The sequence below is a fragment of the Verrucomicrobiaceae bacterium genome, from assembly GCA_016713035.1.
Taxonomy (GTDB): domain Bacteria; phylum Verrucomicrobiota; class Verrucomicrobiia; order Verrucomicrobiales; family Verrucomicrobiaceae; genus Prosthecobacter.
Genome location: JADJPW010000001.1, coordinates 1,497,154 through 1,554,824 on the forward strand (window position 1 = coordinate 1,497,154; position 57,671 = coordinate 1,554,824).

51 protein-coding genes, 1 tRNA gene and 4 pseudogenes (2 of these 56 only partly in view) are annotated in these 57,671 nt (G+C 58.9%); 22 read left to right on the top strand and 34 right to left on the bottom strand.

Translation table 11 applies throughout. From position 1 onward, the window contains the following. From IPK32_06395 to IPK32_06415, 5 genes and pseudogenes are all read right to left on the bottom strand, one after another. Nucleotides 1-549, bottom strand: the start of a protein-coding gene (locus IPK32_06395) for a DNA repair ATPase (GenBank protein ID MBK8091611.1). Its footprint begins 4,443 nt before the window's first position; only the first 549 of its 4,992 coding nucleotides appear in the window; the start codon lies at nt 547-549; its stop codon lies beyond the left edge, outside the window. Nucleotides 550-613: 64 nt separating this feature from the next. After that, a pseudogene (locus IPK32_06400) lies at nt 614-2,688 on the bottom strand (flotillin family protein). 15 nt (nt 2,689-2,703) lie between these two features. Next, entirely contained in the window at nt 2,704-3,360 is a 657-nt protein-coding gene (locus IPK32_06405; GenBank protein MBK8091612.1) for a DUF1449 family protein, read from the bottom strand. Nucleotides 3,361-3,459: 99 nt separating this feature from the next. Then, nucleotides 3,460-4,050: a riboflavin synthase gene (locus IPK32_06410; protein MBK8091613.1), complete on the bottom strand. Its 591-nt coding sequence runs from the start codon at nt 4,048-4,050 to the stop codon at nt 3,460-3,462. Between the two features lie 31 nt (nt 4,051-4,081). Next, nucleotides 4,082-5,290, bottom strand: coding sequence for an MFS transporter (locus IPK32_06415; protein MBK8091614.1), 1,209 nt, complete (start codon nt 5,288-5,290; stop codon nt 4,082-4,084). Between the two features lie 133 nt (nt 5,291-5,423). Here IPK32_06415 and IPK32_06420 point away from each other — a divergent pair, with 133 nt between their 5' ends. Next, nucleotides 5,424-7,355 (top strand): PHP domain-containing protein, encoded by a 1,932-nt coding sequence (locus tag IPK32_06420; protein MBK8091615.1) that lies wholly within the window; start codon nt 5,424-5,426, stop codon nt 7,353-7,355. 3 nt (nt 7,356-7,358) lie between these two features. Here IPK32_06420 and rbfA read toward each other — a convergent pair whose 3' ends face one another. The 4 genes from rbfA to IPK32_06440 all read right to left on the bottom strand — a co-directional run bounded on the left by rbfA (nt 7,359) and on the right by IPK32_06440 (nt 12,392). After that, nucleotides 7,359-7,724, bottom strand: coding sequence for a 30S ribosome-binding factor RbfA (gene rbfA, locus IPK32_06425; GenBank protein ID MBK8091616.1), 366 nt, complete (start codon nt 7,722-7,724; stop codon nt 7,359-7,361). A 95-nt stretch (nt 7,725-7,819) separates the two neighbouring features. After that, nucleotides 7,820-10,087: a translation initiation factor IF-2 gene (gene infB / locus IPK32_06430; protein MBK8091617.1), complete on the bottom strand. Its 2,268-nt coding sequence runs from the start codon at nt 10,085-10,087 to the stop codon at nt 7,820-7,822. A gap of 98 nt (nt 10,088-10,185) precedes the next feature. After that, nucleotides 10,186-11,451, bottom strand: coding sequence for a transcription termination/antitermination protein NusA (gene nusA / locus IPK32_06435; protein ID MBK8091618.1), 1,266 nt, complete (start codon nt 11,449-11,451; stop codon nt 10,186-10,188). Between the two features lie 230 nt (nt 11,452-11,681). Continuing rightward, a complete protein-coding gene (locus IPK32_06440) occupies nt 11,682-12,392 on the bottom strand; it encodes a hypothetical protein (GenBank protein MBK8091619.1) in 711 nt (236 codons plus the stop codon). A 190-nt stretch (nt 12,393-12,582) separates the two neighbouring features. On the opposite strand from IPK32_06440, the gene IPK32_06445 reads away from it, so the two are divergent. Further along, a complete protein-coding gene (locus IPK32_06445; GenBank protein ID MBK8091620.1) occupies nt 12,583-13,353 on the top strand; it encodes a L,D-transpeptidase family protein in 771 nt (256 codons plus the stop codon). Between the two features lie 18 nt (nt 13,354-13,371). Here IPK32_06445 and IPK32_06450 read toward each other — a convergent pair whose 3' ends face one another. From IPK32_06450 to IPK32_06460, 3 genes are all read right to left on the bottom strand, one after another. Further along, nucleotides 13,372-14,370: a MoxR family ATPase gene (locus tag IPK32_06450; protein MBK8091621.1), complete on the bottom strand. Its 999-nt coding sequence runs from the start codon at nt 14,368-14,370 to the stop codon at nt 13,372-13,374. 74 nt (nt 14,371-14,444) lie between these two features. Further along, entirely contained in the window at nt 14,445-15,290 is an 846-nt protein-coding gene (locus IPK32_06455; protein ID MBK8091622.1) for an aminotransferase class IV, read from the bottom strand. 21 nt (nt 15,291-15,311) lie between these two features. Continuing rightward, the gene (locus tag IPK32_06460) at nt 15,312-16,433 is read right to left on the bottom strand and encodes an Ldh family oxidoreductase (GenBank protein ID MBK8091623.1); all 1,122 of its coding nucleotides are present in this window, start codon (nt 16,431-16,433) and stop codon (nt 15,312-15,314) included. 169 nt (nt 16,434-16,602) lie between these two features. Between IPK32_06460 and IPK32_06465 the strand changes: the two are divergent. Beyond that, a pseudogene (locus IPK32_06465) lies at nt 16,603-18,084 on the top strand (DUF1501 domain-containing protein). A 1,372-nt stretch (nt 18,085-19,456) separates the two neighbouring features. Beyond that, nucleotides 19,457-19,735, top strand: coding sequence for a hypothetical protein (locus IPK32_06470; GenBank protein MBK8091624.1), 279 nt, complete (start codon nt 19,457-19,459; stop codon nt 19,733-19,735). Nucleotides 19,736-20,683: 948 nt separating this feature from the next. Here IPK32_06470 and IPK32_06475 read toward each other — a convergent pair. Both IPK32_06475 and IPK32_06480 read right to left on the bottom strand, forming a co-directional pair. Continuing rightward, nucleotides 20,684-21,139, bottom strand: a complete 456-nt coding sequence (locus IPK32_06475) for a hypothetical protein (GenBank protein MBK8091625.1) — start codon at nt 21,137-21,139, stop codon at nt 20,684-20,686. A gap of 37 nt (nt 21,140-21,176) precedes the next feature. Beyond that, nucleotides 21,177-21,773, bottom strand: a complete 597-nt coding sequence (locus IPK32_06480; GenBank protein MBK8091626.1) for a hypothetical protein — start codon at nt 21,771-21,773, stop codon at nt 21,177-21,179. Nucleotides 21,774-21,930: 157 nt separating this feature from the next. On the opposite strand from IPK32_06480, the pseudogene IPK32_06485 reads away from it, so the two are divergent. From IPK32_06485 to IPK32_06510, 6 genes and pseudogenes are all read left to right on the top strand, one after another. Continuing rightward, a pseudogene (locus IPK32_06485) lies at nt 21,931-23,418 on the top strand (DUF1501 domain-containing protein). Nucleotides 23,419-23,491: 73 nt separating this feature from the next. Continuing rightward, a pseudogene (locus IPK32_06490) lies at nt 23,492-23,617 on the top strand (sigma-70 family RNA polymerase sigma factor). Further along, nucleotides 23,602-24,051, top strand: a complete 450-nt coding sequence (locus IPK32_06495; GenBank protein MBK8091627.1) for a sigma-70 family RNA polymerase sigma factor — start codon at nt 23,602-23,604, stop codon at nt 24,049-24,051. Before IPK32_06490 ends, IPK32_06495 begins: the two are co-directional and overlap by 16 nt. Continuing rightward, nucleotides 24,041-24,505 carry a hypothetical protein gene (locus IPK32_06500; GenBank protein ID MBK8091628.1) on the top strand — a complete coding sequence of 155 codons (465 nt, stop codon included), beginning with the start codon at nt 24,041-24,043 and terminating at the stop codon, nt 24,503-24,505. Before IPK32_06495 ends, IPK32_06500 begins: the two co-directional genes overlap by 11 nt. Before the next feature lie 86 nt (nt 24,506-24,591). Beyond that, a complete protein-coding gene (locus IPK32_06505; protein MBK8091629.1) occupies nt 24,592-25,086 on the top strand; it encodes a PDZ domain-containing protein in 495 nt (164 codons plus the stop codon). Further along, complete coding sequence (locus tag IPK32_06510; GenBank protein MBK8091630.1) at nt 25,067-25,594, top strand: hypothetical protein; 528 nt, start codon at nt 25,067-25,069, stop codon at nt 25,592-25,594. The genes IPK32_06505 and IPK32_06510 overlap by 20 nt, the downstream gene beginning before the upstream one ends. 78 nt (nt 25,595-25,672) lie before the next feature. On the opposite strand, the gene dnaB is transcribed toward IPK32_06510, so the two are convergent. Beyond that, nucleotides 25,673-27,190, bottom strand: a complete 1,518-nt coding sequence (dnaB, locus tag IPK32_06515; GenBank protein ID MBK8091631.1) for a replicative DNA helicase — start codon at nt 27,188-27,190, stop codon at nt 25,673-25,675. 136 nt (nt 27,191-27,326) lie between these two features. Here dnaB and IPK32_06520 point away from each other — a divergent pair, with 136 nt between their 5' ends. Continuing rightward, nucleotides 27,327-28,925 carry a sel1 repeat family protein gene (locus IPK32_06520; protein MBK8091632.1) on the top strand — a complete coding sequence of 533 codons (1,599 nt, stop codon included), beginning with the start codon at nt 27,327-27,329 and terminating at the stop codon, nt 28,923-28,925. A 302-nt stretch (nt 28,926-29,227) separates the two neighbouring features. Then, nucleotides 29,228-29,303, top strand: a tRNA-Ala gene (locus IPK32_06525). 156 nt (nt 29,304-29,459) lie between these two features. On the opposite strand, the gene IPK32_06530 is transcribed toward IPK32_06525, so the two are convergent. The 4 genes from IPK32_06530 to IPK32_06545 form a co-directional block, all read right to left on the bottom strand. Beyond that, the gene (locus IPK32_06530) at nt 29,460-29,903 is read right to left on the bottom strand and encodes a hypothetical protein (protein MBK8091633.1); all 444 of its coding nucleotides are present in this window, start codon (nt 29,901-29,903) and stop codon (nt 29,460-29,462) included. Between the two features lie 108 nt (nt 29,904-30,011). After that, nucleotides 30,012-30,503 carry a c-type cytochrome gene (locus tag IPK32_06535; protein ID MBK8091634.1) on the bottom strand — a complete coding sequence of 164 codons (492 nt, stop codon included), beginning with the start codon at nt 30,501-30,503 and terminating at the stop codon, nt 30,012-30,014. Nucleotides 30,504-31,587: 1,084 nt separating this feature from the next. Beyond that, nucleotides 31,588-32,676 (bottom strand): PQQ-dependent sugar dehydrogenase, encoded by a 1,089-nt coding sequence (locus IPK32_06540; protein MBK8091635.1) that lies wholly within the window; start codon nt 32,674-32,676, stop codon nt 31,588-31,590. A 131-nt stretch (nt 32,677-32,807) separates the two neighbouring features. Beyond that, nucleotides 32,808-33,836: a TIM barrel protein gene (locus IPK32_06545; GenBank protein ID MBK8091636.1), complete on the bottom strand. Its 1,029-nt coding sequence runs from the start codon at nt 33,834-33,836 to the stop codon at nt 32,808-32,810. Nucleotides 33,837-33,939: 103 nt separating this feature from the next. On the opposite strand from IPK32_06545, the gene IPK32_06550 reads away from it, so the two are divergent. Genes IPK32_06550 through IPK32_06560 form a run of 3 tightly spaced genes read left to right on the top strand, consistent with a single transcriptional unit; the run spans nt 33,940 to nt 36,589 of the window. Next, complete coding sequence (locus IPK32_06550) at nt 33,940-34,548, top strand: NUDIX hydrolase (GenBank protein MBK8091637.1); 609 nt, start codon at nt 33,940-33,942, stop codon at nt 34,546-34,548. Between the two features lie 40 nt (nt 34,549-34,588). Further along, complete coding sequence (tatC, locus tag IPK32_06555; GenBank protein MBK8091638.1) at nt 34,589-35,773, top strand: twin-arginine translocase subunit TatC; 1,185 nt, start codon at nt 34,589-34,591, stop codon at nt 35,771-35,773. A gap of 33 nt (nt 35,774-35,806) precedes the next feature. After that, nucleotides 35,807-36,589 (top strand): ABC transporter permease, encoded by a 783-nt coding sequence (locus IPK32_06560; protein MBK8091639.1) that lies wholly within the window; start codon nt 35,807-35,809, stop codon nt 36,587-36,589. Nucleotides 36,590-36,601: 12 nt separating this feature from the next. On the opposite strand, the gene IPK32_06565 is transcribed toward IPK32_06560, so the two are convergent. Further along, entirely contained in the window at nt 36,602-37,468 is an 867-nt protein-coding gene (locus IPK32_06565; protein MBK8091640.1) for an alpha/beta hydrolase, read from the bottom strand. Between the two features lie 144 nt (nt 37,469-37,612). On the opposite strand from IPK32_06565, the gene IPK32_06570 reads away from it, so the two are divergent. After that, entirely contained in the window at nt 37,613-39,307 is a 1,695-nt protein-coding gene (locus IPK32_06570; GenBank protein ID MBK8091641.1) for a cation:proton antiporter, read from the top strand. A 37-nt stretch (nt 39,308-39,344) separates the two neighbouring features. On the opposite strand, the gene IPK32_06575 is transcribed toward IPK32_06570, so the two are convergent. The 13 genes from IPK32_06575 to IPK32_06635 form a co-directional block, all read right to left on the bottom strand. Continuing rightward, a complete protein-coding gene (locus tag IPK32_06575; GenBank protein MBK8091642.1) occupies nt 39,345-40,655 on the bottom strand; it encodes a glutamate--tRNA ligase in 1,311 nt (436 codons plus the stop codon). Nucleotides 40,656-40,856: 201 nt separating this feature from the next. Then, nucleotides 40,857-41,723: a tetratricopeptide repeat protein gene (locus tag IPK32_06580; protein MBK8091643.1), complete on the bottom strand. Its 867-nt coding sequence runs from the start codon at nt 41,721-41,723 to the stop codon at nt 40,857-40,859. Nucleotides 41,724-41,763: 40 nt separating this feature from the next. Then, nucleotides 41,764-42,741 (bottom strand): cysteine synthase A, encoded by a 978-nt coding sequence (gene cysK, locus IPK32_06585; GenBank protein ID MBK8091644.1) that lies wholly within the window; start codon nt 42,739-42,741, stop codon nt 41,764-41,766. A gap of 56 nt (nt 42,742-42,797) precedes the next feature. Further along, nucleotides 42,798-43,964 (bottom strand): pyridoxal phosphate-dependent aminotransferase, encoded by a 1,167-nt coding sequence (locus IPK32_06590; protein MBK8091645.1) that lies wholly within the window; start codon nt 43,962-43,964, stop codon nt 42,798-42,800. 137 nt (nt 43,965-44,101) lie between these two features. After that, nucleotides 44,102-45,253 carry a M20 family metallopeptidase gene (locus tag IPK32_06595; protein MBK8091646.1) on the bottom strand — a complete coding sequence of 384 codons (1,152 nt, stop codon included), beginning with the start codon at nt 45,251-45,253 and terminating at the stop codon, nt 44,102-44,104. 27 nt (nt 45,254-45,280) lie between these two features. Then, nucleotides 45,281-46,228, bottom strand: coding sequence for a bifunctional riboflavin kinase/FAD synthetase (locus IPK32_06600; GenBank protein ID MBK8091647.1), 948 nt, complete (start codon nt 46,226-46,228; stop codon nt 45,281-45,283). 64 nt (nt 46,229-46,292) lie between these two features. After that, complete coding sequence (locus IPK32_06605) at nt 46,293-48,167, bottom strand: hypothetical protein (protein MBK8091648.1); 1,875 nt, start codon at nt 48,165-48,167, stop codon at nt 46,293-46,295. Nucleotides 48,168-48,218: 51 nt separating this feature from the next. Further along, nucleotides 48,219-48,971: a translation initiation factor IF-3 gene (locus IPK32_06610; GenBank protein ID MBK8091649.1), complete on the bottom strand. Its 753-nt coding sequence runs from the start codon at nt 48,969-48,971 to the stop codon at nt 48,219-48,221. A 627-nt stretch (nt 48,972-49,598) separates the two neighbouring features. After that, nucleotides 49,599-50,342, bottom strand: a complete 744-nt coding sequence (locus IPK32_06615; GenBank protein ID MBK8091650.1) for an acyl-CoA desaturase — start codon at nt 50,340-50,342, stop codon at nt 49,599-49,601. Nucleotides 50,343-50,535: 193 nt separating this feature from the next. After that, nucleotides 50,536-50,817, bottom strand: coding sequence for a hypothetical protein (locus tag IPK32_06620; protein ID MBK8091651.1), 282 nt, complete (start codon nt 50,815-50,817; stop codon nt 50,536-50,538). A gap of 21 nt (nt 50,818-50,838) precedes the next feature. Next, the gene (gene aroE / locus IPK32_06625; protein ID MBK8091652.1) at nt 50,839-51,756 is read right to left on the bottom strand and encodes a shikimate dehydrogenase; all 918 of its coding nucleotides are present in this window, start codon (nt 51,754-51,756) and stop codon (nt 50,839-50,841) included. 62 nt (nt 51,757-51,818) lie between these two features. Then, nucleotides 51,819-52,115, bottom strand: coding sequence for a hypothetical protein (locus IPK32_06630; GenBank protein MBK8091653.1), 297 nt, complete (start codon nt 52,113-52,115; stop codon nt 51,819-51,821). Next, entirely contained in the window at nt 52,108-52,368 is a 261-nt protein-coding gene (locus IPK32_06635; GenBank protein MBK8091654.1) for a hypothetical protein, read from the bottom strand. The genes IPK32_06630 and IPK32_06635 overlap by 8 nt, the downstream gene beginning before the upstream one ends. 329 nt (nt 52,369-52,697) lie before the next feature. Between IPK32_06635 and IPK32_06640 the strand changes: the two genes are divergently transcribed. The 6 genes from IPK32_06640 (at nt 52,698) to yndJ (IPK32_06665) (ending at nt 56,994) form a co-directional block, all read left to right on the top strand. Further along, entirely contained in the window at nt 52,698-53,555 is an 858-nt protein-coding gene (locus IPK32_06640) for a ThuA domain-containing protein (GenBank protein ID MBK8091655.1), read from the top strand. Nucleotides 53,556-53,608: 53 nt separating this feature from the next. Beyond that, nucleotides 53,609-54,589 (top strand): glycosyltransferase family 4 protein, encoded by a 981-nt coding sequence (locus IPK32_06645; protein MBK8091656.1) that lies wholly within the window; start codon nt 53,609-53,611, stop codon nt 54,587-54,589. 14 nt (nt 54,590-54,603) lie between these two features. After that, the gene (locus IPK32_06650) at nt 54,604-55,152 is read left to right on the top strand and encodes a DUF1990 domain-containing protein (GenBank protein ID MBK8091657.1); all 549 of its coding nucleotides are present in this window, start codon (nt 54,604-54,606) and stop codon (nt 55,150-55,152) included. Then, nucleotides 55,139-55,867, top strand: coding sequence for a YndJ family transporter (gene yndJ / locus IPK32_06655; protein ID MBK8091658.1), 729 nt, complete (start codon nt 55,139-55,141; stop codon nt 55,865-55,867). Before IPK32_06650 ends, yndJ (IPK32_06655) begins: the two co-directional genes overlap by 14 nt. 97 nt (nt 55,868-55,964) lie before the next feature. After that, the gene (locus IPK32_06660; GenBank protein MBK8091659.1) at nt 55,965-56,645 is read left to right on the top strand and encodes an IS5 family transposase; all 681 of its coding nucleotides are present in this window, start codon (nt 55,965-55,967) and stop codon (nt 56,643-56,645) included. Between the two features lies 1 nt (nt 56,646). Next, nucleotides 56,647-56,994 (top strand): YndJ family transporter, encoded by a 348-nt coding sequence (yndJ, locus tag IPK32_06665; protein ID MBK8091660.1) that lies wholly within the window; start codon nt 56,647-56,649, stop codon nt 56,992-56,994. Here the strand turns inward: yndJ (IPK32_06665) and IPK32_06670 are convergent. Continuing rightward, nucleotides 56,964-57,671 carry the 3' portion of a sulfatase gene (locus IPK32_06670; protein MBK8091661.1) on the bottom strand. 729 nt of this gene lie beyond the right edge of the window, so 708 of the gene's 1,437 nt are visible here — the last part of the coding sequence; the start codon falls outside the window, past its right edge; it ends in the stop codon at nt 56,964-56,966. The genes yndJ (IPK32_06665) and IPK32_06670 overlap by 31 nt on opposite strands.

Consider the following 57,671-nt stretch of genomic DNA (forward strand, 5'->3'; position numbering starts at 1 on the left):
GCCGAGGTATTTCAGCGTGCCTTTTTCATCATCGACGAGCCATTTGAAGGTTTTCACCTCCGTCGCCCGCTGCCCGACCTGGAAGCCCATGTAAAGATGCGGCCCGATGCGGTGAAACTTCAGAAACGTGGCGTGCTTGTAGTAGCTGTGCAGGTAAGCGAAGTCCTCCGCGAACTGTGCATCGCCCAGAATGGCCTCTTTGTTCGTGTGGAAGCTGTGATCGCCGTCCTGGAAGTCATACACCGCGAAGACATCCTCGATCTTCATCGTCGAGCGCAGCCCGAGGTGCACGTTGTAGCCAAACAGAAACCGTTTCGGCCCGATGGCCGCCATGTCGCGTGGCACGCAGTTGTTGTCCGTCGTCAGCCGTGCCGTCGCCAGCAAGGCCGTCTCAATGCCGCCAAACTCGGCCTTGCGGTCGTTGTTGAGGAGATCAAGCCGACGCTGCAACTCCGCGCCATGCTTCGCGAGGCGCTGACGAATGACTTCGTAAGCTCCGGCTTCGAGCTGGGGGGAAGAGTTTGCGGGAGGTGGTGTGGGATCAGCCATATGGAGTGCCGACGAGTCGTCGGCTTAGAGTTCTTCAAGGCCGACGAATCGTCGGCGCTCCATATTACTTCTTCGCCTTCGCAGCCAGCAAACCGGCCACATTGGACTCACTCAGGCCAAAACGACCCGCAGCGCCGATCATGCTGGTGAGCTTGTTGAGCGTGCCGGCATCGGGATTGAGGCCGATGAGTTTGGCGAACAAAGCGGACAAGGTGAGGTTCTTCGTGTCCTCGGCGGTGAGGCCGAATTGATCGACGACCGTTTTGAGCTGGGCTTTGAAGTAGTCGGGATCGCCGTTGAAGAAGGTCTCCTTCACGTCGGTAAGGGTGCGGCTGCCTTCGACCATGCGGTCCACGGCACGGGCGGTGCCGATGGCGCTGGTGATCTTGTCGAAGAACTGGCTTTCGCCGCCGACGATCTCGATCTTGGCGGACTTCATGGCTTCGCCGAGCACGCCAGCTTGGGCGGCGGCGATGTCTTTCTGGATGTTGATCTCCGCGAGGGCCACGGCCTTGTCTTTGTCGAGGTTGAGCTTGAACTCCTCGTGCTGGCGACCGGCGTCTTCGAGCAGCTTCATGGCCTGCGCCTTCTTCGTGATGCCATCGGCCTCAGCGGCGAGTTTGAGCTGCGTGACCTCTGCATCGACGGAGCCTTGCTTTTGCGCGGCTTCGGCTTTGGCGAGGGCGACTTGGGCCTCGCCGAGTCCGATGGCGGCTGAAGTGGCAGTTTTTCCTTCGGCGAGCGATTTCTCGGCAGCGGCTTCTTTGGAAGCGGATTCTTGGCGGGCCTCGGCCAGCGTGAGGAGTTCTTGAGCGTGAAGCTCGGCGGCTTGTTTGGCGGCTTCGGCGGCTTTGATGGCGGTGAAGGCGGCTTGTTCGGCGGCGAGCTGGGCGGCTTGCTTGGCGGCCTCGGCTTCTTTGATTTTCTGAATGAGCTGCTCCTGGGCGTTTTTCTCGGCGTTGGTGAGGGCGACCTGCTTCTCGCGGTCGGCGGTGGCGAAGGCTTCGGCGTCCTTCATCTTCTGCTGTTCGACGACGACGGTCTTTTCGAGGGCCACACGGTCTTTGATGACCTCCTGAATGCTCTTTTCTCCACTTCGACGGCTTTTTCCTTCTCGATGTCTTTCAGCGTCGTCACACGCTGACGCTCGATGATCTCCAAGTCACGGTCGCGAGTGACACGTTCGATCTCGACGGCATCGGTGCGCTCTTTGTTGCGCTGGGCGACCAAAACCTGGCGATCCTTGTTTTGCGTCGCGACGGCGATTTCTTCGTCAGCGGCGATTTTGGCGCGTTCGGCTTTCAGGCGCTCTTCTTCCTGCACTTTCATCATTTCGGCCGTTTCGCGGGCACGGACGCTTTCGACGTCGCGTTTCTGTTTGGCCTCGGTTTCGGCGAGCTGGCGCTCCAGCTCCAAAATGGCTTCACGAGCCTGCACGTCCTGCTGCTTGATGACCTTCTCCTTGTCGCGCTGGATGTTGTTGGAGAGCTTGGCCTGGGCGGCGGTGAGTTCGGTGATCTTCTTGATGCCTTCGGCGTCGAGGATGTTGTCGGGGTCGAGGTTTTCGAGCTGCGTCTGCTCCAGGAAGTCGATGGCGCAGTCGTCGAGGGTGAAGCCGTTCAAATCGGTGCCGATGACCTTCAAAATCTCGCTCTTGAAGTGATCGCGCTCATTGTAGAGCTGAACGAAGTCGAAGCGCTTGCCCACGGTTTTTAGCGCCTCGGAAAACTTGGCATCAAACAGCGTGCGGATGGTGTCCACAGCACTCGCACGGGCACAACCGATGCTTTGGGCGACGCGAAGCACGTCTTCCGGCGTTTTGTTCACGCGGACGAAGAAGGCCACCTTGATGTCGGCGCGGAGGTTGTCTTTGCAGATGAGGCCTTCGTTCGCTTTGCGTTCGATTTCGATGCGCTTCACGGAGATGTCCATGTACTCGGCCTGATGAGCCACGGGGATGACGATCATGCCGTTGAAGGACACTTTGGTGCCGCCGATGCCGTTTCGCACGATGGCCTGTCCTTGTGTGACCTTTCGGAAGAAGCGCGAGAACAGGATCAGCACGCCAAGGAAGATGCCGATGGAGATGATTCCGATGAGGATGCTGCCTTCGAGGAGGACGGCGAGTGGTGTATTCATTTTAGATTTTGGATTTTAGATTTCTGATTTGGTGGTTTCGATGAAGTAAAACGCGTTATCCGGGCCTGCGGCGGTGATTTGGGCTTGAGTGCCTTTGGAGAAAGAGCCTTCGCGAGTGCGGACGTTGACCAGCACCGGAACGCCCGTGGTAGTGATTTCGAGCTGGCCGTAGGTTTCATCGGCTTCCATCGAGCAGATGGTTCCAGTGCGGCCGATGACTTCCTCGGCTTCGGTATCGGCATCCGCCATGGCTTTGAAAAGCTTGGCAACAGGGATGGTGACGAGTTTGGTCGCGATGAGGCTGGCGACGAGATTCGGCAGTAGCAGGACGAATGCCTGTAGCGTGCTAGCGGCGGGATTGAACTTTTGGTTCAGCACGAGGGAGGCGAACCACATGAAAACCACCATGAAGCTCAGCCACACAACAATAGGCACCTGCGAAAAACCAAAGAAACGGCCAGCAGTGAGCCAAGCACCGCCAGTATTCACACCGTGAACATGATGACTGTGTCCGTCGCCTCCATCGCTCCCATCACCAAGATCGTCGGGCATGTCGGTTTCAAAGTCGAGCGCTCCGAGGATGACGAGCAGCCAATAAAGAACCACCAGCACCAAAAGGAGCGAGAGTAGGACTTGATGCGGCGAGATCGCGGCCTGGAAGAGTTCAAACACGTTCGGGAGTGTCGGTTTGGAATTGGGCGCGATTTAAGCGGAGCCTCCGGAAAGAGGCTATTCCAATTTCGCAGGAAAAATTCCAACGTCTGCAATTGCTCAACTTCTATGAAGTAACTGGCGCACATGTTTGCCGAGCATGTCGAATTCGACGTTGAGGCGGTCGCCGGCTTTTTTGGTGTGCAGATGCGTGACCTGCGAGGTGTGCGGGATGATCCAGCAAGTGATGCTGCTGTCTGTGACCTCGGCGGCGGTCAAAGAAATGCCATCGAGGCAAATGCTGCCTTTCGGGATGACGAGGCCGTGGTGTGCGGCTGGGAACTCGACTTCGAGGCGATGATCCTGGCCATGCGGGCTGAAATCGAGGATGCGTGTGGTGTCATCGACGTGGCCCTGGACGAAGTGGCCGCCAAAGCGATCCCCGAGGCGCATGGCACGCTCTAGATTGACGAGGGAGCCAGTTTGTAGATCACCGAGGCTCGTCACACGCAGCGTCTGCATGAGCAGATCAAAGGCGAAAGCGCCGTCCACGATGTCGGTGACGGTGAGGCAGCAGCCATTCACGGCGACGCTTTCACCGAGCTGTAGCTCTGGTGCGAGTGTGGGTGCCTGGATGAGCAGGCGGGCACTGTCGCCGCGTGATTCGAGCGAGAGGACGGAGCCGGTGAGTTCGACGAGGCCAGTGAACATGGTCAGAGTTTCAAGTTTAAGGATTCGAGTTTCAAGCGGGGAGATGCTTGCCACGGCCTTTGTAGGCGAGGGCGAAGAAGAGGCACACGGCAGCCGTGAGTGCGGTCTCACCGAGCCAAAAGCGCTGCCAGTCGGTGTGGCCATCTATTTTACAAGCATGATGCCACCAGCCGCCACCGAGATAGCCGACCATGTTGCCAAAACCGGCCATGAGCAGGGTTAGCAGGGCCTGGGCTCGTGCACGCCAGCGCGGGTCGATGCGCTCCTCCAGGTAAATCTGGGTGGTGATGAAGTAGAGGGTGAAGGCGAAGCCATGTAGGAAGGTGCCAAAGGTGATCCAGGGCAGCGTGTGCATGGCATTCATCGCGTAGCGCACAACGCAGATGGCGATGCCGGAGAGAAAGACCCATTTCAGCCGAAAGCGGGCCATCACGCCTGCGAGCACCAGCATGACGAGGATCTCCGTCGTCTGCGCGATGGACATGAATGCGGAGACGCTCTGCACACCGAGCTCGCGTATCTGGAGCGCGGTGTAGGGATAAAAAGCAGCCAATGGCACGCAGTAGAGTGCTGCGGTGATGAAGACGACGCGGTGATCGCGATTTTTGAGCAAGGAGAGTGCATCTAGCCCGAGGATCTGCGCCCAGGTGCGTGGCTGGGAGCTCTCCAGCGGCGGAATGGCCGGAATCATGTGCGTGAGCGCCGCGACGAGGAGCCACAAGGCACTCGCGACGAAGCCGCCGGTCAGTGACTCGTCTGAATGCAGGATGAAGCTGACGATCCAGCAGCCACACATCCAGCCGAAGGTGGCACAGGCACGCAGTGGCCCGAACTGGCGCTTGGCATTCTGGAGCTGAGAAAAAACGATGCTACTGGCCACACTCCACACTGGCAATGCGACGAGAGCCTGGATCTGCGCGGCGACGAGGACGGCACCATCACTCAGTCTCAGACGTAGCGCGGTGCAGGTCAGCGCGAGGGTGATGGAGGTCAGTATGGCCAGCCAGCGCAGCAGCCGTGCAGGTGCCATTTTTTGATCCGCGAGAGCTCCGACAAAGAGTGGAGAGATAAAGGCGGCGACACTGGTGGCAGCGAGCACCCAGGGGACGAGATGCTCACGGCCGTGGGCTTTGAATACAGTGCTCAGGGGCACGCTCCAGATGCCCATGGGCACCGCCGTGACGAAGAACAGCGTCGCGAGTTTTCGCGGACGAGTCTGGGGCGGAGGTGAGGGGGACATTCGAGCTGCTCTATGCTGCAAATGACGAAGGAATTCAAAGAGCGACTTTCGGGGATGGCGGGAAACTTTTGCCAAGTAGATCAAGACGCACCTGACAGCCAGTGCGTGCTTCAAGCGTTCCTGATGGGACGATATGCATTTTCTTCCTCTTTTCTTCGCAGCACTCGGTAGCCTCGCAGCCTCGGCATCGGCTGAGCAAACCGTCTTAGAACCACGGCGGCTGCATCTAGGGCGTAAAGGGGCCTATGAGTGGGAGGAGTTCAAAGAGCGTGCTGTCGATGCAGAACGGCTGGAACTGCATTTCACCGCCAAAAGCAATGCCACGGAGCACACGCTGCGTCTCTGGCAGAGCCAGGTGAAGCAAAACTGGCCCATCCTGCTGAATGGCAAAAAGCTAGGCTCACTGACCCCAGCGGAAACACCGATGGAAATGCTCCTGAGCGTCCCGGCTGGGAGCATCAAGGATGGCGAGAATACTCTTCTGATCGAAGCACCTGCCAATCTCGACGACATCGAGGTCGGCCCCATCTTTCTCGTGCCAGAGAAGGCGCAGACATTCCTAAGTGCGGCCAAGATCGACGTCCAAGTGACTGAGGCGGAGACTGGAAGCTCGATCCCGTGCCGACTCACGCTCACGCGGATGGATGGCACACTCCAGCCGCTCCTAGCCACGCCGACAGGTGATGTGGCGACGCGAGTTGGCGTCGTTTACTGCAAAAGCGGCCATGCCACGCTCGCGATGCCAGCGGGTGAGTATGAGCTGCGTGCCGGGCGCGGCTTTGAATGGAGTGTGGCGCTCCAAAAAATCACGCTGAAGGCCGGTGACGCCCAGGAGGCAAAACTCACGCTCCGCCGCGAGGTGGACACCACAGGATGGATCGCGGCAGATAGCCATATTCATACTCTGACGCACAGCGGCCATGGGGATGCGCGGATCGACGAGCGCATGCTGACCATCGCGGGCGAAGGCATCGAGCTCGCCGTGGCCACGGATCACAATCATCACACCGATTATGCACCGATAGCGGCCAAATCTGGCGTGGCAGCGGCTTTCACACCGATCATCGGCAATGAGGTGACGACGAAGCACGGTCACTTCAATGCCTTCCCGATCCAGCCGGGTGCAGCGGTGGTGAATCACCAGGATGATGAATGGTCGCGGCTCATCCCAGCGATCCGCGCCACGCCAGGGGTGAAGGTGATCACGCTGAATCATCCACGGGACCTGCATAGTGGTTTTGTCCCGCTCGGAGGGCTGCACTTCAATCCGAGCACCGGTAGGCACCGGGATGCCGCTGCGCTGGATGTGGATGCGCTGGAGGTGATCACCTCTGCAGCGATGCAGACGGATATTTTCCTGCTCTACCGCGATTGGTTTGCACTGCTTAATCGCGGACATCGAATTGCGGCCATCGCATCGAGTGATACGCATGACGTGAACCGCTTCATCCTGGGCCAGGGTCGCACATATGTCGCGGCGAAGGATGCTGATCCTGCGGGACTGAATCTGGATGAAGTCTGGCGCAGCTATGATGAGGGCCGATTGCTGCCCAGCCTGGGTTTACTTACGAACATGCGTGTGGGAGGCAGTTTCGGCGTCGGAGACCTCGCCACGGGTCTGCCAGAGCGATTTCAGGTGGAAATCACCGTGAGTGGCCCAGCGTGGTCGCGCGTGGATCACATCGCCCTCTATGCGAATGGCATCTGTATCCATGAAGAGGCCGTGGAGGATGCTGCGCGGGCTGGTATCCAGAAAAAGCTCACTCTCCTTCTGCCAAGACCCGCGCATGATGTACACCTCGTAGCGATCGCGACGGGGCCGGGCGTGACGGCACCTTTTTGGGAGATTCCGCGTCCGTATCAGGCCAGCAGCAAGACCTTCACCTCCCGCGTCATCGGCTCGACCAATCCGATCTGGGTGGATGCGGATCTGGATGGCCACTTTTCCAGTGCCTATGCCATCGCGCAGAAGCTGCTGCAAAGCGGCCAGGATGACCCAGCAAAACTCACAGGCTATGATGCCGCCGTGAAGACACAGCTGGAGTCGCTACGCTCAGCGAAATGACACTCAAAGTGGTGCTGGCGGCTCGTCCGAGAAGGGAGCGGGCAGGCTGTCGATGACCTGGATGAGTGGCACGGCTTTTTCGGTGGTGCGATCGAGGCGGAAGATGAGCTGGGGGCTCTGGCGGAGTTTGACACGCTTGTAGAGCTCACGCTGGATGGCTCCACGCTCGCGATTGAGCTTAGCGATGGCAGGCTCCTGCTTGTCTGGCTTGCCCAGGACGCCGACGAAGACGCTGCAATGGCGTAGGTCTTCGGTGGGGAGGACATCGTGGACCGTGACGAGGCAGTCGTCGAAGCGGTAATGACGCTCGAGGACGGCGCAGAGCTCCCTGAGCATCAGCTCGCGGACTTTTTGCATGCGGAGTTTCATGGGAGTTCTCGGTTCGCTGTTGTCGGTTCACTGGTTGAGGTTCCCCGAACGCGGGAGATGACCGCGAACGGGGAACCGAGAACCTGCATTTAACTTCAGAGTGTCTGGGCGATTTTTTCGAGTTCGTAGCACTCGATGACGTCGTTTTCTTCGTAGTCGGAGAAGCCGTTGAGCTTGATACCGCATTCGAGGCCGTTGCGGACCTCTGGGACTTCATCCTGGAAGCGGCGCAGCGTTTCAAAGCCACCGTCATAAACAGCCTGACCGTCGCGAAGAACGCGAGCACGCTGTTTGCGGTGCATGAGGCCGTCTGTGACGACGGAGCCGCCGACGTAGCCTTTGTTGACCTTGAAGACCTGTTTGACGCGGGCGTGGCCGAGGATTTTCTCGCGGGTGATGGGGTCGAGGAGGCCCTGCATGGCGTCTCTGACCTGATCGATAAGCTCGTAGATGATGGAGTAGAGCTTGATCTGGACGCCTTCGCGCTTGGCGACGGCGAGGGCTTTGTTTTCGACTTTGACGTTGAAGCCGATGATGAGGGCGTCGGAAGCGGAGCAGAGGAGAACGTCGGATTCGTTGATGGAGCCAGCCTCGGAGTGGAGGATCTCCAGATTGATCTTGTCGCTCTTGATGTCTTTGAGGCACTTGGAAATGGCCTCGACGGAGCCCTGCACGTCTGTCTTGAGGACGATTTTGAGGGCTTTTTTGTTTCCTTCTTCGATGGAGGCAAAAAGGTGCTCCAGGGTGCTGCGGCGCGGTGTGGCGAGCTTTTTCTGGCGTAGCTCTTCGAGGCGCTCTTCGCTGAGTTTTTTGACGACGCGCTCGCTGTCCATGACGACGACTTCGTCGCCTACATTTGGCATGTCAGAGAAGCCGATGACCTCGCAGGGCATGCCGGGGAGGACTTCTTTGATGTTTTGACTGCGATCGTTGATCAGTGCTCTGACTTTACCCCAATGCGGGCCGCAAATGAAAGCCTGACCGACGGTGAGTGTGCCCTGGCCGACGATGACGGTGGCGACGGGGCCTTTGCCAGCGACCATGGAGCTTTCGATGACGGTGGCGCGAGCAGGAGCTTTCGGGTCAGCTTTGAGTTCGAGCACTTCGGCCTGGAGGGCCATGGTTTCGAGCAAGCTATCGAGTCCCAGGCCACTGCGAGCGGAGACTTCCATGACTTCGATCTCACCACCCCAATCGACGGGAGCGAGGCCGATGTCCTGGAGCTGGCTTTTCACGCGCATGACATTGGCGGTGGCCAGATCGCATTTATTGATGGCGACCATGAGCTGAACGCCGGCGGCTTTGGCGTGGGCGAGAGCCTCTTTGGTCTGCGGCATGATGCCGTCATCTGCGGCGATGATGAGGACGACAATGTCCGTGACATGAGCACCACGGGCACGCATGGCAGAGAAGGCGGCGTGACCGGGAGTGTCGATGAAGGTGATAGGCTTCCCATCGTGGAAGATGCAGTAGGCACCGATGTGCTGGGTGATGCCACCAGCTTCGCCTGCGGCGACGGTGGTCTTGCGCAGGGCATCGAGGAGGGATGTTTTGCCGTGATCGACGTGGCCCATGAAGGTGATGATGGGGGCACGGAGAGCGAGTTTTTCCTCGGCGACTTCTTCGACGACTTGGGCCTCGGGCTCGACGATGACTTCTTCGACTTTGTGGACGCCGGCACCTTTTTCGCGCTTTTCACGCTCAAGCTTGAAACCGTGCTTTTCGCAGATTTTTTCCGCAATCTCGATGTCGATGGACTTATCGGCACTGGCGAAGATTTTGAAGGGAATGAGCTCGGAGATGACCTTGAAGGGCTTGAGGCCCATTTTCTCGGCCAAGTCCTTCACGATGATCGGTGGCTTGAGCTGGATGATTTTTTCGCCGTTTTCGCCGAGCTCGAACTCGGGGACGACTACCTCTACCGGAGGTGGTGGCGGAGGGGGGGCGATGGGTTTCGGCGCAGCGGGCTCTTCCAGGAGGAGCGAGATGGGGGGGAGCGCGGAGGTCTGCGTGGCAGCGGGGCGCTCGCGGCGCTTTGGTTTTTCGTCAAAAAGGTTCAATGCGGCCTTTTTGCGGTCGTCGAGAGTGGGTTTCTCAGGCTCGGCGGGAGCGGCAGGTTCCTCGATTACTTCTGGGGCAGCCTTGACGGTCTTTTTGGGTGCTGCGCCGATGCGGGGGAGCACGCTTGAGGCTTCTTTGCGGGCAGTTTTGGCCTTGGGCTTATCTGAATCGTCTTCGATCAACGAAAGCACCTTTTTGCCGGGGGATTTCTTCGGCTTTGGGCTTTCGACCTCTAGTTCCACGTCACCGGGTTCGGTGTCGGCGGGCTTGAGGGGCTTTGATGAGGAGGATTTGCTGGGCATGCGTGAGTTCTGGGAAAAAAGGCAGTCTAGCCGCTGTGACGGCTGGTGGAGGCTGAGTTGTGAAGTTGGCTGAAAGGGTGTTCATGGCAGCAAACGGGCTATTCCGCAGAGGATGCGGCTGAGTTCGTTTGTGCCTTGGCAAGGATTTGCTCGGCGAGGTCGCGATCACCACCGAGGACTTCGGTGACGTCATCAATATCGACTCCGGTGGCGAGGGTGCGGAGATCTCCCATACCACCCTCGATGAGCTGGCGGGCGACTTCATCCGAGATACCGAGAGCGACCTGAAGATCCTGCGCGGCGTGGCCCATCTGGCCTTTGAAGACTTCTTCGGCGTGTTCATCACGCTCGATGATGAGGTCCATGCCGACGAGCTTGGAGGTGAGGCGGGCGTTTTGGCCGCGGCGGCCGATGGCTTTGCTCAGTTCTTCCTCGCTGACGGTGAGGCGGGCTTGCTTGCGCTCCTTGTCCACGGAGATGGTGAGCACTTTGATGGGCTTGAGGGCCTCGCGGACGAATTCGGCTGGATCTGGCTTCCAGCGGATGATGTCCACTTTTTCGTTATTGAGCTCACGGACGATGTTTTTGACGCGGGCACCACGCAGGCCGACGCAGGCACCCACGGGATCGACTTTCTCATCGGAGCAATGGACGGCCACCTTGGTGCGGTAGCCGGCTTCACGGGAGATGCTGGCGATCTCGACGGTGCGGTCACCGATCTCACTCACTTCAAATTCAAAGAGGCGGCGCACGAAGTTGGCGTGAGCACGGGAGAGGATGATTTCTGGGCCGCGGCCGGTGTCCTGCTCGACGGCCTTCACGTAGAAGCGCATGCGGTCACCGATGGTGTATTCTTCGGTGGAGACGCGTTCTTTGCCGGGCATGAGGCCTTCAAATTTACCGAGATCGACAATGACGTCGGATTTCTCAAAGCGGCGGATGACACCGCTGACGACGTCACCAGTGCGGTCTTTGAATTCCTCGTAGAGATTTTCTTTCTCAGCGACGCGGAGACGCTGGAGCATGGTCTGCTTGGCGGTCTGGGCAGCGATACGGCCCATGTTGCCAGGGGTGACCTCGAGCTCGATTTCATCTCCGAGCTGGGCGTCTTTGACGATTTTCCGCGCTTTGCCGAGCGGCAGTTCTTCAAAGGGATTGGTGACGGTCTCGACGGCAATGAGCTTGGCAAAGGCCTTGATGGTGCCTTTGTCTGGATCGATGTCGATGCGCAGCTCGCGTGCAGGCCCGATGGTCTTCTTCGAGGCGGCAAGGAGTGCCTGGGAGAGAGCCTCGACCATTTTTCCACGGTCGATGCCTTTCTCCTTCTCGTAGTAGTCAAAGAGTGCTTTGAGTTCGCTGATCATACAAAAAATGTCTTATGCCGAGACAAAAAGAGAGCGGGGGGAGGCCCCACTCTCGTCAAAAAAGTAACTTCTGTCCCGAAATGAAGGGTCGATCCTAGCGGTGTGTATCATATCGGCAAGCGGAAAAAGCCCGAAATCTGCCTACGACATCCGCTTCGAGGGAGATTTGGCAAAGGGGGGCCTTTACGGCTTCCGTGGTAGATTTGGCCCTTTCCAGGCTCTTTTGTTTTTCAGAAGAAGCCTGTCTGTGGTCTCGGGGACTGAGGGATGGGGTATTCCAGGTCATCCCGGCCTCCGGGGCCGTCCATGGGCCCCTGGGGCATGCCATCACTGGGGCCAGGTAGGGGCTCATAGCGCATCTGCAAGCGGGAGCGGAATTCTGGGTCATCTACGGCGTCGTCCACGACATCCTGGAGGGCACGGGAGGCGATTTCACGCACTTCCTGCACCGGCGGGATGTGGCCACGCTGAAAGGCATTCCCACGATCACTCTGGTAAATCTTGGTGAAAACCACCCGCCCGCTCTGGATTTCCAGCACGTTCATCCGCACGCGGACATGGGCAAAGGGACGCGTGATGAGGCCTGCATCAAAGGTGAGTACATCGCCCGTGATGAGGTAGCGGGCATTGGCACGGCGAGTGAGCATTTTGCGGGACTTCAGGGCGTAGGCAAAGGCATTGGCCGTCATCTGCTCCAGCGGGACTGCGGTGTGGACGGAGCCCGGCACGCCCGCCATGCTACGCACACGCCCCAGGATGCGCGAGTCGATGCCGCGCCGATTCGCGAAGGCACCGAGCGCGAAGTCCGGCTGACCACGCCATAGCCGCGCCCCCTTCCCCGGCACGTAATCGAGCACGATCTGCGAGCTAGTGACACAGCCAGAGAGCAGGCCTGTGGCCAGCAGAAGCAGGAAGAGGCGAAAAAGGCGATGGTTGGACATGGGCAGCGTTGATTTAAACACAGAACTGAGCGAATCAATCACAGAGAGAGCACCTGAGGAGAATCCACCCTTCACAGGCAAAAAAACAACCCTGCCGGATTCGGTCCTCAGGAAAAAAACCCCCAAAACCTGAAGCCAAAGATTACCCGGCAGGGCTGATTAAATGGTTATATTCAAAAACCACCTTCCCATGCAATACCAAAAAGTTCCTTTCCAAAAAAAGTCCGCCCTGACCCTGCTTTTCGGCCTGATTTCGGCCTTTTTCATCAGTTCTATAACAGCGGAGGCCCAGCTCGGGCGGGCGGTGCGTCAGGTCATCGTGGCGCAGGCCGCCTCCTGGAATGCGAATACGGCGACGCTCCAGTGCTACCAGCGTGGCGGTGCCGGAAAGGCCTGGCAGCCCGTCTTTGCCAAGCCGGTGCCCGTGCTGCTCGGGAAAAAAGGTCTGGCCTGGGGGCGTGGAGTCTTCGGAGTGCCCCAAAATGGCATTCCGATGAAAGTCGAAAAGGATTGGAGGGCACCAGCGGGCATTTTCCAGCTCGGCAGCCTCTTTGGCTACTCCCCTACCCCGCCTGCTCGCTGGCCGTATGTGCAGGTAGGGCCCTGGGATGCCTATGTAGATGATTCCCACAGCCCCTATTATAACCGCCATGTCCGCATTGATCCGCGTCAGGGGGTGCCGCCGTGGTTCGAGAAGCAAAAAATGCGCCTCGGAGATGCGGCTTATAAATGGATGCTCGAAATCCGCCATAATCAGCAACCAGCCGCCGCTGGCTATGGCAGTGCCATCTTTTTCCATGTCCGCCGTGGTCCGACCACGCCGAGTGCGGGCTGCACCACGATGGCGGAGACGGATCTGGTGCGGATGCTGCGCTGGCTCGATCCTGCGGCGGCACCGCATTACGTGCTGCTCCCACGGGCGGATTATCTGGCGCTGCGTGGGCCGTGGGGACTGCCATAGGGCCCTGATGGCCGCATTTTAGGCGTTCACCGATTCGAGGAGCTTGGAGATGACTTTTTCCACGGTGACGCCTTCGGCTTCGGCCTTGTAGTTCACCAGAATGCGGTGGCGGAGCACGGGCAGTGCCATGGCGCGGATGTCCTCCGCCGTGACGTGGGTGCGATTATTCAAAAGAGCGCGGGTTTTGGCCCCGAGGACGAGATTTTGGCTCGCACGCGTGCCTGCACCCCAACTGACCCATTGATTGATGAAGTCCGGCACGCCATCGCGACCGGGCCGTGATGCGGCAGAGATGCGCACGGCATAGCGAGCGACGTCCTCGGCGATGGGGACGCGGCGCACGACCTGCTGGAAGGCCAGGAGCTGCTCCCCGGTAAAGAGGCGCTGCACGGGCTCACCTTTGCCACTGGTGGTGCGGGTGACGACGGCGACTTCATCATCCTCACTGAGGTAGTCGATGACGATGTTCAGCATGAAGCGATCGAGCTGCGCTTCTGGCAGTGGATAGGTGCCCTCCTGCTCGATGGGGTTCTGCGTAGCGAGCACAAAGAAAGGCTCTGGCAGGTGCATGGTTTTGCCATTCACGGTGACTTGGTGCTCCTGCATGGCCTCCAGCAGCGCGGCCTGGGTTTTGGGCGGTGTCTGGTTGATTTCATCCGCGAGGATCATGTTCGCGAAGACGGGGCCACGGCTGAAAATGAGCTTTCGGCCGCCCTCGGGGCTGTCTTCGAGGATTTCCGTGCCGGTGATGTCGGATGGCATCAAATCAGGGGTGAACTGAATGCGCTGAAAACTCAGGTGGCAGACATCTGCGACCGTTTTGATCAAAAGCGTCTTCGCCAGGCCAGGAGCCCCGGTGATGAGGCAGTGACCACCTGCGAGCAGAGCGATGAGCATCTCATCGACGACATGCTGCTGTCCGACGATGACTTTACCGACTTCTGCAAAGAGACGCTGGCGGGCGGTGGAGAGGAGTTCGACGACCTGGCGTTCGGAGAGGGGTGCGGAATCGGGCATGGTGCCGACTAGAAGTGTGCAAAGAGGTGCGGACTTTCGAGAAATTTTGATCGAATGAGGCGAAAGGTGTCCGCTCACGGATCGTCACGCCCCGCGATGTAGTCACGGAAAGCTCTGGCCACACGGAGGGTGAGGCCACCGCTCTCGCCAGGTAGCACACGGTCATCAATGCGTGTGAGCGGATGCACATCACGCGTGCTGGAGGTGAGAAAGGCCTCCTCACAGGTCTGGAGCGCTGCCAGTGGCAAAGTGGACTCCTCACAGGCGATGCCAGCCGCAGCGCAGGCCTCCAGCACCAGTGCACGCGTCACACCAGCGAGGCAGCCAGAGGCCAGTGGCGGTGTTTTGACGATGCCCTGCTCGATGAGGAAGATATTCGTGCCGGTGCCCTCACATAGCTCTCCGCGAGTGTTGGCGAAGATAGCTTCACCAGCTCCAAGACTCTTCGCATGGGCCAAAGCGCGGGCGTTTTCGCCGTAGGAGGTCGATTTGACGCCTGCGAGTGCTCCACGCTCATTCCGCGTCCACGGCACGGTGATGGCTGTTTCAACAGCAGGCCAAGCATGCAGCGCGGTAGCCGCGACGGTCATGGTGGATGGTCTTTGCCCGCGATCCGAGCCCAGCGGGCCCTCACCACTCGTCACCGTGATGCGGAGACGTGCCTCACGGAGCTGATTCGCCTCCATCACGGACTGCATCGCGGCGATGCAGCTCTCAAAAGATGGCGCAGTGAGGCCCACGACCGCGCAGGAGCTCACCAGGCGCTGCCAATGCCGCACAGCAGAGAAGGGCTTCCCCCCGCGTGCTACCAGCGTCTCAAACACACCATCTCCTACGGTGAATCCGTGATCGAGCGGTGAGATGCGAGCCTCCGCCAGCTCGACGAGCTGACCATTGAGCCAGATGAAGCTGCGGTTCATGATAATAAAAAGCGCCGCCTGCTAGCACTCGTAAGTGCTCAGAGCAGCGAGATCGAATTTCGCGAAGCCACACTCGGTGGCGAGTTCATTGAGCGCCTCGACCTCAGCGGTGGAGAAGAGCAAGCCACCGGCTTTGGCGGTGTGTGCGGCGTTTTGCGCCTCTGGCTGACCAGGGAGCATGCAGGACTCATTCCCGTGACCGAGGATGTCGTCGATGACGGCCTTCACATTCTCTTTGAAGCCACGACCATTGGCAAAGAGGCCACTGCTGATCGCATCTGGATGAATGACCTGGAAGTAGAAGCTGCTCGTGCGCTTTTCACCCGCAGGGAAAGGCTTGGACTTGATGTCGGGATGCGCACCGCCACCACGCAGCGTGGGCAGTCCACCGCCGATCATGCCACCCATCACCTCGATGAGCAGGCTCAGGCCGTAGCCTTTATGCGCACCAAAAGGCAGCAACCACGCAGCTTCATTGGCATCGGTGGTGGGTTGGCCGTTTTTATCGACGGCAGCACCAGCGGGGAGAGGCTTGCCCTCACGCTTCAGCTGCTGCACGCGGCCCATAGCCACGGTGGATGTAGCCCAGTCGATCACGATCGGGAAGCCGCAGGCATCCTGCGTGGGTAGGCCCCAGGAGTGCGGATTGGTGCCCAGCACGGGGAATTTACCACCAAAGGGCACCACCTCACCGAGGGTGGAGGTGCAGTTCGTGTAGGCGATGTAGCCCTTCTTCGCCGCATCCATCACGTAGCCGCCGCCCCAGAGGTAGTGGAAGGCATTGTCCACGCTGACTTGACCGATGCCATATTTGTCCGCCAGCTCCATGCAGCGCTCCATGGCTCGGAAGGCCACACTTTGACCGAGCTTCAGATTGCCATCCCAGACCTCACTGGCAGAGAATTTCTTGTCGATCACCTTCACCTCCGCACCCGGCTTGCAGCCACCCGTGGCACTGCCAAAGAGATGATCGAGATGCAGCGCCTTGATGGCATTATGCGTGCGGATGCCGTGAGCACTGGCCATTTCACAAAAACGGGCCGCATCCTCCGCCTCTGCGGTCGTATAGCCACGGTGCTGATAAGCAGCACGGACGAGATCATTATGAACTGCGGCGGGGATGATGTGATAGGTAGTCGGCATGGGAAAAGTGCGGGAAGATGGAGAACGCGGCACCCGGTTTGCGCAGGCGGAGCCAGGGGGCAAGCTCATTTCATCCCCAGAGTCCCGCTCCAAGCAAGTCCCCTGCCCTGAAATTCGTTTTATTCACACACACGCAACCCAAGATCCCCGAGAACCGGGCACTCACCCCATGCATCCTGTCGAGCACCAGATCCAGCAAACACGCCGCGAGTTCTTCAACACGACGGCCAGCGGCCTCGGGGCTCTCGCTCTCGGCTCGCTCCTGACTCAAGAAGGCCTCCTCAGTGCTGAAACCGCCGCTGGAGCCGATCCCCTACTGCCCAAAGCACCCCATTTCCCGGCCAAAGCAAGAACTGCATCTTCATCTTCTTTGAGGGGCGGCCCCAGCCAAAGTCGATCTCTTCGATCCGAAACCGAAACTCAATGAACTCAACGGTCAGAGCCTGCCCGACAGCATGACCAAGAATGTGCGCTTTGCTTTCATCCGCAAAGAAACCGCCAAACTCATGGGCAGCCCGCGGAAATTCACCAAGCACGGCCAATGCGGCATGGATTTCAGCGACCTACTGCCTCACATGGCCAAACAAGCCGATGACTGGCTCATGATCCGCAGCCTGCACACGGATCAGTTCAATCACCATCCCGGCCAGCTCGTGCTACACTGCGGAAGAGCACAGTTCGGCCTACCCACCGTCGGATCGTGGCTCAACTACGGCCTCGGCAGCATGTCGCGGAATCTGCCCGGCTACGTCGTGCTCAACAGCGGACGCGGGACCAGCGGCGGCGCATCCCTCTGGCAGAGCGGCTTTCTCCCCAGCACCTATGCAGGCGTCTTGTTCCGCAATCAGGGCGAGCCCGTCCTGAACCTGAAAAACCCGCCCGGTATCCCCATGAACCTCCAGCGCAAGGGGCTCGACACCCTCATGGAGCTCAACCAGAGCCGCTACGACCAAATCCGCGACCCAGAGATCGCCAGCCGCATCGCCGCGTATGAGCTCGCCTTCCGCATGCAGGCCTCTGCCCCGGAGCTGATCGACCTCAAAGGCGAAGACGCCAAAACCCTCGAAATGTACGGCGTCAATCGTCCAGACGCCAAGATCAAAGCCACACGCGGCGGCGGCCCCGGCCAGTACCAATCCTTTGCCACCAACTGCCTGCTCGCACGTCGCCTCGTGGAGCGCGGCGTGCGCTTTGTCAGCATCATGCACGCCAGTTGGGATCACCACAGCGGCCTCGACAATGAACTCGCCTTCAATGCCGGCATGGCCGACCAGCCCATCGCCGCACTCATCAAAGACCTCAAGCAACGCGGCATGCTCGACGACACCATGATCATCTGGGGCGGTGAATTTGGCCGCACTCCACTCGGCGAAAACCGCGGCGGCAATCCCAACGCCACAGGCCGCGACCACCACCCCTTTGCCTTCACCATGCTCGCCGCAGGCGGCGGCATCAAAGGCGGCCAAATCTACGGCGAAACCGACGAAATCGGCTGGAGCATCGCCCGCGACCCCGTCGATCTGCACGACTTCCACGCCACCCTCCTCCACCAATTCGGCTTTGATCACCTACGCCTCCCCACCGCTTCCAAGGCCGCGACTTCCGCCTCACCGACGTCGCCGGAAAAGTCATCAAGCCATGGATCGCCTAAGCGCAGCCACCGTGACTTTTAGCAAAGCCTAACGGCACAGCCCACGAAGGAGGCAACGATCTGGATCAAACTGCATCCACGGAACCGAGGTGAAATGGAAATCAAAGCTCAGTGATCTGACTGGCCGGGTAGTGAGGGAGGTGTGACAGGCCCAATCCTGCCACCTCCACCCGATTCGGCCTTGTTCGTAGGTGTGAGCTGCTCATGGGATGGTGAGGTGTCCGAGTGGCTGGTGACTCCCGTCTGGGCTGAGATAAGCAACCGAATAGTCGCCTGATGCAATCCTCCCAAGAGCAAGCGATGGACAAAGCGGAGAGGGGTGTCGATCAGTAGCTATGGAAGTGACAACAGTGAAGTAGATCGTCCCCTGTCTAACCGAAACGAGCGGAGGCAGGCAAACAAGGGCGGAGTTGATCGTCGTAGGCTGAATGGTCACTCTCTGCAATCCGCTGACATCGCAACTCACCGGAACGCTAACTCCTAGCGGCATCCCTAACGCTGCTTGAGTAGGAGTACCACCCACAGACTGAATAAACTGCCAACTCTGGGAAACTCGAAGGGCCAGCGAAATCACTGTCTGGCACCCGCACAGTGAGCGAGATCAGCATAATCAGGGCAATCGCAGACTTGGACTTCACGTTTGTGAGTGTTGTGGTTGGGCGTCTCGGATCAGGCGACGGCGAGCGCAAGAAGTTGCTGACACGACAGACAGCCTTCGAGCCGTTACTAGATCCGTTTTGTTCGGCCTTGTTTGCTCGTGAGTGGTTCGTAGGCTAATCATCTGAATCGTTCTTCTATAAGTTCATGATCTATGGCCTGAAGAATACCTCGTGCAATCGCTCGCCCTGTCTAACACGGGTGGTATCAGCCTGTAGCCAGATTGATGCATGTCTCTCCATCGCGATTCGGTAGGTTCGAGTAACCTGCCGGCCTCTCCTGATGCCTCTAACACTTGCTTCCATGGGGTTCGGTGCAGCATATGGAATGAGGCCAAGAGTCAATGCACTCGCCATCAAGTCCATGCCGCATGAGGGTATATCCCGAATGCCTGAGACCTCAGAAATCGTCAGGCCGTTCCGGGTAGTGCCAGCAATGTATCGGGTCACTCTGGAGTCAAGGTCACCACGAGCCGGGGACCTGACTGGGTAGGAGAAAGACTGGGGCTCAGGACTGCAGGAAAGTCGAGTAGCACACGATGAAAGCGAAACCATCGCAATGAGTTGGAGGATGATAGTTCTCGACTCCATCTTGGACGTCTTGACTCAGTTCTTGGGCAACGACTCGGATCAGGCGACGGCGAGCACAAGACGTTGCTGACAGGACAGATAGCCTTCGAGCCGTTACTGTCATCCGTTTAATGTTAGGGCTTTCTTTGTATCTTGATCTCGCCAAAGGTCATGAAAACGAAAGTCGTTCCCGCTGGGCCGCGATACGCGCCCTGTCGATCACAAACCAGAGTGGCAAGCGCGGCCAATTCCCATGCAGCGTCCCCGTCACATTCCACCTTTCGATCCTGCAGAAACTCGATTTTGTGCTGCTTCGCGAACTGCAATACCGCCTCCGCATCTTTTCGGAGTGGTTCGACTACCGATGGGTGATCCCAACCCCAGAGGAAGGTGCTATCAAGGAATTGTATGTTCCGACGATCTGAAACGGTGCGCTAACGACAACCCCTTCAGGAAACGTCCACGTTATGATTCCCGTTTCCTGGTCAGCGTCCCAGCGATCTGCGGCTCCTATGTTCCACGTTCCCTGATGTGCTTCTGTCAACACCTTCAGATGGTTGTTCGCCTTCTCTAGGTAAGCGTCGATGTCGAATTTAGTTTCCATTGGCGGGTTTGTTGTCAGAACAGCCTGCGAGTAGCGCGATGAGTGTGAGGATGGCGATTCGCATTTCTTATCCTAACGTTTTAGCCACACTAAATTGTGGGCGAATCTGGAGTCGTCCACAGTTTTGTGGACGAACTGGCTTGAGGCTAGCGGGCCGCCCTCTTTTTGGCAAGCAGCGCCTTCCTCATCGCCAGGTTTAATGTTCAGCTTTGATCCCCTACACCTCACCCACCACTTCCAGGGCCGCGACTTCCGCCTCTCAGCGGCGTCGCTGGAAAAGTCATCGAGCCATGGATCGCTCAAGCGCAGCCACTGTGATCGAAAAGGGGCGCTTGGTTACTGAAACTTGATCGAGTACAGATCCGCGTCCTTGAGCACGAATCGCAGTTTGATGGGCTTGCCGGCGAGAAGTGACGTCGGAGCCGGTTTTCCAGACGACGGGGCGCTCGATGGAGTCGCCAAAGTGCTCTTTGGTCACTCAATGCAAAACCGGGGATGGGTTTGCCATTCAGGTCCTGGATTTCACTTTCACACCACCGGCAGCGGAGCTGGCAAAATTCATCGTGAGTGCTTTCCCCGTGAAAGTAAGCGGTTTGGTGAGGAGCTCGCCACCGCTCATCGGAGCATGGATGGAGACGAATCCGTCGAGCGCAGTGTGTATGGCGGCGGAGTTGGCTGCTTTGGCCGGTCCAGTAGCTCTCGGTGGCGTAGAGGCTGAGTTCGTTCGGAGCGCCTTCCAGGGCCGACTTTGTCTCTACCAGATGCCAGGCTATGTTGATGACCGTAGTTCCAGGTGCCAGGGCGCTCGATGCCGGGTGGGAGGAAGGCCTCGTTCCAGCGCTTTGAAGGTGACGCCGTCGCGGCTCGCCATGAAAAGGCCCTCGGTGATGGCCATGCCGTAGCGATCGGTGGCTTTGGAGCGCCATTGGCGGTGCGCGTACTCTGGCAGAGCACGCATGCTCTCTGACCAACCACGCTCGATGTAGCGGGTGGGAAAGCCGAGAAGCAGATGTGGGGCACGGTGATAGGGCTTTACCTGATTGGTGTAGAGAGCTTCGCCTGGGGAGTCAGTGTAACGGAGATCTTGCTGATTCTCCCAATGGATGAAGTCCCGCGAGGTGGCCGTGCGGATGGCGGAGGCCGCTGGGCTTCCAGTTTTTTCATCGGCGCTACCTTCAGGAAGTAGCGCCAGTAGGCACGGTATTGGCCGCTGTGCGCATCCCAAAAGGCGAGGTTCTGCGAGTCAAAGGCACCATCCGTGATCACGGGCACATCGGCCATCGGGGACCAGCGCAAGCCGTCGGGCGATTTGAGTGCGAGAGGCCTTTCGGTGAGTTTGAGCGCAGGATGGCTTTGTATTTTGCATCAGGTGCCGCTTGTGGGTTTTCGTCTTTGAAGACCGCTGGATGGCCACCATCAGGATCTACTTTGCCCATTTTACCATGTGGGATGACGATGTTGTTCGCTTTGGAGCCTCTGAAATCGTGCAGGCCGAGTTCTGGCTTGCGCCAATGGATGCCGTCCGCGCTTTCGGCATAGCAGGTGAAGAGCGGGTGTTCGCCGGTATTGACCTTGCCAGGCGCGGTGACGGTGAGCTGCCAGGACTTGTAGTACATGCGGTATTTGTCACCGTCTTTAAATAGACTGTGGTAGCCGCTTCCACTCCTCCCACGGCATATCGTGCGTGATGGCGATCTCCTTCGGCTGCGGCTGGTGCAGGCGCTGCTCGGCGCTGCCGGTGAGTTTTGCGATGAGCAGTCCATCGACAAAGAGCTCCGGCGTGAACCGATTGCGATGGGATCAGCCGCAGGGGCAATCGCAGCAATCAGGAGTGGGAGGACGAGGCAGATCGGTTTCATACAGAAATGAATACTTGCGGGTGGTGCCCACATTGTTCATCTTTGAGGGAAAGTCTCTCGATACAGACACGGCGGCATCCGTTGCCAGATGCGAATCTCGGCTTAAAACTGCTCTATTCCACGTATCAAGAGTGAGTTCCCCGCCCCAACAAAGACCATGCAAGCCCACCCATTACGCGACACGACACGCAGGCACTTTTCAGCCGTTGCGGCGTCGGTGTCGATCGATGGCGCTGGGATCGCTCCTTGCACGAGACAATGCCCAGGACCGAAAAAAACGCACTTTCCCGCAAAAGCGAAAAGCGTGATCCACCTCTTCATGGCAGGCGGCCCATCGCAGCTCGATATGTTCGAGCACAAGCCAGAGCTGCAAAAGCGGAATGGGCAGCCCATCCCAGAAAGTTTCACTAAGGGCAAGCGCTTCGCGTTCATGGACAGCAGCCACCGCAGTGAATTGCTAGCCATAGTGCACCCTGCGCCAGCACGGCCACTCCGGCGTTTGGGTGAATGATCTGCTGCCCCAAACCGCCTCCATCGTCGATGAGCTGGCTTTTATCCGCACCTGCAAAACCGACCTCTTCAATCATGCGCCGGCAAAGTTCTACATGAACACTGGCAGCGGGCTCTTTGGCCGCCCCAGCATGGGCGCATGGATCACCTACGGACTCGGTAGCGAGTGCGATGATCTACCTGGCTTTGTGGTGCTGCAAAGTGGCCCACGGGGACCACGCGGCGGCGTTGTGCTCTGGGGCAGTGGTGTCCTGCCCACGACGTATCAAGGGGGTGCCCCTGCGCAATACGGGTGATCCCATTGTGAATCTCCACGCCAAAGCAGATCAGCGCCGCGCAGCAGCGCCAGGTGGTGGATGCCGTGCGAGAGCTCAATCTCAAACGCCTCGTCGAAACAGGTGACCAAGAAATCTCCACCCGCATCAATGCCTACGAAATGGCCTACCGAATGCAAACAAGCGCCCCGAGCTCATGGACATCCAGGGCGAGTCAAAGGCCACGCTGGACCTCTATGGCATCAAAGACACCAAGGAGACCACCTTTGCGCGGAACTGCCTGCTGGCACGCCGACTGGTGGAGCGTGGAGTCCGCTTTGTGCAGCTCTATGACACGAACTGGGATCACCACGGCGGCCCCACTGAGAACCTCGAGAAGCACATGCCCATGAAATGTGCCGACATCGACCGCGCCTGCGCCGCCCTGGTCAAGGATCTGAAGCAGCGCGGCCTACTCGATGACACGATCGTCGTCTGGGGAGGTGAATTCGGCCGCACCCCGATGGGGAGGTCCGCGAATCCACGGGTCGCAATCACCACATCGATGCCTTCACCATGTGGTTCGCAGGCGGAGGCTTCAAACCGGGCACCACCTACGGCGAGACGGATGAATTGGATTTGGAGCCATCGCTGACCCTGTCCATGTCCACGACATCCATGCCACCATCCTCCATCAACTCGGACTCGATCATCAAAAGCTCACCGTGCGTTCTCAGGGCCTCGATTTCCGCCTCACAGGCGTCGATCCTGCCCGTGGTGAAAGAGGTGCTCGTGTGATCCATGTGACCGCTCAAAAAGCACCCTTTTTTCCATCCTGCCCCTCCCCCGCACTGCGCATGACCTGCTGGGCGAAAAATTAATCATCGAGCTCGCATACAAAAGCAGCAGGCGGGCCGTTAGGGAGGTCGAACTGACTATGAAACCCGCCTTCGACTGGAAGCAGACTTTGACCGCCTCGCACCGCAACTGGTGCTCTATGCGCGTCAGCTCGTGCACTCCATCGCGGATGCAGAGGACGTGGTGCAGCAGGCCTTTGTGCGCTGGTGGCGACGCTTCCCGGAGGGGATGCCCAGCACATCCCCCTGCTCTACGCAGCGGTGCGCACCATCGCTCTCGATCAGCTCCGCAGTGATCATCGCCGTGTCGTGCGGGAGGGAAAAGCCGAAATCGCCGTCGAGAGCGAGCATGTGCCTGCCTTTGACACACCGCCCGAAAAGAAAGAAACCGCCGCTCTCGTCGAAAAGGCCATCCAGCAGCTCCCCAAAGAGCAACGTGAAGTCATCACCCTGCATCTTTGGGGCGGGCTCACCTTCAAAGAGATCGCTGCCCTCTCTGGTGACTCCATCAACACCGTCGCAGGCCGCTACCGTTACGCTTTGAACAACCTGCACAAGAAGCTCTCCCCGCTGCGTGATGAACTCGTCACTCATGAGGACTCTCCCGGCTTTAATATCCTACCTTTGCATCCCAGGAGGCCCTGTCATGACCCCTAACGACCTCGAATCCATCCTGCGTGGCATCAAGCCCGCTGCCCCCTCCGCCCAGCTCTTCCAAGGCATCGACGAGGAACTCAGCCTGGATACCAGTTGGCTCGGTAAATCGCCCTTTGTGAAAACAACGCCGCGCTGGATCACCCGCACCATTTTCACCGCCATCGGTGCCGCCGCCGCCATCGCCGTCGTGAGTTGGATCACGCTTTCTGGTCACCAAAACACTGCACCGCGCGAAACGACCGCGCAAAACAGCGCCGTCCCCGTCTCCACGATCAGCGAATGGGCAGACTTCGAGAATGAGGGAATCCAGTTCGCCAAAGGCCAGCCACCGCAGCAGCGAGTGCGCCTCATCGGCACGGAGCGCCGCATCTTCATCGACCCGCGTGATGGAGCTCAAATCATCATCGAAACCCCGAAGGAGCAGTCCTTCACCGTCCCCGTGAACTTCCAGTAAAGGCCTGAACTGGAGTCACTCTGTTCACCGCATTCCAAGCGCCGCCAAAGCCGCGCTCAGGCCCACCCCATGCCCATTTCTCCACCATGAAAACCAAACTCACCCTCCTACTCGCCATCGCAGGCCTCGGACTCACTCCCTCCCAGGCCGAGCTGACCATACCCGACTCCAAGCCAAATGCCCCAGAGCAACAGGCAGCGCCTCAAGCAGAGCAAAAAGCCGTCGCCTACCTCGGAGTCCTCACTCGGGACGTGCCAGAGGAGCTTCGCACCCAGTTTTCGCTCGCAGAGGGTTTTGGCCTTCTTGTTGAAGACGTCATGCCTGGCTCCCCTGCTGCCACCGCTGGCCTGAAACACCATGATGTGCTGCTCAAGCTCGCGGATCAGCAACTCGTCAATGCAGAGCAGCTCCTCACGCTCGTGCGCAGTCACAAAAAGGCGATTCCGTCTCCTCACCATCATCACTGGCGGCAAAGAAACCCAAATCACCGCCACGCTCGGAGAGCATATGACCTCCACCCACCGTTCCGGGCCCATCCAGCCTCCCTGGAACCAACCGGAGATGAAGCACTTTTTCGGTGAACGCTTCCAAAACAGCGACATGGGCGAGCGCCTGCGTGACCTACAAAAGGAAGTCCAAAAACATCAGGAGCGCATGCAGCAGTGGAATCGCGGCCCCAAAAAAGACCACCTCCCAGCCCTACCTCCGCCTCACCCACGCGAAGAAGGTAAAAAAGAAGACTCCGCAGTGCAGAAGACCCCGACCCAAAGTGAAGTCCACGTCGAGACCCACGTCTCCGCCTCCGCCAACATCATCCGCCTAGACGAAACAGGCGAATACCAGCTCAAAACCGAAGACGGGAAAAAAACCTTCATCGTCCGCCCCAAAGACGGCACGGAGAAATCCTGGCCCGTCAACACCGACAAAGAGCGTCAAGCCGTCCCAGAGGCCTACCGCGAGAAGCTCAATCTCTTCGATAGTGTGAAGATCGACATCTCCACCCCAGCAGTCGGCCCACAGCCCCCAAGCCGACGCCGCCCACCTCACCGACTCCCCAGACCAATCCTTCGCGTGATGGCGAAGAAATAAAACGCGGCACCTCCGTCTGAGGTCTGCACCAGAAAGCCGGGGAAGGCCTCCCCGGCTTTCTTTTTGGCCTCAATGGACCTAGGGAGACTCTGCCTCTTCACTGCGCTCCACGAAGCGCATCGCATGGTCGATGAAGCGCAGTAAAACATCATCCGTGGGGCCATTTCGGTTCTTGGCCAAAATGAGCATCGCTTCACCGCGCTTCTTCTCTTCCGCCTCCTCGTCTTCGACTTCCATCTTTGCCCCAGCATAGTCAGAGCGTGTCAGCAGGCCGACCATGTCCGCATCCTGCTCGATGGAGCCAGACTCACGTAAGTCAGAGAGCACGGGGCGCTGGCCTTTGCGGCTCTCCACCGCACGATTGAGCTGTGCGAGCACGATCACAGGCACATTGAGCTCTTTGGCGATGCCTTTGATACCGGCGCTGATTTCTGCGATCTCGATTTGGCGATTATCTTTCGCCCGGCGGCTGCCAGAGGTCATGAGCTGCAAGTAGTCGATCATGATCATCTGGATGCCGTGCTGCTTCTTGAGCCGGCGTGACTTTGCCCGCAGCTCCATGATGTCCAGACCCGGAGTCTCATCGATGAAGATATTTGCCTTTTGCAGATCACGCGTGGCCTTCGCCAATGCATCCTGCTGCGCACGAGAGAGGCCACGGCTGAGGTCCTGCATGCTCAGACGGGCACGAGAGACGAGCAAACGACGCACCAGCATCGTCGCACTCATTTCCAGTGAGAAGACCGCGCAGGGCGTATTGCAGTCCACGGCGATATGCTCGACGATATTCATCGCAAGGGAGGTTTTCCCCATCGAGGGACGAGCAGCGATGACGAACATTTCACCGCCCTGGAGGCCGCTACTCATGCTATCGAGCTTCGTATAGCCCGTGGAGAGGCCACGGAGCTGCCCTGGGTGCTCCAGCATGTATTGAATGCTGTCGATGGCATCCATCACATGCTGGGAGAGGGTTTTGATCCCCTCCTTCGCCCCGATCGACTGCCGCACCCCGAGCGCACGCTGCTCAGCATGATCCAGCACGGTGTCGATGTCCTCATCGAGCTGCTCTTTACCATGCTCGTAGGCGTAATGAATATTCAGCGAGCTCGCATAAATGAGCTCCCGCAGAACATGCTTCTCCATCACGATCTTGCGGTAGAAAGGGAAAGTGCGCCGAGATCGGCGTGAAGGAAAAGAGAGATCACTGATCGCCGCAGCTCCCCCGACCTTGTCTAGCAGGTTCTGATCACGCAGCGTATGCGTGAGTGTCACGGGATCGACGGGTAGATTTTTATCGTAAAACTCCAGCAGCTTCTCGTAGATTGTGCGATTCGCGTCGTGATAAAAGGCATGCGCAGGCAGATTCACGCGGCAATCGCTCAAACGCTCACTGGGGTCTTGAAGCAGGCAGGAGAGCACCCCTTTTTCCGCCTCATCAGAGAATGGCAAAGCACGGTTGATCGAAGCGAGAAGCTCCTCTGCGGTGGGGATTTCACTGCGCTTTTTGAAGTCCTTTTTCTCCGGTTTGGAATTGGGCTCGCCAGCCCCATTTTGTGGGGAATCTGGGGAAGTGGAGGAAGTAGAGCTATCAGCCATGAGAATAAGAGGAAAATCATGGGATGTTTTGCCCATCCGAACAAACAAAGACTTGCATTTTTTATGCTTTCTCCCGAAAAATGAACGCTCCCCGCATCACCGGGTCCAAAGGCCACTCCCCCGTATTACTCAACCTATGCTCCTCACAGCAATCAAACTCAAAGTCGCCGCCCTCGCACTCGTGGCCGGCATCGAAACCAACGATCTGCCAAACCAAAGCGCTGAACTCAAAGCCACGCTTGATACCTTGGCTGCTGCCGAGGCCAAAGTGAAGGATAAGACCCAGGATCCCGTCGCCGGTAGTGACTGGAATGCTGCCTTCACCTCCGCCGTGCAGAAAGTCCAAGACCTCGCAGCCAAAGGTGATGCGAATGCCAACTACGTCATCGCCAAGTGGGGCATCCTCACAGGTGGCAAAGACATCAACATCAACGCCATCGTCGATCTTTATCGCAAAGCCGGGGATAATCCCGCTGCACAGGTCGAGCTGGCTCAGATCCTCCTCCAGGCATTCAAACAAGACGCGGACAAAGCCCGCGAAGCAGTCGCACTCATCATCAAAGCTGAAGCAGCCGGCAACAAGCTCGCCCGCCGCATGAAAGCTCAGCTCCTCCTCTCTGGTGGTGCAGGTGACCTCCTCAAGCAAGACACTGCTGAAGCCGTGAAGCTCTTCCAATCCGGCAGTGAAGCTGGCGATGGCGAGGCCACACTGAGCCTCTATCAGATCTACTCCCGTGGCATCACTGGCGTGCCCCAAGACTTCGCAAAAGCACTGGAGATGCTCAAGCTCGCTGCTGAGAAGCAAAGCAATGCCACCGCTCTCGGTGAGCTGGGTAGCCGCCTCCTCAATGGCGACAAAGGAGATGGCAAATCCGCTCCAAACCTCGTCCAAAAGGACGTGAAAGCCGCTCTCGATATGTTCGAGAAGTCCGCCACCGGTGGTCTTCCTGCCGCAAATCGCATCCTAGGCCAAATCTGTGAAAACGGTGTCGGTACAAATGGCGCTGACGTGAAACAGGACTCTAAAAAAGCCTTTGATTACTACACGAAGGCCGCTCAGGGCAATGACGCCGCCGCTCTCTATCGCCTCGGACTCGCCTCCGAAACCGGTATCGCAGCCTCCGGCTCCAAGCCCGATGACAAAGGTAACTGGGATCCAAAAGACATCGTCGTCTCCCCGAACGCCAAGAACGCACTCGATCTCTACCGCCTCGCGGCGCAGAACAACGCAGCAGAGGCCTTCTTCAAAGTGGGCTCCTTCTACGAATCCGGCACCGTCGTGGACCGTGATCCTATCAAGGCCTTCCAGTTCTACACCCGTGCGGCCAATGCAGGCATCGTCCCTGCCATGCACCAGCTCGCTGGCCTCTATGCCAACGGCAACGGCACCACTCAGGACATCGTCGCAGCCGCCGCATGGTTCAAGCGTGCCGCAGACGCTGGCTATGCAGAGTCCCAGATCATCTACGGCGACATGAACGCCCGTGGTGCGGGCATGCCACAGAGCCTCGTCGCTGCCGAAGCCAACTATGAAAACGCTGCCTCAACAGGGCTCCATCCTCGGCCTGCTGCGCCTCGCCATCCTGCATGCGCAAGTCGGTGTCGCCCCAGAGCCTCAGAGCGCAAAACCAAATCTCGGCCTCGGCTGGGCTTATGCTCAACTCGCCAGCGAGCTGACCAACAAATCCAACAATCCCGCCAAGGCCCAGGTCAATGCATTCGTCGCCCAACTTGAAGCCGCAACGATCGATGGCAACCAGCCATCACCAGCGCCATCAAGGAAGCTGGTGTCAAAGAACTCGCTCGCCTCAAAGAGAAGTTCAAAATATCGTCGATGCAGTGAACAATGCAGGTGGTGCTCCCGCCGCAGCAGCTCCTGCTACCGAATCGAAGAAATCTGATTCCAAAAAGAAGAAGCGAACGAAGTAATCCTTCTTCGTGAGATACGGGCAAAAAGGTCAAAAACCCGCTTGTCAAAATAACGAGTCCATCTAGTCTCCGGCTCCCTTCGCAAGAGGGAGCCGGTTTTCATTTTCCGGGGCATTAGCTCAGTTGGTAGAGCGCCTGCATGGCATGCAGGAGGTCAGCGGTTCGAACCCGCTATGCTCCACCAAACCGCATACCCACGCAGGTCCCCGCCATGAAGCGAGTTCTCCTTTTCCTGCTCCTCTTCCCTGCCCTAGCCCTATCGCGTGAAGTGCAGAGTCATGGCCTACTCTTTGAAAAATGGCTGCGGGGACACCTTCTTCGGCGGATATGAGCCCCAGGGCTACACACAGAAGTGGGACATCCCCGCCACCGCGAACACCCAACACGGCAACATCCCCGTCAACCCAAAGGCAGCCAAACACGGCACGCCCATCGGACTTGGTGATGCTCTGCGCCAGTTCGACATCGACGAGCCCTTCTCCTCATCACCGGATTCTGGCAGCAAAAGACCAAGACGGAGAAAATCTGGACCAATACCCAAGCCATCCGCATCGAGCCTGCTACCTGGAAAAAGCTCTGGCATCCGATCACTCGCGCTGATCTGGAAAAACTCGATTCCATCATCAAAAACAAGGCGCTGAGCCTCGAAGAAGCTCGCAAGGAGGCCCAGCGGATCAAATCCAGCCCTCCATTCACTGAAGCCGTCATTCAGGTGAATCCGAAGATCGATGGCTCTCAGCGCCGTTTGCAGTGCAGCCTGCGATTTAACGACTTTTTCGCCCATTTAGCCCCAGGAGCCGATTCGCAGCCACAGGCCACTCCTTCGATTTTCGGAGTCCCTGTGCCGAAGCGCTTCGATTCGAGCCCCCGCACGATTTCCCAGTAAAATGGGCTATTTGAGGCTGCTCAAAAAGGTGAGCACATCCGCGACCTCCTGCTCCGTCATGGTTTGTAGCAGGCCCTCTGGCATCAGAGAGGTGGGTTGGGCTTTTTGACTGCGAATTTGAGCGCGGGGAATGATAAGTGGCTGCCCCGTGGGCAGTTTCAGCGTCACATCGCCTTCACCAGGGTTCACGATGAAGCCCGTCTGCACGCTGCCGTCTTTGAGCGTGATCATCCATGTCTCATAGCCTTTCGCGATGGCTAGAGAGGGCTTTTGCAGGCTTTGCAGGATTTGCTCAGGCGTGAGTCGTGCGCCGACCTGGCTCAGATCAGGGCCAAAATCGCGGCCAGAGCCGTTGAGGATGTGACAGGCCATGCAGGTGGCCAGTTTACCCGTCATGCTGAACAGGGCGGCACCACGCTGCGCATCGCCTTTCACCGAGAGGAGCTTTTTCGTATCCACATTCATGCCGAGCGTCTTGATGCGCTGCTCAAAGGGCACGAAGCGCTCAAAATAGCAGGCGATTTCTGGATTCGGATGCTGGGCATGTGCGGCATCTCCTGCGCCACCGTGCAGCGTGAGCAGGGCATCACTGGGCGTCTGGAGGGTGGCAGGCGCAGGGGCGACTGGCTGCCTGCGGCGATCCAGTCCCACAGGAGCTGAAAGCCGCGCTGATCCACCTCACGGGCACCGATCATGGGCATGTGACCGCTGCCGCTGCGGGCGATACGGGCTAGGAGCACGCTCTGGTGAGGCTTTCCGGGTGCGATAACGCGGGCATCGGTGAGGCCGAGATCGCCGCGTACTGGTTTTTCATCGAGCAGCATCGTCTCTGCGGTGGGTAGATCCGCATTGACCATGAGCGGCACGCTACCACCGCCGTGGCGGCGATGGCAGTGAGCGCAGTTGGCGTGCAGCCAGGCACGGGCCTGGGATTCCAGATCGTCCTTGTCATGGAGCCGGTTTTTCAGCCGTGCCATGAATGCTGCGCCCACGATGTGCTCCGGCTTGTTCCCCGCGATGCTTTTGAGCTGGTCAGGCTGAAAGCCGAGGGCGAAACCACTCCAGTTGTTGTGGCAGCGAGCACACTCCGCGCGGCCATGGATGCGCCACGGCTGTTTTTCCACGATGAATTCCTCCCCATCGGCCGCCACGAGCTCGGCGTCGGTGTTTTGATCGTTCCAGCGGTAGGAATAGCCGTTCCAGGTTTCGCCATCGTAGTGGAGGAGCTGGGTTTCGAGCCGTTTGGACTTCAAGGTGACGGTGCGGGCCAAAACAGCGTCTGTGGGCCATTTTACCTCGTATTTGAAGTTCGGTGCCTTGCCGCTGACTTTGGTCTGGATGCTCTTCCCTTCTGGGAGTGCGATGAATCGCTCTGCGGTGGCACCGTCCTGCCACATGGGCTCGGCGATCTCAAAGGGTAAGACTCCCTCTGCGGGCTTTTGCGCTGCGGTATCGGTGAAGAGGCCGGTTTCGCTCAATCGACGCGGGAACTGGCTGGGCTGGCCGACGGCGGGATTGCGCGTGAGGCGGTAGGTGCGTGTCTCATTCTGATAATCCATCCAGTAAAGCTCACCGTCCTCACTTAGACCAAAGGTGACGATGCGGTGTGGCGTGTCGGCGATCTCCTCACGGCGGGTGACTTGTTTGCCATCATGCCAGAGTGCCCAGATTTTGCCCGTCTCGTAGTCGCCGTAGATGTAGGCTCCGTGCAGCTCTGGAAAGCGACTGCCGTGATACACGTAGCCTCCAGTGATGCTGGCGGCCTCCGTATGCGGATGGGAAGCGACAGGCGGGATGATCTCGCCTGGGCCTTTAGCTCGGGTTTGATGGGCTGGGAGGCCTCCATGGCACTCCAACCGTGATTACCGCCTTTTTGGATGAGGTGAATCATCTCCCATAGCTCCCAACCGACATCTCCACACCACAGACGGCCTTTGGCATCAAAGCTGATCTTCCATGGATTGCGAAAACCGAAGGCGTAAATCTCTGGCCGAGCACCTGCGGTTTGTAGAAAGGGATTATCGGCCGGGATGGCATAGGCTTTGCCATTCTGTGCGTGATCCACATCGATGCGCAGGATGCTGGAGAGCAAGTCGGTGAGATCCTGGCCTGTATTCCGTGGATCAGGGGGCGATGGCACCTCCGCATCGCCAGTGGAGCAGTAAAGCATGCCATCTGGCCCGAACTGGAGGGATGCACCATTGTGCCCGCCAGAGAGCCAGGTGAGCAGCACCGTCTCAGATGCCGGATCGAGCACCGGCGGGTCATTCTGAGCCAGCTTGAAGCGCGAGAGCCGTGTGCCGTCCTCCACTTTATCTCCGAGGGTGTAGGTGATGAAGACGAGGCCGTTTTCCCGCCACTGCGGGTGAAAGGCGATGCCATAGGCGTGATTCACCGCTGCGTGCAGTGCCTTGAGGTCGATGAGGAGCTGCTGTGAGCCTGCATCTGGCGAGTCAGCATAGGTGAATATCTTCCCACCATTCTCCACAGCCGCGAATCGCCGTGCGCCAGGCAGTGGGATCATCTCCAGGGCATTGTGGAGTGAGATGGCGGTGAACGCAGGCTCTGCCAGGAATGGCCGTGGAGCCTCCGGCGTGCCGTGAATACGGGAGGTCACCCATTGAGCAGATGCATGGAATGCGAGAGCGAGGAATACGGCGGCGCGGAGCATGGCACCGATGGTAAGCAATGTGGCAAAGTGTGTCAGTGTTTTTCTGCGCCGCTTCCTTTTGGCCCAAAAAAAAGCCGGAGTCGCGGTGAGGCGACTCCGGCGTGAGGATGGAGGATGAATGGAGGGGCGAATTACCAGCCGTGGGCGTCGCGGACCTTCATCATGGTGCCCAGGATGGTGTTCCAGGTGGATGGCGTCTCTAGCACGGCATTGGGGAACATGCAGCCGTCCCAGCAGATGTGCTTGATACCGCGTGCAGCGGCATCCTTGAGCCAGTAGCCAGAGCACTTGACGATGTCGAGCTTACCATTGGGGTCATCGGCGCGGCAGTGTTTGCCGGTTTTGTCATGGCTGCCTGCGCCGTGCACGGTGCCGTCATTCTGAGCGACATGGAAGTCGATGGTCCATGGGCGGAGGGCATCCGTCATCTTTTCATAAGCAGCGTAGAACTCGGCTTCGGAGTAGCCTTCCTTCACCAGAGCGTGCTCAGGGGCATTGTAGCCCAGGGTGTAGAGGTAGGTGTGGGCCAGATCAGCCTGGAAGCCGAGTGCCTCTGGCATCCCCACGCCTTCGAGGACGTCGAGCATGTCTTTCCAGGAGTGCATGCCAGCCCAGCAGATTTCACCTTCAGCCGCGAGGCGCTCGCCACTGTCTTTGGCGATGGCGGCGGCTTTCTTGAAGGTATCAATGATACGAGCGGTGCTGGCTTTGGAGTTTTCACGCCATTTGGCCACGCCGAACTCAGCGGAATCGATGCGGATGACGCCATATTTGCGCACGCCGTGGGTGTTGAAGATTTTCGCGATGCGGCAGGCCATTTTGACAGCGCTGAGGAATTTCTCCTGCTGCGCATCATCACCCATGGCGGAGTCACCGACGGTGCCCGGCCACACAGGGGCGACGAGGGAGCCCACGGAGAAGCCCTTGGAGGCGATGAGATCGGCGATGCGCTTGATTTCATCATCGCTGGCATTCGGATCGGTGTGTGGGAGGAAAAGGAAGTAGTCGATGCCCTCGAACTTCTGGCCGTTCACATTCGCTGCGGCGGTGAGATCGAGCATGCGCTCGAGACTGATGGCGGGTTCTTGGCCTTCGCCGTCGCCTTTGCCGACGAGGCCGGGCCACATCGCGTTATGGAGTTTGGGTGCGGATTTGCTCATGGAGTGGGTGGTAGGTAGAAATGAGGACGCGAGGTTAGCGAGTGAGATTTCAGTATGCACGAGGAAACTGGTGTTTTTTCCTGGAGACAGTATGGAAGCAGCCATGGAGCCCCCTGAAATCGAACTTTACACACCTGGCACAGAGCCCGGTTGGAGCCTGGTGGAGAGCACGCTTGTTTTTGACAATCCCCATCTGCATGTGGCGCAGAATCGCTACCTCACACCCGGCAGGCAGGACAAGCCGCAGACCTGGATGGTAGCCGGTCGCAAGGCGGCGGTGGCCGTGGCCCCACGCCTAGCGGATGGGCGCTTCGTGCTCATCCGGCAGGAGCGGCTGCCGGTGCAGCAGACGATGTGGGAATTCCCCGCCGGGCAAATCGATGCGCAGGTGGTGACGCGTGATAACATCCTCTCCACCGCACACAATGAGCTGCGTGAGGAGGCCGGACTGGCCCTGGATGCCGCGACAGGGCGGATGACGCCGATGGGCTGGTTTTTTCCTTCGCAAGGATTCACCGATGAGTGCGTTTACCTTCTCCACGCGGAACCCGTGTGCGTCGAGGGCCAGCCGGAACCGGAGGGCAGCGAGCACATCAGCTCCGTGCGTTTCGTCGGTGCAGGAGAGCTGCGTCGGATGATCGCGGAAAACGAGATCACCAACGCCCTGTCACTGGCGCTTTTCGCGCGGATGGCGGCCAAGGGTTTGCTTTGAAGCGAAACACGGCTAGCTCTCCGCCCCCGAAAAATCCCCCATGTGGCAAGGCATCCTCAAAAAAGTATTCTCCGTTCGTGACAAGGTCGCGCTGAACCTCAGTGGCGAAACTGATCAAGAAAAGCCCTTCCTAGAGCATCTGGAAGATCTGCGCACGATGATCGTGCGCATGGTCATGACGCTGGTGATCACCACCATCGGCACCTTTGTTTTCTACCAGGATCTGTTCAAGGTCATCCTCTATCCCCTGGTGCTTGCTGGGCTGTGTGCAGACATGGAGGCTGCGCGGTCCTATCTGGTGAATATCGGTGTTGCGGGCCCTTTTATGATGGCGATCAATGTTTCGCTCATCACGGCGGTGATCCTTTCCTTTCCGCTGCTACTCGTCTTTCTGCTTCAGTTCATCCTCCCTGGACTGAAGCCGAATGAGAAAAAACTGCTCTGGCCGGCTATTGCCATCGGCACGGGGCTTTTCCTCGGTGGGGCGAACTTTGCCTACTGGGTCGTGCTACCAAAGGCGCTGCTCTTTTTCGATCAATTCGCGGAATCCGTCGGGGCGAAGCAGATGTGGGAGATCAGTGAGTACATCACCTTCACCACACGCTTCATTTTGGTCTTCGGGATCGCCTTTGAGCTGCCGGTCATCGTCATGGCGCTGGTGAAGCTGGACATCCTGAACTTCAAGATCATGAAAAACACCTGGCGGCATGCGCTGGTGGGCATCACGCTCTTTGCGGCGATCATCACACCGACGCCGGATGTCTTCACGCTGATGCTGATGAGCGGCCCGCTGTATGTCCTCTATGCGATCTGCGTCTATCTGGCCTACTTGCTGGAGAAGAAGGACAAAGAGGCCTATCCCGAGTACTACGCCCAAATCGAAAAAGACGAGCAAGAGCTCGAAAAGGCCAATTCGGACGATTGGGACAATGAAAACTACAATCCCTGGTCCACCGCTGATGAAGACGAACAGGATATGAAGGATGAGTACCAGCGCCCAGCGGCTACTCCGTCTGCGCCACCGCCAGAGGTCGAAAAAACGCCCGCAACAGGCTCCAGTGACGAGGATGACAGCTACCAAGGTGAGGACCAAAGTTCCGTCATGCCTGATGATGACGATCTCCCCCCATCGACCGCGAAAAGACCACCGAAGACCTCGCCCGCGAGGATGAGGAGCGGTCTCGTGGCGGTGTGTCGTGATCAAAGCATGCGCCTTGCTCCTTGAAGCAGATGCGGCTCGCGCCATGCTGGGGGCGACATGCTTACCACTCTCGGCAGACACACGTTGGGCCTTCTAGGCCGACTCGGGGACTTCACTCTTTTCACAGGGCAATCCTTTACGGCTGTGACGCGGACGCGGCGACTCACAGGGCGTGTGATTCGCTCCGTTTTTGAGGCCGGCACACGTTGTCTCCCTGTTATTTTGATCGTGGGTGGCTTCACTGGCTTAGTGCTGGGCTTGCAGGGGCATTATGTGCTGAATCGCTTCGGCTCCGAGAGCCTACTGGGCACGCTAGTGTCTCTGAGTCTGGTGCGTGAGCTAGGGCCAGTGCTAGCAGCTCTGATGCTGGTGGGGCAGGCCGGCTCCTCACTCGCGGCGGAGCTGGGAATCCAGCGCAATACAGAGCAGATCGCCGCCCTGGAGACGATGGGCGTGGATAGCCACGGATACCTCGTCACACCTCGCCTGCTAGCGGCTCTGGCGGTCTTCCCACTGCAAACAGCGCTATTTGTGAGTGTGGGGCTTTTCGGTGGCTACCTCACGGGCTCGCAGATGCTGGGGCTGGAGCCAGGTGTGTATTGGTCTGCGGTGGAAAAAGCCATCCAACCGCGTGATGTGACCGAGTGTTTTCTGAAGGCCACCATCTTCGGCCTGCTGACGACGGCTATCTGTGCGTGGCAAGGCTTTCACGCGGGGCGTGATCACCGAGTCACAGGTGCCCGCGCAGTCTCAGCAGCCACGACACGTGCTGTGGTGATCTCCTGCATCGTAGTGCTGGCGGCGGATGACGTAATCACGTCTTTCCTACTGCATCGGTAGCCTACACTGCCCTCAGATCACTTCCTCACGGCCCAGCCCTGCATCTGGATCAGGCTCGATGAGGCCTAGCTCGACGAAGAACTCGTCCATCGCATTGAGCGTGGCCTCGTACATCTCAAAGGACACATTAAAATTGAAGAAGCCGTGCCCCTTGCCCTCGAACTCAATGAATTTGCAGATGTTCTTCTTTTTGGCGCATTTCCTGGCGAACTCATAAGTCCCAGCAAAGGGCACCACGCGGTCCTCGGTGCCGTGCATGATGAGCATCGGTGGGAAGCCGCGCTTGATGGCACGGATGAGGTCGCAGGCTTTGCGCTGCGCATTATCCGGCCAGCGATCTTGTCCAAAGGCATGCCTAGACCAAGTGTCCATGACCGGATTAAAAAGCACACAAGCATTCGGCGAGTGGCTCAGATCGCGTGACTCACCAGGATCATCAAAGCCCTCCAACACCGCCGCAGCCGCCACCGCATGCCCTGCGCCAGAACCACCGATCCCGACGACCTTCCCTGGATTGATACCGAGCTCCACATCATTCATCCGTATCCAGCGGAAGGCACTACGCACATCTGCCATGACCTCCAGCGGCCCCGTGCCGTGCTTTGAGCTCACCCGATAATCGAAGCACATGGCCATCATGCCACGAGAGGCTAGATAAACGCAGTGTGGGGCGAATTGACTGACCTGCCCGTGATCCCAACCGCTGCTAAAGAAGAATGCCGCGACAGCTTTCGGATACGGCGGCGCTTTTTCAGGTGCGGGTTCCCAGATGTACACCGGCAGGTCCACACCGCCCACGCATTTATAGACCTCCTGGCGGGCGGATTTGAGCAGTTCCCGGCCTCGGTCGATCGGGGGTGTGCGGTGGGTTTCTTCCATGTGACGGGTTTGGCGAGGCGAGAGGTTTAAGAGAAATGTGGGCGCGGCAAATGGTTTTCCCTCGCTGACACATTGAAATGAACCAAGCGCGGAGAACAGCGAACGCAGACTTGAAAGCAGACCTGAGTCCGCCAGTGATCCCGCATGCTCTTTTATCCCCCCATCGCCGCAGCGGAGACGATACCGCCGATCTTTGCGCTACTGGCAGTCATGCTGGCGGGGGTGGTGCTCGTATCGCTGCTTCTGCTGCGGCTTCAGCAGTCACTACTAGCTGGTTACTTCATCTGCGGCGTCATCATCGCCAACAGCGGCATCATGTCACTCCTCGGAGGCATGGACTCCCAGGAGCGCATCGCCAACATGGCGGAATTCGGCGTGGTGCTGCTGATGTTCACTCTGGGACTAGAGTTCTCGCTGGGAGAGCTGCGATATCTGCGGCGGTTCGCCTTTGTCGGCGGCGGCTGGCAGCTCCTGCTGTGCAGTGCGCTAGCCGCTGTGGCGGTGATCCTCATGGGTATGAACTGGCAGGCAGCCAGTCTCATCGGTGTCGCGGCAGGGATGAGCTCTACTGCTGTGAGTTTAAAGAGCTTTCAGGACATGGGCCAGGAGTCCAGCCCCGGTGCCCGCATGGCGCTAGCCGTCGCCATCTTTCAGGACCTCTTCATCATCGTCTTCTTTCTGTTTCTGCCACTTTTGCTGCCACAGTCGGGTGAAAAACAGGCCCTGGGAGCCAGCCTCGGTAGTCTGGCGTGGCGTGGCGGGCTCTTCGTGCTGCTAGCAGGTGTGACCGCCCGGTGGCTGATCCCGTGGCTACTCAATGCCGTGACACGCACGCGGAACCGTGAGCTATTCACCCTCACCGTCATCGGCTGCTGCGTGGGCCTCGCCTTCACGGGTGGGCTGCTGGGACTAGGGCTGGCACTCGGAGCTTTCGTCGCTGGATTAGCCGTGAGTGAGTCGATTTTCAAACATCGCATCCTAGCGGATGTGATGCCGATCAAAGACCTCTTCCTCACGCTGTTCTTTGTCACCGTGGGGCTGATGATCGACGTGCGAGAGGCCGCGCAGCACTGGCAGCCCATCCTACTCCTCACCTTGCTGCTCATGGTGGGCAAAACAGCACTCATCACCATCATCGCACGAAAAATGGGGCTCGCATCACGGCAGGCACTCATGGCAGGTCTAGGCCTGTGTAGCGCAGGGGAGTTCTCACTCGTGCTCCTGCGCCAAGCGGGCGAATCAGGCCTCTGGACAGCCGCTACTCAGCAAATCCTGCTTTCCTCTGCCGCACTCTCGATGGGGCTACTACCTGCGGTGATGCGCTCAGGCCCCGCACTGGCCACTTGGCTCGAAAAAGTCGGTTTTAACCGCAAAAAAGCCGCCCAGGCCGATCTGAGTGACCTCCGCAAAAAAATCCGTGGCATGCAGGACCACGCCATCATCTGTGGTCACGGGCCAGTGGGCGAGGAGCTCAATAAAGCCCTGCTCGACAGCGGTGTCGCTACACTAGTCGTCGAGTTAAATGCAGAAACGGTCCGCCTCCTCAAGCGCCACGGCCAAAGCGTGCTCTTCGCCGATGCCACGCACCAAGAGACGTGGGAGCTCACACGCCTCTCACAGGCACGGATGGTCGCACTCACCTTCCCTGATGCCCTCATCAATGCCCACGCACTCGCCATCATCCGACAGACACGCCCAGACATCCCCGTGCTAGCCCGCGCCCGCTTTGCCTCCGATGTCGAGCGTCTGAAGCGCCTCGGAGCCACACGCGTCATCAATGATGAACAAGAAACCGCCCACGCCGTCTCCGAAGCCGCCCTCACGCTGCAAGGCGCCTGATACCCAGGCCCACATCAGCATTCTGTGATGAGGAGGATCAGTTGGAGGCATGAAGCACCTCGTGGAGGGTGCGGTGGATGCGGGTGGTGGTTTTTTCGCGGCCGATGAGGTGGGCGATGGTGGTGACGCCGGGGCCGCGGGCTTGTCCACTGAGGGAGAATCGCAGCAGGGGCATGAGGGCTCCCGGTTTGACGCTGGCGTCACGGGCGGCGGCCTCGACGGCGTCGTGCACGGTTTGTTCACTCCAGGTGGCGTCTTCGCAGGCGGAGAGTTTTTCGGCGCAGGCGCGGAGTAGGGCGGCGTTTTCGGGCTTGGCGGTCAGTTTGGCCCGGACGTCGTCTTCAAAGGGGAAGTCCTCGCGGAAGAAGTAGTGCGTCCACTCGGGTAGCTCGGTGAGGAGGTTGATTTTCTCGCGCACGCTGTGGAGGGCGGCGGCGGCGGTGCTGTCGTCGGTCCAGGTGAGGCCTTTGGCGGCGAGGAAGGGGCGTGCGGCTTCGAGGAGGGCTGCGGGAGTCATTTCTCGCAGGTATTGCGCATTGAACCAGAGGGACTTTTTGAGATCGAATTTGGCGTTGCTGCTGTGGATGGCCTCGGGGTCGAATAGGGCGACGAGTTCGGTGCGGGAGAGCTTTTCGTGCTCGGACTTGGGTGTCCAGCCGAGGAGGCAGAGGTAGTTAAAGACGGCTTCGGAGAGGTAGCCGGCATGCATGTAGCTGTGCTCGATGGCGCTGCCTTCATCACGCTTGCTCATTTTGGTGCCATCTGGGTTCAGGATGAGCGGTATGTGAGCATAGGTGGGCGGATTGGCTCCAAAGGCGTTGAAGAGGTCGATGTGCTTCCAGGTGTTGGAGAGGTGGTCTTCCCCTCGGATGACGTGGGAGATGCGCATTTCGATGTCATCGACGACATTGACGAAGTGGAAGATGTAGCTGCCATCTGGGCGGCGGATGGTCATGTCTGGCTCTTCGGTGGGGGCGAAGGTGACATCTCCACAGACGAGGTCGTGGACGGTGATGGCAGTGCGGCTGAATTTGAAGCGGACGGCTCCATTGTCCTCGGTGTAGAGGCGACCTGCGGCTTCGAGCCTGGCAAAATAGGCGTCGTAGATGGCTTTGCGCTCACTTTGATAATAGGGGCCTTCATCCCATTCGAGGCCGAGCCATTTCATGCCTTTAATGATGCCTTCGGAGGCTTGGGCGGTGTTGCGGGCTCCATCGGTGTCCTCGACACGGAGGACGAAGATGCCGCCTGTTTTACGGGCGAGTAGCCAATTAAAGAGAGCGGTGCGGGCACCTCCGACATGGAGGTCTCCCGTGGGCGATGGGGCAAAACGGACGCGTACGGACATGATGGAGAATAGGCTAGCGGGGTGTGGACTACAGTTCCGCTTACGAGCTGTTCGCAGCGGATTCAACTGCGAAGGTGCAATGAGCAAATCGGTGCTCTGGCTTCCCGTGGAGCTACTAAGGGCCACCAAGTCCCCATCCAGACTAGGTGGAGGGGAATTCGGGGCTTTTCGACTTCAGTGACCAGAGAGTCTCTGTGCACTTTACTGCTTGGGAGCTGCTGGAGCGGGAGCTGGTGTCGGAGCAGGAGCGGGGACTTCGACGGGAAGAGAGGTGGCGCTTTTGGGGGCGGGGGGAGGGCTGCCAGGAGGGGCGATGTCGGAGGAGAGCTTCATTTCTGGCAGGCCGGGAAGGCTGCCGCCACCTGTGACGGAGGGGATTTTGAACTCGGGTTTGGCGGGCTCTGTGGACTTGGGAGCAGGTGGCGGATCGACTTCTTTGGTCGGGAGATTGGCGGCGAGCCAGTCGAGGCGAGTTTTGCTGGTTTCTTCAAAGGTGGAGACGCCTGGGTATTTGGAGGTGGCGTCTTCGTAGGCTTTTTTGGCCTCATCGGCTTTGCCATCTGCCCAGAGCATGTCACCGAGGCGGATCTGTGCCAGCTGGGCGAGGTCTGTGCCTGCGAATTCGCTAAGGACACGCTCAAAGCCTGCTTTGGCATCTGCTTTGTCCCCCATGGCTTCCTGCTTGGTGGCGAGGGCGAGCACGGTCTGTGCGTAGGCGGGGTGGGTGGCGTTTTCGCTGATGAATTTCTTCAGCGCATCGACGGCGGAGGTTTTTTCGTTCTTTTCCCAATGCAGGTCTGCCTTCAAAAGGAGGGCGTTGGCAGCGGCTACGGTGCCGGAGTGGTTTTTGATGACGAGGTCGCAGTCTTCGGCAGTTTTTGCGCTGCTGAAGGCTTCTGAGGCGGCATCTGCGGCGGCTTGCTGATTGCTACGAATGAGGCCCCAGGCGACTAGCGCGGCGATGATGACGAGTCCGGCTAGAAGCAGCTTTTTGAATTGTTTTTCGAGTGCCTGCTCATCAGCGGGCGTGTCGAGGGCGGCGGGGTTGTTGGAGGGTTCGGTACTCACTAGATTTTTCTCGGTTCTCGGTTCTGGGTTGCCGGTTGTATTAGGCACCTACTTTGGCGCGGGCCTCGTCTGCGAGGGCGGTGGAGAGGTAGCGCTCGCCAGTGGAGCAGGCGACGGTGACGATGAGCTTGCCGGCATTTTCTGGGCGCTGGGCGACCTGGATGGCGGCGCAGACGTTGGCCCCGGTGCTGATGCCGACGAGGATGCCTTCTTCTTTGGCAAGGCGGCGTGCCATGGTGAAGGCTTCGTCGTTGCTGATTTTGATGCACTCGGTGATCTGGCTGTTTCCGGTGCTGTCTTTGAGGTGGAGGTTCACTGGGACGAAGCCAGCTCCGGTGCCCTGGATTTTATGCGGGCCTGGCTGCACGGGCTGACCAGAGAGTGTCTGCGAGATGACGGGGGAGGCATCTGGCTCGACGGCGATGGCTTGGAAGCTCGGTTTGCGAGGTTTGAGGGCCTCGACGACGCCCGTGATGGTACCACCAGTGCCTACGGCGGAGACGAGGATGTCGATCTTGCCATCGGTGTCGTTCCAGAGCTCTTCGGCAGTGGTGCGCATGTGGATGGCTGGATTGGCCGGATTTTCAAACTGCTGCGGCATCCAGGCGTTTGGCGTGGCTTTGACGAGTTCCTCCGCTTTGGCGATGGCACCCTTCATGCCTTTTGGCCCTTCGGTGAGGACGAGCTCCGCGCCGAGTAGGGCGAGGAGGGTGCGACGCTCCAGGGACATGGTCTCTGGCATGGTGAGGATGAGTTTGTAGCCTTTGGCGGCTGCGACAAAGGCGAGCGCGATGCCGGTGTTACCACTGGTGGGCTCGATGATGACGGTGTCGGGCTTGAGGATGCCGCGTTTTTCAGCGTCTTCGATCATGGCCATGCCGATACGGTCTTTGACGGAGCCGAGTGGGTTAAAGAACTCACATTTGAGGGCGATAGTGGCATTGAGCCCCGCTGTTACCTTGTTGAGCTTCACGAGTGGCGTCTTGCCAATGGTTTCGACGATGTTGTTGTAGATCATAAGAGTAAGGGCGGGGTTAATGTTACGGGATGGTCAAAGGGCCGCGTGGCGGCGGATTAATGCTGGGCGCAGAATTCCTCAAAGCGGTCCATGCCGGAGTTGATGATCTCCAGGCTGGTGGCGTAGCTGAAGCGGATGGTGTGCTCGGCTCCGAAGGCGACGCCTGGGACGGCGGCGACACGCTGCTTGCTGAGAAGTTTTTCGCAGAAGTTCACGCTCTTGATGCCGGTCTGCTCGATATCGACGAGGAAGTAGAAGGCACCCTTTGGCTCGACGACGCGGACTTTTTTGATGTTTTGCAGGCGGCTGAGCATGTATTGACGACGGACGTCGAACTCATCACGCATGTCGGCGACGATCTGCTGATCACCCTGGAGAGCGGCGAGGGCTCCGTATTGAGCAAAGGTGGTGGGATTGCTGGTGGTGTGGCTCTGGATGGTGTCGATGGCGGTGGCGATGGCCTTCGGTGCGGCGGTGTAGCCGAGGCGCCAGCCGGTCATGGCGTAGGCTTTGGAGAAGCCATTGATGGTGATGGTGTGGTCGTAGATTTCTTTGCTGATGCTGGCGATGGAGACGTGCTTTTCACCGCAATAGACGAGTTTCTCATAGATCTCGTCGCTGAGGATGATGATGTCTTCTCCTGCGGCGATCTCACCGATCTGGGCCAGCTCTTCTTTGGAGTAAACGCTGCCGGTGGGGTTGCCAGGGCTGTTGATGATGATCATCTTGGTGAGCGGGGACATGGCGTCCTCGAACTCGCTAGGGGTGATCTTCCAGTCGTTTTCGCGCTTGGTTTCGACGATGACGGGGACGCCGCCGACCATGCGGACCATTTCTGGGTAGCTCGTCCAGTAGGGTGCAGGGATGATGACTTCATCACCAGGATTGACGACGGCGAGGATGGCGTTGTAGCAGGAGTGCTTGGCACCGCAGTTCACGCTGATCTGGGAGGGCTCGTATTGGAGGCCGTTGTCCACGAGGAACTTGGCGGCGATGGCTTCGCGGAGTTCGAGGATGCCGGCGCTCTCGGTGTAGCGGGTCTGGCCTTTATTGAGGGCATCGATGGCAGCAGCAGTGATGTGCGCGGGGGTATTGAAGTCAGGCTCTCCGGCTCCGAAGCTCAACACGTCGATCCCCTGTTTCTTGAGCGCCTTCGCCTGGGCGGTGATGGAGAGAGTCATAGAAGGGGCGACTTCGGCGATGTTCTTGGCAATGAAATCCATAAAAGGTACGGGGGGATGTAAAAAGGTGGTTGGGATCGGGGGCCGCCTACAAAGGCGGGGAAGGCCCGGTGGTCAAGTCGGCAAGATGGTCAAGGACGGCGAGCTTTTGCTCCGCCCAAGAGGCCCGTCTATGGCCGTCAGGCATGCGTACCTCCTCCGAAGCGCTGGGCGGCAGCGCGGTAAAAGGTGACGGCTTCTTCGACTTGGGCACACTCGACATACTCGATGGCGGCGTGGGCCTGATCGATGCTGCCGGGGCCAAAGAGCACCGTGGGGATGCCCAGGCGGGCGAACTTGCTGGCATCACTGCAAAAGGGCACTCCGCACACGCCATCCTCCCGCTGCATGCTGCGCAGCACATCCTGACAGAGATGGATGAAGGGATGGCCCGCATCGGTCTGAAAGGGCCAATCGGAGAGCATCGGGGGCTCCATTTCAGCGAGCACCTCTGGATGATGCTGCATGAGTGCATCTAGGATACCCTGGTAGTGTGCGAGGACGCTTTCGAGCTCTTCACCTGGGAGCAGGCGGCGGTCGATTTCGATGACGGCCTCATCCGGGACGAAATTGACCTGCACGCCACCGCGCATGACGCCGACGTTGCAGGTGGCCGGACCGAGCAGGGGGTGCGGGTGGTTTTGCAGGCTGTCGTGGTCGTTTTGCAAGGCGAGGACGACGCGTGACATGGCGGTGATGGCATTGATGCCGAGGTGGGGCTTGGCACTGTGTGCGGCCTTCCCACGGGTGCGGATGCGCCAGCGCACACAGCCTTTGCTAGCGATGACGCAGCGCATTTCTGTAGGCTCTGCGACGATGGCGGCACGGGCTTGGAGGCCCTCACAGAGCTTCACGACACCACGGAAGGAAAACTCCTCATCGACCACGGCGGCCATCCATACATCACCGGGTGGTTTTTCGCTCGATGCGTGGATTTCTGCTGCGGCATGCATCATGGCAGCGAGTCCGGCCTTGTCATCGACGCTGCCGCGTCCGTAGAGCCTGCCATCACGCACGACGGGGTCAAAGGGGGCAATGGTCATGCCTTTGGTGGATACGGTGTCCATGTGAGCCTCCAGGATGATGGGCGGGGTGGTGCTGCGACCTGGCACGCGGGCGATGACGTTGTTCCGACCGGGGAAGACTTCTTGCTCCCTCACCTCGATGCCGCGCTGCTCGAAAAAACGCCGCACGTAGGCCGCGACGCCTGCTTCACCCGGACCACCTTCATAGGCGCTGTTGACGCTGTTGATGCGCACGAGGTCTGCGAGGGTTTCGAGGACGTGTGACATGACTTGGAGTCGGTTTCTGAGGTCGATTTAAGAGGTTAGCAGCGTGCGTGCTGTTGCTGCATCACGAGCGATCTGGGCGGTGAGGCTATCCAGATCGGTGAATTTTTGCACATCTCTGAGTTTTTGCACAAAACGAACTTCCAAGTCTTTGCCGTAGCAGTCACCGCTCCAATCGAGCAAATGCACTTCGAGCCCCGGATCGGCATTTTCGGCCACGGTAGGCTTAGTGCCGAGATTGGCCACGCCGGGCAGCCAAGGGTCATTTTTGTGCAGTCGGGCGTGGACGGCGTAAACGCCTGAGGGAGGGAGTTGCTCGTTTTCCACCTCCACATTGGCGGTGGGAAAGCCGAGCTGGCGACCGAGACGGCGGCCTTCGACGATTTTCCCAAAAACGCTGTACTCATGCCCGAGCATGCGTGCTGCGAGGGCGAAATCTCCGCTGGCGACGGCCTCGCGGATGAGAGTGCTGCTGACGGTGGCCCCCTGGATGCACACGGGCGGCACACCATAGACGGCGAATCCATGCTCACGCCCGAGATCCGTGAGTAGATGGATGTCTCCCTCACGCCCTCGTCCGAAACTCCATGCATAACCGACGGCGATGCAGCCGAGGGGCCGCGCGGCACGCACGAGGTGCTCCACAAAGGCCCGCGCGGGTGTTTTGGCAGTCTCTGAGGTGAAGGGGCAGACCAGGAGGCACTGCACACCTGCTTCCTCCAATATGCGGCGCTGATGCTGTGCGCCGCAGAGCAAGCGGGGAGCGGCACCTGGCCGCAGCACACGCAGCGGATGCGGATCAAAGGTGAGGACGACGGCGGTGCCTCCATGCGTGCGTGCATGCTCACTGGCTGCACGGATGACCTCCTGGTGGCCGAGATGCACTCCGTCGAATACGCCTACGGCCAGGGCCACCGGCCCCGGCACGGAGGAGAGTTCATCAATGCTGTGCAACACGCGCATGCTGCTTTCTTTCATGGCGCGGAGTGAGGGGAGTGAAAGAGGAAAGAGGCCTCATTGAGCGGTTCTCGCACCGCGGCACTCATTTGGTGCCCTCGAAGCGGCGACGTAGCTCATTGAAGTAGCGGCGGACTTGAGCACGGCGTGCGGGAGGGAGGGCGGCTTCATCCAGAGCGGCTTCTTCGGCCTGGAGGGCATCCAGGGCGGTGGGTGCGGAGGTAGGAGCTGCGGCCTTTTCACCGCTGCGCTGGCCACCGGCGACGCTGCGGGTGGTGCTTTGCCCTTCATTGCCAGATTGGGCTTGGACGACGCTTTGCTGCGTGGTGTCGATTTTTTCGGTCGGGGTGTTGTTGAGCTCGGCTTTGCCTGCGCCGGGCTTATTGCCGCCTGCATTGGGGGCATTGACGCTGATGCTGGGGCCACCACTATCCTCGCCACCGGGGAGGACGACGATGGGGGATTTGTCATCTGGCTGCGGCGGTGGCATACCGGGGACGGGAGCGATGAGCATGGGCTGGCCTTGATTGACTTGGCCTTCACCGGGCTGCTGGCCGGGCTGGCGCTCGGCGAGTGTCATCATGTTTTTTTGCTCCCCCTGGCCGCCCTCGGCTCCAGGTTGGGGCTGCATCATCTGGTTTTGGCCTTCCTGGCCACCGATGCCGGGCGGTGTGAGCATTTGCTGCTGCTGGCCGGCACCTTGCTGCCCTGGCTGGGACTGTCCGACCTGCTGGGAGGCTCCAGGTTGGCCTTCTTGGCCGGGTTGGGCGGATTGACCTTGTTGGCCGAGCTGCTGCACGTCGCCGGCTTCGCCGGTCATGGCCCCTCCAGCTTCGCGGAGCTGCTGGGCGAGCTGGCGGAGCTCGTCACGCGCCATTTCACGGAGTTGCTGCTCACGCAGTTTTTCGGCGAGCTTTTGGAACTCGGCTCCTGCCGCTTTGGGATCTGCGGATTGCATGTGATCGGCGGCACGCAGGACATGCCCACCGACGACGCGGCTGCGATCGGCCTCCTCAGCGGCTTGTTTCACGTCTGTGAGGGTCTGCGTCATGCGCTGGCTTGCCTCTGGTGGCAAGGCGGTGTCTTGGAGGGTCTGTGAGAGCTTTTCGGCGGCTTGGACGGCGTTGGCGGTCTTTTTTGCCGCGATGGCGTCTCCGAGGTCTGCGGTGTCTGCGTGGTTGCGTAGCTCGCTAACGAGCGGATCGCTGGCCCAGGCGTCTTTTTCTTCGGTGAGCTGATTGGCGGTTTTTTCGGCTTCGCGTGCTTGGCGTTCGAGTTTGGCTAAAAGCTCGCGGGCATCCTTTCCAGAGGCATCGGTGAGCTCTGCGGCGGTTTCTGCGACGCGTGTTTTGAGCTCTTCGATTTGTTTTTTCTCTTGGGCATCGAGGGCGCTGAGTTTCTGCGCATCGAGAGGGTGCTGCTGCAATTCACGGGCGGCGCGGGCGGCCTGTGCGGCCATTTCATCATCGACGAGGAGGGTTTCTGCACGCGGAGTACGCACCGCGCTGATGAGGGTGCCGAGGAAGACGAGTAGGAGTGGTAGTGCGAGCCAGCGTGCGGGCCGCAGAGGTAGATCACGGGCTAAAGCGGGCAGGGCGGCGGGTAGGGCGGCTTTTTGCGCTGCGAGATGGACTTGGGCGGCATGGCTGGGCTCTTGGTGCGACTCGAACCACCAGGCGGTGGCAAAGGCCTCACGCCTGCCTGCGGCGGCATCCCAGAGAGCAAGGGCGCTGAATTCACCAGGCCGACGCAGCCAAGTGATGAGTAGGCTACCAGCGGTCCAGAGAAGCCACGCGAGCCAAAGGGCCGTGATGATGCCTGCGCCACCACGCCAGGCGAAAAGAAGGAGCAAAGCCAAAAGCCCGCTCACGGGCCAAAGCGTGCGCTCCAGGCACGAAAGCCAGCGGCGCAGTGTGACACGCATGCAGACGCGGCGGGCGGTTTCGGTGAAGGTGGGCATACCACCGATGAAAGGGCAAAAAGCCCGGTCTGAAAAGAGCCAATTACGACTTCACCCGTTACTCCAGGGGCGGCAGCATCGGAGCGCGGGGTTTTGGCGGCTGGGGAGCTTTTTCACTTCGATGGGGGCTTTTTTGACCTCCTGGGATGCGGGTGCATCCTCAGTAGGAGCAGGCTTCTCATCTTCATGGTCGTGCTCGTCCTCCTCATCGTGCAGGTCTTCACGCGGATCGTGACCTTCCTGGAACTTGGAGTCATGATGCTCGGTGATGCCTTTGAGATGGGCTTTGAACTTGCGGTGCCTCTGCTGACCTGGGAGCGGGCTGATCTGCATGTTGATGTTTCTCCCGGCCATTTTCGGAGCTTGGTCACACTGCCCCATGGTCTTGAGATCTTCGCTGATCTTTGCCGCGAGCTTGTGGCCGAGCTCCTGGTGGGCCATCTGGCGGCCACGGAACTGGAGCTGGATGCGCACTTTGTGCCCTTCTGCGAGGAAGTCCTCGGCATGGGTGATTTTGATGAGGTAATCGTGCGGGTCGATGCCGATGCGGAACTTCAGTTCCTTCACTTTGCCGCCCTTTTGATGCTTGTGGGCCTCTTTCTTGTGCTTTTCCTGGATGTATTTGAATTTGCCGTAGTTGACGATTTTGCACACGGGCGGGTCAGCCATCGGGGCGACCTCGACGAGGTCGAGTCCGCGCTCTTTGGCCAGCCGCAGGGCCTGATGCGTGGCCATGATGCCGTATTGATGATGACCTTCTTCATCGACGACGCGAACTTTTGGAGCACGGATGCGCTCGTTGATGCGATAAAGCTCATTGCTATGGCGTCAGCGGTCGCGATCACGGCCACCTGGGCGATTGCCACCGCCGCCAGATGGTGGGCGGGAGCCACCACCCATCGGGGGCCTGTTTTGTCCCGGAGGGCCGCTGACTCCACCACCGAAGCGATTTCCACCTGCGCCAACAGCACCACCTGCTCCGACACCCCCGATGCCCGGTGGGCGTGGAGGACCACTCCCTTGCGGACGCGGAGTGAAGGTTCCTTGTTGCTGCGGCCTCGGCGGGGGGGGGGCGAAGTTACCGCTGTTCAGGGTTTGGAATGGATTGCTAATGGTTGACCTCCAGGTGTGTTGGGATTTTCCAGCTCGGGTTCATTCCCGGCAAGGAAAGGGTACGGAAGACGGCACGCTGTTTCACTCATATCAGCATGGGGCCGCCTGTGGCATGCGACGCGTCCCTGTCCTCCGGTGAACCGGATGATGGTGGCGCTGGATCGTGTCTATCATGCAAGAAAGGAAATCGGGAAAAAGCCTCCTCGGCGGCTGGATTCAGCCAGGTGCGAGAGGCATGCGCATTTTACGCAGGATATAATAGGAGCTTTCAAAGAGAACGGCAAGATTTCATTTCTATCTCGCTAAATCAGACCCCGCTCAGGCTGCGGCACCGCCCCCACGGCTGCCGTAATGCCCCGCCACGACTTCTGCGCTGGGTTCTTTGATGTCATACACAATGTGCAGCCACCCGAGCACCCGCAGGACGTAGTAAGTGATGTCGATCTCCCACCAGCGGAAGCCCTGACGGGCACAGTACTGGTAGTAGTGATGATTGTTATGCCAGCCCTCTCCCAGCGTCAGGATGGCGAGGATAAGGGAGTTTTTGCTCGATTCGCCCGTCTCGTAGCGCCGTGTACCGAGCATGTGGCAGAGGCTATTGATGAAGAATGTGGTGTGATAAAGTACCACGGTGCTGAGACAGAAGCACCAGAGGAAGGCAGGTAGCCCACCCAGCCCGAAGCACACCAAGATCAGCGCCAGCGGTGGGATGAAGTGATATTTGTTCAAAAAGACGAGTTCGGGGAACTTCGTGAGGTCCTTCACTCGCTTCTCATCATAGTCCTCGTAGTCAGGGGCGAGAATCCAGCCCACATGTGCCCAGTAAAAGCCCTGTTGTTTCACGCTATGAATGTCCTCTGGCTGATCGGAGTGCTGGTGATGATGGCGATGATGTGCCGCCCACCAAAGTGCTCCCTTTTGCGCTGACATACCGCCGAGGAAGGCCAACACGAACTGGAACCAACGGCTCGTCTTGTAGGAACGGTGCGAGAAGTAACGATGGTATCCACCAGTGATGCCGAACTTCCTCACGAGAAAGAGTCCCAGTGCTGTCCACAGCATCCAGGGCTCTGGCTTGAAGAAAAAGGCCAACAATGCCAGTGCGTGAAACGAAAAGAAAAGAAGAGCTCCCGGGGAGAAGTAAGAGGCTTTGACCACGAGCGTGACGATCTAGGGTTTAGCTAACAGAGAAATGGTGGTGATAAGGTGCGAAAAAACGCCACTCATGGTGCCCGAGACCTCGCTTTTCGCAAGCTCAATGATCCTTCCCGCAAACAAGGCACATAAAACGATTGCCCCGGCCTTCGATCTCGTAGCTACGCCCACCACAGAAGGGACACCGCACGGCGAACCACGCCCGCACCGCCCAGCGTGCAAACATGTAGGCCAAAATAAATACAACCAGTAGCGCTGCGATGAGCACCCCCTGCTGCATCTTAAACCAAAACTGGAGCAAGCTCGCCAAGTAACACACCACCGCCGCAAAAATCGGCGGCCCTAGGAAGCTCAGGATGAAGTGCTGGGAGGAGTTCAGCATGGAAAAGAATGCGCCGCTATCCTATCGCGATGAATCAGCACTACGCAAGCCTGCACGCATCGCTTCTAGCGGTGCCTCACCGCCGAACCAGTGCTCGAAGGAGATCGCCCCCTGGTGCAGCAGTAGGGAGAGCCCATCTGCTGCCTTTGCCCCCACACGCCGTGCATCAGCCAGCAACGGCGTCTCTCCCCCCGCACGATAAACCATGTCATAGACGCAGTGCCTGCTCTCTAGTGCCTCGGCTGGCAACAACCGCTCATCGCTCTCCTTCATCCCCAGTGATGTCGCATTCACGATCAGATCACATTGCGCCAGCTGTTGCCCCAATTCCGCTCCATCCATGGCCACCACGCCTACTTGCGTCGTAGGGCTGATCTCTCGGATCTCCTGCATCAGAGCCAGTGCTTTTTCCTGAGTCCGATTGGCCAAAAGAATCTTCCCGCAGCCCACCAGCGCACTCTGTACAGCCACCGCACGGCCCGCGCCGCCACCAGCACCCAGGATCAGCACACGCAGATCCCGCACCTCGACTCCAAAGGCCTCTCGCACGCTGCGCAGGAAGCCGGGGCCGTCACTATTGTAGCCATGCAGCACCCCATCTCGGATCGCCAGCGTATTGACCGCACCGAGCCGCTGCGCCAGCGGATCGACCACATCCACCACATCCAGCGCCTCGAATTTATGCGGAATTGTCACATTCACTCCCAGGAAGCCCAGCGCCGCGAAACGCCGAAAAGCCTCCCCTACCCTGCCCTGCGGCACCTGCACACGGATATACTGCGCCTCCACACCGCGAGCCCGCAGCGCCGGATTATGCATCTGCGGACTGCGTGAATGCGCGATCGGATCACCGATCACCGCCAGCCGCGCTGGCGGAATCAGCCGTTGCATCGCCACTGCGTCGCCCATCAGATCATCGAATGTCAAAAACTCGCCCATGCGCATGTCTTGGCGTGAAACAACAAAGTGTCAAAGCGAGTGACCACTAACCGGAGCCAAAGCTAGCTCTCCTCTCGGTAGATTGCCCACCCATAAGCCCCAGCGATCAAGGGAGCGATCAAAAAAACAACCCGGAGAGCTACGTCGTTAAGCATTTCGCGCTCATGGAAGCCACGGGATGAGGTTGGTCCCGAAAAATATGCCTCCACCACCATGGCTGCCAACAACAGCAATAAGAAGCTTCCTAGCAATATGAAGGCTGGCTTGCGAGGACCTGAGATCAATCCACTCACAATCGAATAGAGCGAGCCCAGCAAGAGAATGATCAGCCCAATTAAAGCAGGTGTTTCGTCATTCATTATCGGAAGGCTGGTCTGAATCAAGGTTCATAAAATTGCGTTGAGCCTTGTACGCAAAAACGCCAAACAACGCCGCAGGAAGCCCGATGGCCATCTTTTCATCTCTTTTTCCCAGCACGCCAAAAAAAACGCCAAGCAAGCTTGTCATCAGCAAATATTTCCAATGTGTGCCGCCAGTGTTGCGAAGGCCATATATAGCAATGAACAAAGGAAAGAAGCTGAACAACAGCATGTAGAAAGACCATTTTTCCATCACAAGCTCATGAACGTCTTGGATTGACGACGCGAAGGTAATTGCCGACAAGAATAGCATAGTTGAAAATACGAGTTTACGAACTCAGTCTCAAGCACTTTCCCACCGACCCGTTGGGCGAAGAATCACGGGGCGCACCCCTCGACTCGCCTTCCCTCCACGCTGCATCGCCACTGCGTCGCCCATCAGATCATCAAATGTCAAAAACTCGCCCATGCGCATGTCTTGGCGCAGAACGCATCCGTGTCAAAGCGCCCGCAATTTTCCCCTCGACACCCCGTTTGCATTCAGCCAGCACTCATGCCTTCCAAGAAATCCCTTCCATCCTCATGAAACTCCTCCTTCCCCTCCTCACTCTCGCCGCAGGTATTTACCTCGCCGCCGCGGCCGATACAGCCGTCAAGCCCCTGCGCATCCTCATCGTCGCTGGCGGCTGCTGCCATGACTACGCCCAGCAACCGATCGCCCTCAAAGAAGGCATCGAAACACGGCTCAATGCCATCGTCGACATCGCCTACAACCCCGACAAGAGCACCAAAGCCACCTTTGAAATCTACAAAGCCAAAGACTGGGACAAAGACTTCGACGTCATCATCCATGACGAATGCAGCGCTGACGTCACCGATCCCGCCTACGTCGGAGCCATCCTCGGAGCCCACAAAGCAGGCAAACCCGCCGTCAATCTCCACTGCGCCATGCACAGCTACCGCTGGGGCAATTTCCGCGAGCCTGTGAAGCCCGGTGCCGACAATGCCGGCTGGTACGAATACCTCGGTCTCCAATCCACTGGCCACGGCCCCCAGCAGCCCATCAGCATCACCTTCACCGATAAAGACAGCCCCATCACCCGTGGCCTCGAAAACTGGACCACCATCAACGAAGAGCTCTACAACAACATCCAAGTCCTCACCGGCAAGCCACTCGCCTCTGGCAAACAAATCGTCCCGCCCAAAGCCAAAAAAGGCGAGCAACTCCCCCCTGATGCCAAACCGACCGAGGCCAACGCCGTCGTCGCCTGGACCAATGAATACGGCCCTAACAAAACCAAAATCTTCTCCACCACCATCGGCCACAACACCGCCACCGTCATGGATCCACATTACCTCGATCTCATCACCCGCGGTCTCCTCTGGACCACTGGCCACCTCACCGAAGACGGCAAACCCGCCGCTGGTTACGGCAAATAAAACGCCCCCGTGGCGACGAAAGCGCCTACCCCGCACCTACGTCGGTCCACTTCATGCGCATCGCCATCCTACACTACTCCAAGCCGCCAACCATCGGCGGCGTGGAGCGTGTCATCGGCCAACAAGCCAGCGCCCTGACTGCACTGGGGCATCACGTCGAAATCCTCACCCGGCAGGAATGGCATGATGCCGCATGGGACGTCGTCATCGTCCATAATGTCTTCACCATGCCCTTCGATCTCGCATGGACACATGAATTGATCGATCTCGCTGCCCAGGCCACCCACACACGCTGGGTCAACTGGGTCCATGACATCCGCTGGAGCGAAAAAGTGCCCCACGCACTGCATGTGGCCGTTTCAGAGCACCGGCGCCAGCAATACGCCCAAATCACGTCAGAGCCGATCACCCTCATTCCGAACGGATGTGACGCTGCGGGCATCTTGGGCCTCACCCAGCGCATTTCCGCCCTTCAGCTCGAAAAAGCCCCCCTCGTCCTCCTGCATCCCACACGCTTCGTCCGCCGCAAAAACATCGAAATGGGCCTACGCCTCCTCAGCGAGCTACCAGAGGCACTTTACATCATCACCGCCGCCCCAGATCCGCATCAGGGCGATGGACGGCTCTATTTTGAAGAACTCGCCACTTTGGCCGAAAAGCTCGACGTGCGTGAGCGCGTCCTCTTCCTCGGAGAATCCGCTCCACTCAGCGACGACGACGTACGCAGCCTCTACCAGCTCGCCGATGCCCTTTTCTTCCCCAGCACGCAGGAAGGATATGGCCTCCCACTCATCGAAGCAGCGCTGCACCAGCTCCCCATTTTCTGTTCTGACATCCCAGCCCACCGAGAGGTCGCCCCATCAGAAGCCACCTTCTTCCACCTCACCGATTCCATCCCAAGCCTAGCTCACAAGCTCCGCTCCCACCCTGCCGTCCAGGCCCGCCAGCAGCGCCGCCAACTCATCGCCCGCCTCGACTGGCCCAGACTCCTCGAAACCAAACTACTCCCCCTGTTTTCCAGAACAAAGCCATAGGCCACCCCTAGAACATGCTTTCTCTCCGAGAACCGAAAGTCGAAAGCCTGCGCAAAATGCTCTCCCATTGGGCAAATCAACCGCTGAGCTATCGACCTGCAGACCTGCCCAAAGGTGGCTTCATCGCCGACGAACACCGCGTGAGACTCGGCACAGGACAAGAGGCTTACGCAGCCGCAAAACAGAAACTCGATGCCTGGGTCATGTTTCCCCAATGGGCACGCATCATCCAAGCGACCGAAGGCCAACAAGCGAGCACCCTCGTAGCGATGGTCGTGCGCATCTGCGGCCTATGGTGGATCAATCCATGCCGTATCCTGCGGCGGCATGATGGAGCCATGACCCACGGCTTCACCTACGGCACCCTGCCCGAGCATGCCGAGTGCGGGGAGGAGATGTTCCTCATCGAAATGCAGACGGATGGAAGCGTGTGGTATGTCATCCGAGCATTCTCTCGTCCACGGCATTGGATGGCATGGCTCGCCTTTCCACTGGCACGGTGGTGGCAGTGCCGCTTCGTACGTGATTCACAAAGGAGGATGATGACCGATGAGTGCTCATGAACAAAACACCGACCGATCCGAGTGGGCTGGCTGTGTATTCACCGCATTACGTGTGCTGCTCGTCATCTTCGCCGGACAGCTTTTGGGTGAAGGCTGGGACAAGCCGCAGTGGATCATGTGGATGATCCTCATCTCTGGTGGACTGCTAATTCCAATCGGCAGTGCTTGCTTGGGCACATCGAGCCGTCGGCTATTCGGAGGGATGCTTGCCTTTAGCATGACCCTTGTTCTCTTCCAGGCCCTGATAAGACCCGTAGGTCGTGAATCGACATTGCTGGCCGCAGCATGGCTCGTTTGGTGCATGCTATTTGCGCTCATTTCCTGTCTCAGTCTGCTGAAGGAGCCTCTGCGTGATGCTGGGTGGCTATGCAGAGTCGCAGCAGCCATTTCGCCCATCGTAGGCGCAGCGTGGCTGGTTGCACATCGAGCAAACTGGATGCCGCTGGGCTTTGATCCGCTGATTGTGTTGCTTACGGCGGCGCATTTTCATCATGCCGGCTTCACCCTGCCGCTAATGGCAGGACTGAATGCACGGAGTCATCCGGGCTGGTGGACAAGCTCCTCCTGTGTGGCCGTGCTGGCGGGAGTACCACTGGTGGCATCGGGAATCACCTGCACACACCTGGGACTAGGCGGTGTCTTCGCAAATGGAACGCATTTTCTGCAAGGTTGGTGCAGGGCTGAAGTTGAAAGGCTGCCATGTTCAACAAACTGACCCGGAGTCTGCAAACCGCCCTGCGTGACAGGGCTTCTTCATTCATTCTGTAGTGCAACAACGCTGGGCAGGGCGAAGAGGGCGCAGGCCTAAAATCGTGGCTCTGCATCTGGAGGCTTTCTTCCACATCCTACGCACTGGTGATCCATGGAGAGACCTGCCTGTGCGCTATGGGCTCTGGACAACGGTCTATTCGCAGTTCAGGCGCTGGTGCCTCTGCGGGGTGTGGGACGCGCTGGTGGCGTGGTTGGGCAAGAAGGCCAAGGGCTTGCTGCGACATGTCGATGGCAGCTACATCAAAGTCCATCAGCACGGTCTGCAAGGACCTAAGCTGCGGCGTGAGCAGCAGGCCATCGGGCTGTCGCGTGGAGGGATGACCACCAAGCTGCTGGCTGCCGTTGATGAAGACGGCCTGCTCTGCGACTTCGTGTTGTGCGCGGGCAATTTCCACGACCTCACCGCCGTCCGTCTGATGCTTGAGTCCTTTCGCGGCACGCATGTGGTAGGCGACAAAGGCTTCGACAGCCTAGCGTTCCGTCAGGCACTCATGGAGCACGGGGCCGCTGGCAGCACGATCCCGCGCAAAGGCTACCAGACCCTCGACGAGCAGCCACAGCCCTTTGACCGCCAGCATTACGCCAAGCGCCATCTCGTCGAAAACTTCTTCCAGCGCATGAAGGCACACAAGAGGCTTGCCATGCGTTCGGAGAAAACAGCCTCTTCCTTCGCAGGCTTCATCTCTTTCGCCGCACTCCTGGACAGAACTCTCCAGGCTTGATTTGCGAAGACACCGCCTAGGGCTCTGGGTGGAGCCCTGCGGAGTATTCATCTTATCACTCGGAGCCATAGGCGTGGCGATAGCGCAAATTCAGCGCAGCCTCGAAAAAGAGCACGCACTCTGGGTGCGGGCTAGTTTTGCCCTTTCCGGCGCATCATTGCTAGCCGCGATGATTTTAGCCCTGGGTTTCGGCCTCCGGCATGTCTTCCCCCACCTCGCACTCACGATGCCCCAAATGTGGGCCACACATAGCTCGCTAAACGCATTTGGCTTTGGTCTCTGCGGCCTAGTCGCATGGAATGCCTCCAAGCGGCATGCTTACTCTTTGGCCTTGGCCGGCTTGCCGTAGTAGGGGAACTTGTCCCAGTCGTCGTTGTTGGGATCGACACGCGGATCTAGCGTGCTCTTCATCCACTCGTCCACGCGAGCGCGGAGTTGCTTGAGCGTAGCAGAGAGCTTGGGGTCAGGGGCGAGGTTGTGAAGCTGAGCCGGATCGGAGCGCAGGTCGTAGAGCTCCTCGGGTGGGCGTTTGCCAAAGATGAGGGCGATGTGCTTTGCAAAGGCGGGCTCATTTTGATGAGCGAGAAGGAAATCCTTCACTCGCGTGGTGTCCACATCACCGAAAGGACGACCATGAAGAAAGTGCACATCTGGATCGCCCGCAGGCCAGCGGTCAGGACGGAGATTACGGATGTAAAGGAAGTCGTGTGTGCGTATGGCCCGGCAGGGATAGCTCTGGTTATCATGACGCACATTGGCGTGGCGCTCGCGCTCGATGAAGACAGCATCGCGGACAAGACGGAGGCCATTGCCAAGAATCAGCGATTTGATGCCGCTCATCGTCATCGCGCGTGGCACGTCGATGCCAGCGAGTTCGAGGAATGTCGGTCCCAAGTCGGCGACATTGACGAAAGCATCGACTTCGCCACGAGCATGCTTTTCTCCCCAACGCACGGCCAGTGGCACACGCGAACCGGCGTCGTAGCAATTGGCCAAGCCACGCGGGAGCTGCCAACCGTTGTCGCT

Excerpts from the sequence above, each read along its gene's own strand:
- IPK32_06460 (MBK8091623.1), bottom strand. The coding sequence starts at position 16,433 with ATGCCGACTACCTATCACATCATCCCCGCCGCAGTTCATAATGATCTC.
- IPK32_06605 (MBK8091648.1), bottom strand. The coding sequence starts at position 48,167 with ATGCCCACCTTCACCGAAACCGCCCGCCGCGTCTGCATGCGTGTCACA.
- infB (MBK8091617.1), bottom strand. The coding sequence starts at position 10,087 with ATGCCCAGCAAATCCTCCTCATCAAAGCCCCTCAAGCCCGCCGACACC.
- IPK32_06615 (MBK8091650.1), bottom strand. The coding sequence starts at position 50,342 with ATGCTGTGGACAGCACTGGGACTCTTTCTCGTGAGGAAGTTCGGCATC.
- IPK32_06455 (MBK8091622.1), bottom strand. The coding sequence starts at position 15,290 with ATGAACCGCAGCTTCATCTGGCTCAATGGTCAGCTCGTCGAGCTGGCG.
- IPK32_06410 (MBK8091613.1), bottom strand. The coding sequence starts at position 4,050 with ATGTTCACTGGCCTCGTCGAACTCACCGGCTCCGTCCTCTCGCTCGAA.
- aroE (MBK8091652.1), bottom strand. The coding sequence starts at position 51,756 with ATGGGCGAGTTTTTGACATTCGATGATCTGATGGGCGACGCAGTGGCG.
- IPK32_06530 (MBK8091633.1), bottom strand. The coding sequence starts at position 29,903 with ATGGGCGAAAAAGTCGTTAAATCGCAGGCTGCACTGCAAACGGCGCTG.
- IPK32_06590 (MBK8091645.1), bottom strand. The coding sequence starts at position 43,964 with ATGGATTTCATTGCCAAGAACATCGCCGAAGTCGCCCCTTCTATGACT.
- IPK32_06445 (MBK8091620.1), top strand. The coding sequence starts at position 12,583 with ATGCAATACCAAAAAGTTCCTTTCCAAAAAAAGTCCGCCCTGACCCTG.
- dnaB (MBK8091631.1), bottom strand. The coding sequence starts at position 27,190 with ATGGCTGATAGCTCTACTTCCTCCACTTCCCCAGATTCCCCACAAAAT.
- IPK32_06640 (MBK8091655.1), top strand. The coding sequence starts at position 52,698 with ATGAAACTCCTCCTTCCCCTCCTCACTCTCGCCGCAGGTATTTACCTC.
- IPK32_06635 (MBK8091654.1), bottom strand. The coding sequence starts at position 52,368 with ATGGAAAAATGGTCTTTCTACATGCTGTTGTTCAGCTTCTTTCCTTTG.
- IPK32_06550 (MBK8091637.1), top strand. The coding sequence starts at position 33,940 with ATGGAGCCCCCTGAAATCGAACTTTACACACCTGGCACAGAGCCCGGT.
- yndJ (MBK8091658.1), top strand. The coding sequence starts at position 55,139 with ATGAGTGCTCATGAACAAAACACCGACCGATCCGAGTGGGCTGGCTGT.
- IPK32_06620 (MBK8091651.1), bottom strand. The coding sequence starts at position 50,817 with ATGCTGAACTCCTCCCAGCACTTCATCCTGAGCTTCCTAGGGCCGCCG.
- rbfA (MBK8091616.1), bottom strand. The coding sequence starts at position 7,724 with ATGAAACTCCGCATGCAAAAAGTCCGCGAGCTGATGCTCAGGGAGCTC.
- IPK32_06440 (MBK8091619.1), bottom strand. The coding sequence starts at position 12,392 with ATGTCCAACCATCGCCTTTTTCGCCTCTTCCTGCTTCTGCTGGCCACA.
- IPK32_06510 (MBK8091630.1), top strand. The coding sequence starts at position 25,067 with ATGAAGCACTTTTTCGGTGAACGCTTCCAAAACAGCGACATGGGCGAG.
- IPK32_06600 (MBK8091647.1), bottom strand. The coding sequence starts at position 46,228 with ATGAAAGAAAGCAGCATGCGCGTGTTGCACAGCATTGATGAACTCTCC.
- IPK32_06500 (MBK8091628.1), top strand. The coding sequence starts at position 24,041 with ATGACCCCTAACGACCTCGAATCCATCCTGCGTGGCATCAAGCCCGCT.
- IPK32_06560 (MBK8091639.1), top strand. The coding sequence starts at position 35,807 with ATGCTTACCACTCTCGGCAGACACACGTTGGGCCTTCTAGGCCGACTC.
- IPK32_06480 (MBK8091626.1), bottom strand. The coding sequence starts at position 21,773 with ATGAAACCGATCTGCCTCGTCCTCCCACTCCTGATTGCTGCGATTGCC.
- IPK32_06505 (MBK8091629.1), top strand. The coding sequence starts at position 24,592 with ATGAAAACCAAACTCACCCTCCTACTCGCCATCGCAGGCCTCGGACTC.
- cysK (MBK8091644.1), bottom strand. The coding sequence starts at position 42,741 with ATGATCTACAACAACATCGTCGAAACCATTGGCAAGACGCCACTCGTG.
- IPK32_06570 (MBK8091641.1), top strand. The coding sequence starts at position 37,613 with ATGCTCTTTTATCCCCCCATCGCCGCAGCGGAGACGATACCGCCGATC.
- IPK32_06630 (MBK8091653.1), bottom strand. The coding sequence starts at position 52,115 with ATGAATGACGAAACACCTGCTTTAATTGGGCTGATCATTCTCTTGCTG.
- nusA (MBK8091618.1), bottom strand. The coding sequence starts at position 11,451 with ATGATCAGCGAACTCAAAGCACTCTTTGACTACTACGAGAAGGAGAAA.
- IPK32_06575 (MBK8091642.1), bottom strand. The coding sequence starts at position 40,655 with ATGTCCGTACGCGTCCGTTTTGCCCCATCGCCCACGGGAGACCTCCAT.
- IPK32_06565 (MBK8091640.1), bottom strand. The coding sequence starts at position 37,468 with ATGGAAGAAACCCACCGCACACCCCCGATCGACCGAGGCCGGGAACTG.
- IPK32_06420 (MBK8091615.1), top strand. The coding sequence starts at position 5,424 with ATGCATTTTCTTCCTCTTTTCTTCGCAGCACTCGGTAGCCTCGCAGCC.
- IPK32_06545 (MBK8091636.1), bottom strand. The coding sequence starts at position 33,836 with ATGAGCAAATCCGCACCCAAACTCCATAACGCGATGTGGCCCGGCCTC.
- IPK32_06645 (MBK8091656.1), top strand. The coding sequence starts at position 53,609 with ATGCGCATCGCCATCCTACACTACTCCAAGCCGCCAACCATCGGCGGC.
- IPK32_06540 (MBK8091635.1), bottom strand. The coding sequence starts at position 32,676 with ATGCTCCGCGCCGCCGTATTCCTCGCTCTCGCATTCCATGCATCTGCT.
- tatC (MBK8091638.1), top strand. The coding sequence starts at position 34,589 with ATGTGGCAAGGCATCCTCAAAAAAGTATTCTCCGTTCGTGACAAGGTC.
- IPK32_06450 (MBK8091621.1), bottom strand. The coding sequence starts at position 14,370 with ATGCCCGATTCCGCACCCCTCTCCGAACGCCAGGTCGTCGAACTCCTC.
- IPK32_06650 (MBK8091657.1), top strand. The coding sequence starts at position 54,604 with ATGCTTTCTCTCCGAGAACCGAAAGTCGAAAGCCTGCGCAAAATGCTC.
- IPK32_06415 (MBK8091614.1), bottom strand. The coding sequence starts at position 5,290 with ATGTCCCCCTCACCTCCGCCCCAGACTCGTCCGCGAAAACTCGCGACG.
- IPK32_06595 (MBK8091646.1), bottom strand. The coding sequence starts at position 45,253 with ATGTCACACGTCCTCGAAACCCTCGCAGACCTCGTGCGCATCAACAGC.
- IPK32_06520 (MBK8091632.1), top strand. The coding sequence starts at position 27,327 with ATGCTCCTCACAGCAATCAAACTCAAAGTCGCCGCCCTCGCACTCGTG.